Consider the following 57,671-nt stretch of genomic DNA (forward strand, 5'->3'; position numbering starts at 1 on the left):
GGCGCGCGTCGAAGCCCGAACGCACCACGAAACGCGGGCGGCTGTCGCGCCGGGACGGGGAAGGAGGCGACACCTGCTGCGTGGGCGCCCCGGCGGGCTGCGGAAGACGGGGACCGATCGCGTCCGTCGCGGTGTCCAGCTCCATCTCCTCGCCCCCGGACTCGTACTCGGAGGAGGACGCGTCGGGGTTCTGCGGGTTGTCGTTGTCGCTTCTGTCGCCGTGGAGAACGCCGTTGTGGTCGAGGCTCGCGCCGATGGTCTCCGCGTTGTCGCTGATGTACTCCCTCACCTGAGGGTGCTGCCGCATCCACTCGGGCATGCGCCAGCCGGGGAAGAACGTGCCGTGGGTCCCCGACGCCCGCACCTGGTGGCCGAGGGGGCGCCCGATGTGCTCGTTGACCGCCTGGTAGGCGAGGTCGCAGGCGGCACAGGCCATCTTGAAGCCGCCGAGGGGGAGGGTCTGCGGGGCGGCCGGGTCTCCGGGGTTGTTCCGCCAGTGCTCCACCCAGTGCCCGAGCAGGGTGAGCTCACCGTGCTCGGAGCCGTACGACACGCTCGACCCGGTCGCCTCCTGACCGCTGACGTTGAGGAGGGTCGGGTTGGCCAACGCCTTTTTGACGAGGTCGAGTTCGGGTGAGTCCGGATGGTAGAGGCGGTACCAGCCGGTGGCGAGGGCGCGCAGCTTGGTGCGGTCGCGCATCTCCCGTGCCATCGCGGGCCGCCTGCGCGCCAGCCATCCCTCGTCGCGGCGCCACTGACGCTGGTCGGCCGTCAGGCTCCGGCGCTCCTGCCGCAGGGACTCCTCCGCCTCGGGGAGGCTGTCCCACTGCCGCTGGAACTCGTCGTTCCAGACCCCCGACTCGTACCGCTCGTTCAGCGAGTCCCGCAGCCGTGACAGCTCCTGTTCCCCGTGGTCGAGTGCGCGCTGCCGGTCCTCCAGCCGCGCCGCCGAGTCCCGGTGGGCCGCCTCGTCGCTGTTCCACTTCTCGATCTTCTGCTGCTGGGGGGTTCCGGCAGGCTCCTGACCGGTGGCGAACCAACGCAGTTCCTGCGCCACCAGGGCCGCCTCGTCGCCGGTGAGCGCCTTGGCGCCGGTGTTGCCCGCGATGCCGAGGGAGCCGTCCGGCAGCAGGGCGACGGCGATGTGCGGGGTGACCTGGGCGTCCGCCTGCCGGTTCTCCTTGCGCAGGACGTCCTTCACCAGGCGGGCCACCCGGTCCAGCATCCGCAGTGTCACCTGGCGGTCGCGTGCCGTGGTGCCGGTCGGGCGGGTCTGGGTGAACGGTCCGCCGGTGCCCAGGCCGAGCGCCTCGCGCAGGGCGTCGTACTCCTCGGTCTGGAGCCTGCCGTCCTGTTCGGCGAGGTCCAGGGCCTCGGGCAGGCCGAAGCCCGTGACCTCGTGGAAGGCACTGTCGAAGGCCACGTCCGGGAGGCCGCCGCCCAGTTGCGCGGCGCGCCGCCGCACCACGTCCAGCAACGCGTCCACGCGGAGGTCGGGTTCGGTCAGGAGGTCGGCGAACTCGGTCGCGAACCCGATCTCCGGACCCGTGAGTACGGCCGTCTCCTCAGGTGCGGGGTCGGCGCCTCCTTCGTCCATGTCGTCGCCGAGGCCGTAGTCCTCGAAGCCGTCGTCGCCCAGGCTGTTGTCGGCGGAGCCGTCGTCCTCGGAGCCGAGGTCCATCTCCGCGTCCGACTCCGGGCCCGTGCCGGTGGTGGGGGCGTTGCCGGACAGCGTGCTCAGGTCCAGCGCCTCCTCCTCGGTGGGCGGGCTCGTGGCGTCGCCGCCCGTGGGGGACGGGGGCAGCGGGACCGCGGCGGGGTCCTGCTCGTTCCGGCGCGGCGGGGGTGCCGGGGTGCGCAGGATCAGCGGGACGAAGTCGCCGCCGCGGCGGCGGAGCCTCAGGTGCGGGCCGGACTCGCCGGACGGACCGGCGTAGGTGTGGGCGGTGCCGTTCTCCTCGACGAGGGTGACGGTGGCGCCCGTCGCGGCAGCGGCCCACCGGGCCACCGCGCGGTCTGCCCCCGGGCCCCACGGAGCCTCGGCGAGATGGCGGCGCAGGTGCGCCTCGCGGGCCTCCCTGGTCGGTGCGGGGGCGCCGGGGCGCTGCCGGAGCGGCGGTGGCGTGAAGAGCGAGTCGCGCTCGGCCGGGTCTCCGGGGAGGCCGTTCAGACGCATCAGCCGGGCGGGCGGCGCCCCGGCGCGGACACGCAGCCGGGTCGCCTCGTGGCTGTCCAGGCCGGGCCGGCCGGCGGCGTGGCGCAGAGCCGTGGACAGGGCGGCGAAGAAGCCGTTTCCCCGGCCGGTGGGGGTGCCCTGGGTCCAGGTGGCGCCGTCGGGCGCGGTGAGGACGCCGTCGCGGGCGAGGCGGTAGCGCGGGCCGCCGCCGCTGTCGGCGGGCGGCAGCCAGGGCGGGGTGGTGTGGCTGCGGTGCGCGGGCGGGTCGGCCGGCGAGCGTTCCGACGTGGCGGGCGTGGTGGCGGCGTTCGTGCCGGAGTCCGTCGCGGCCGTCGGAGCCGGCAGGGCGGTGGCGACCGGTGGCGGGGTGCCGGGCGGGAGGGCGGCGTGGAAGAAGCCGTCGGCGGTGAACAGGACAGGGTCGGCGGCGCGGTCGACGGCGGCCTGGTCGGTGCCGTGCGGGAGGAAGAGCTGCTCGCGGCCCTCGCCGGTGACCACGGTGAGCGGGGTGCCCAGGACGCGGGCGGCCAGGGCGGGCAGCAGGTCGGCGCCGCCGTGGTCGCCCGCTCGGCGCTCGGGCGGCGGCGTGCCGTCCAGCCGCCCGGTGCGGTCCGGCTCTCCGGTGGCACTCGGCTGTCCCGTGGCGTTCGGTCCCCCCGGGCCGTTCGGGCGGCCGGTGCCGTCCGGTTGCGGCTCGCTCGTGAACGGGCGGAACATGGCCGCCGTGGCCAGCCGTACCCGCTGTGCGGGGGTAGGCCAGAAGGTCTGCGGGAGACGGCCGAACGCGTCGAACTCGGCCTGCTGCGCGGGCGTCAACCCGACCTCGGCGAAGTCGAGTTCGTCCTGGGTGAAGGTGTCCGCGGCGTCCAGCGCGAGGGCGTCGAGCAGATCCGCGTTGCCGTCCTCGCCGAGCGCCCAGGCGAGGCGGTCGCGGGCGGCGTGGACCGCCCGCTCGGTCAGCGCCGGATCTCCCGGGGCGGCGGTGAAGCGGTCGGCGAGGTCGGTGCCGAGGAGGTGGGGCAGCCGGCCGCGGGCCTCGGCGGCGGCGAGCAGCGCGTGGAGGAAGGAGGCACCGTCGTGCGGCATGTCGTGCAGCTCGCGCACGGTGGTGCCGTCGGGAGAGGTGAGGGTGCGCGGCGTGGAGCCGGTCCCGCCGGTGATCGTGTAGGGCTCGGGTGCCTCGGAGCGCCAGTCCGGCGCGGTGTGGGTCTGGGGCCGGTCCCGTGTCGGGACCCTGGCCGAACCCTGGTGGTGGGCGGTGAGGCGGGTGGCGGCGAGGTGCAGGCGGTGATGGTCCTCGGCGGCGGCGCCGGTGCGCTGTTCCCAGCGGCGCACCTCCTCGCGGGCGGCCTGCCAGGCGGCGACGGCCGGGGACTGCGCCATGGCCTGCGGCAGGACGGTCGGCCGGTCGGGCTGGTCGTCGCCGAGCGCCGCCTGTTCCTCCGCGCCGAGGTCGAGCCATGTCTCCCGGGCCCGTGCGCGGGCGTCGTAGTAGCCCTTCTCGGCCGTGGCGAGGTCGCCCGCCGCCTTGGCCATGTCGTCCCATGCGGTGCCGACCTCGTCGGGGAACGTGGTGTCGTCCAGCAGGCCGTAGTCGCGGGCGAGGTCCTCGCGCAGCCAGATCAGGGCGGTGGTCTCCGCCTCGGCGGCGCGGGGGCCGCGCTTGGCCTTGCCGAGGGCGTGCAGCGGGCGGCTGTCGGTGACCCGGTGGTCCACCTCGGCCACCGACAGCCAGCTCACCGGCACCGCGAAGAGCATGCTGCGGTCGGTGAGGACCTTGAGGTGGGTGCCGAGCGTGGTGTCCACGGTCCCCTTGAGCGTGGTGCCGTCGGTCGCTCCGCCGATGGGGACGCTCGCGCCCGGGTTGGTGACGCCCGCGTTGCTGTTGCCCGCCAGCGGCGAGGTGCCCACGGTGCCCTCGACGCTGTCGGTGATGCCCGCCTCGGCGGCGTCGGAGGTCTTGGTCCGCTGCATGGCCTCCATGCGCGGCTTGCTCTCGACGGCGAGCAGCCGGGCGCCGCCGCGGTGCATCCTCGCGTAGAGACGGGAGTCGGCGGTGTGGGACTGGCCGAGGAGGCGGGCGGACGCCTGGGTGGGCAGCGGTGAGCCGTTCGCTCCGAGTGCCTCGCGGAAGCCTGCGGTCAGTCCGACCTGCGTGGTGGCCTCCTGCTGGGCCTGGGCGGGTGCGGTGCCGAGGCCGGTGAGCGGGGTGAGGCGGGCCATCCGCACGCGTTCGGTGAGGACCTTGCCGGTGTGCCTCTTGCCGAGGTCGCTGTCGCCGAGGCCGTCGGCGCGGGCGGTGGCCAGGGTCAGGGCGTCCTGCACGTTGGCCGAGCCGAGGACGTCCACGGCGAGGATGCCGGAGCCGATGCGGTCGTCGAAGGGCAGCACGTCCGGGTCGTCGGCGCCGCGCCAGGCGGCGATGCCTTCCGGTCGTGCCTGGTCGGCCGTCAGCATGCGGACCGCGCGCTCGGGTTCGGGCACGTCCCGCTCGGTGAGCGCGCCGTCGGCGCCGTCGCCGTCCGGGGTGAGCAGTCCGGCCGGGAGGATCTCGTTGAGGCTGCCGACGGGGGCGACGGCGCGGGGGGAGAGCGGCTCGCCGACCGCGTCCGTCATGGTGACGGTCAGGACGTACCGGGTGACGATCTCGGCGTGTGCCTGGGTGGTGGCGATGTTCGGCATCGAGGTGCTGCCGGTGGTCTCTGTGCGGGTGTTCGAACGCTGCTTGGCCGCGGTGCCCTGGAGCGAGGGGTTGGCGACGAGGACGCCGCTGCCCGCCGCGCGTTCGGAGGCGCTCAGGGTCACGTCGGCGCCGCGGTCCTGGGAGCCGGCGCGGGAGTCGTCGCGGGCCGTGGTGCGGTAGTCCTCCAGCTCGAAACCGGTGCGCAGCCGTTCCACGGTGGTGGTCACCGGGGTCAGCTTGAACCGGACCTGGGCGGGGCTGCCGCCGACCGGCAGCCGGAACGGGCTGGACCAGGTGCGGTAGCGGACGGGCAGGGTCATCCCGTCGGTGGTCAGCTCGTGCAGTTGGGCGCGCAGGAAGTCCGGGGAGAGCCGCTGGAGGACCTGCTCCCGGTCGTGCGAGGGCACGCCGATCCTCTCCAGACGCCCCATCAGCTGCCGCGCCGCCTGGGTCGCGTCGAGCTGGCCGCTGGGGTGGCTGGGGAAGCGCCGGCCGCGCAGGAACGGGGGCAGCCGGTAGCCGCCGCCGAGGTTGCGCGGGGTGGTGGTGCCGAGGCCGTCCGGGGCGAGGCCGGCCTCGATGGCGTCCTGCATCGGCAGATGGAACATCACGGCGTCGCGGACCCGCTGGAGCGCGGCGGCGGCCCGGCGCGGGGAGAGGCTCCGGCCGAGGCGCTCAGAGAGCCGGCCGGCCGCGCCGCTGATCCGGGCCCCGGCGCCGGTGCCGACGGCGCCCATCGCGGCCGTCCAGCGGTCCCGCACGGCGACGGTCTCGGCGGCGTCGGCGACCACCAGGTACATCCGCCCGGCGAAGGTGAGGGTGGTGTTGCGTCCCCGGGTGAGGGTCTGCGAGACGCTGCGGCCCTTGCCCCAGGCGTACTGGAGGGCGGTCGCGTAGGAGCCGACCACCGGCTGTCCGCCGGGAGCATGCTGCAGGGGCGAGTCGGCGCCCTGGAGGCCGACGGTGGTACGGGAGGCGGTGCCGGCGCCGGCGGCGACGCGGTGCTCGTTGCCGATGGTCGCTTCGAGGCTGGCGGGTTTCGGGTCGCTCTTGATGCGCAGGTTGTGCAGTTCACCGCGGATCGCGGCCTTCAGGTAGTGGGTCTGGAACGGTCCGGCGCCGTTGAGTCCGGTGACGCGGGCGCCGAACGGCCCGAGGTACTGGCCGAGTTGCCCGGCGACGTGGAGGTTCGCCATCGCCCGGCGCAGCGCGGTGCGGACGGGGGCGCCGGGCGCGCTGACGTGCCAGGAGGTGCCCGAGGCGCGGTCGGCGGTGTCCTGCACCAGCTGCTGGCGCTGAGGACCGCCCTCGGTGCTGAGGACCACGTGAGGAGCGCTCAGCAGCTTGCGGGTGAGCAGCCGGTCGGCCGATTCCGTCCTGGGCAGCGGGCGGGTGCCGTCGAGGAGTTGCTCGGCCTCGGTGGCGGAGAGCCGTCGCGGCGCGGGGACGGGCGCCGGTGCCGGGCCGCCGGGCGGCGGGTCGGCGGGGGCGTGGCGGTCGGAGCCGTGCGCCGCGGGCACGGCCAGCTCGACCCGGCCCACGGTCTCGCTGCCCCGGGTGAACAGCGGGCGTTCCTCGACCTTGCTGACGAAGACGCCGGCGCCGAGCAGCCCGACGGAGGCGAGCCGTGCCCAGCCGCGCGGGCGGCGGTGGCCCTCGAAGGAGGCGCCCAGTTCCACCTGGTAGCTGTAGAGGTCGGCGCCGTTCTGGAACGTCAGGTGGTCGTGGGTGACCGCGACCGTGCTGCGGGTGGCCTTCTGGTCCGTCTTCGCGTAGCGGACGCCGAGGGACACGTTGCCGGCCTGACGCGGCGCCCCGGCTTCTGGCACCTTGTCGTGGTCGCGCGGCGCGACGCCGAACTCGACGCCGCCGGAGAGCGTGGTGGACGCCTGCTGCCCCTGGCCGGACAACTCGGTGCCGATCACCGCGTTGCGCAGCGAACGTTCGCTCATGGTGGTCTCGAACCGCCGGTCGGAGAGCCGCGCCCGCAGGATCAGGGTGTGGTGGCCGCGGCGCACCTTGCCGTCCTCGGTGAGCGTGACCGGCACCCCGGTGGTGGTCAGGTCGTCCAGACTCTGCGCGAGGGTGGGCCGGTTGAGCGCCTCGCGCACCTGGCGGTCGTTGTGCAGCGCGGTGCGCATCCGCCCGTCGCCGTACCAGAACTTCGCCAGCCGCGGGTGCCGCAGCATGAGCGGCGGGACGAACAGCGACGGGTAAGAGCGGTGCAGGGTGTCCAGTACGGCGTCCGTGAAGGCCCGCATGGGGTCCTGGGGGGTGGGGTTCCCGTTCTGGTTCGGGCCCTGCTGGTTCTGGTTCTGCTGGTTCTGGTTCTGCTGGTCCTGGTTCGGGGTCGGGTTCGGGGTCGGGTTCGGCTGCTGGTCCTGGTTCTGGGTCGGGTTCGGCTGCGGGTTTTGGGTCGGGTGCTGCTGCGGGTTCTGGGTCTGGCCCGGTACGGCGTTCTGCGGGCGGTCGGGGCGGAAGCCCTCGGCGCGGACCTGGCCGCTGAGGTGGACCGGGTCCTCGCGGGTGAGGTACCACGGCACCGGCGGCTCGGCGTCCGGGTTCGGGCCCGTCCGGCCGGGCGTGCGGCTGTCCCAGCCCGCGAGCCGGCGGGCGTCCTGCGTGGAGATCCAGTCCAGGCTGACCACCCGGACCGGGCGGGCCGCGGAGGACGGTTCGCCCGCCTTGCGCACCATCAGGGTGCGCTCCACCCGGTAGAGCGCCACCGGGTGGTTGCGGACGCGTCCGGTGGTCTTGCGGGCCGCGTCGGTACCGAGGTAGTGCCCCCGTCCGGTGCTCAGGTCCGCGCGGACCAGCGGGCCGCCCTGGAGACGCACGTCGGTCTCCGGGCCGACGAGAGTGTAGTTCGGCCCCGCGGTGACCTGGATGCCGAAGCGGGTGTCGCGGGCGTGGCCGCGTTCGTTCTGGTACGTGGTCTGGGTGAGATCGCGCAGCTCCGCCTTGACGGACTCGGTGACCAGGGTGGCCCGGTGCGGGACCGACCGCTCGACGATCAGATGCCCCAGCGGGTGCTGACCGCTCCCCCGGGTCAGCTCGGGTCCGCTGACCGGCCCCGAGAACCGCCCGAACAGCGCGAGCAGCCGCCCCGGACGGACGTAGGAGACCATCGTGCGATGCGCCGAACTGCCGGGGCGCGCACCGGAGACGGCGAGCGCCAGGTCCTCCGGCGGGTCCGTCAGGTGCAGTCCGGTGGTGTCGGTGACCCGCGGCTCCACGCCGTCCGGGAAGGTGAGCGTCTCGGGCGCCCGGCGGGGTCCCTTGAAGGGCACGGTGAGGTCGTCCGGCAGCCGCCAGCTCAACCCGTCCCGCATGGCGAACTCCGCGGTGTGCACCGGGGTGCGCTGCCAGCGGGGGCCCGGCGCGGGGGTCGCGTCGGCCGGCCCGTCGGTCTTCGGCGCCTCGGTGACCCGCTCCACCCGCACCCGGTAGTGGACGTCGTCCAGGTGCAGATGGGAGCCGTCCACGGCGCGGTACTCGGTCTGGTGGTACGCCTGGGTGCCCTGGGTGTAGTCGGTCCTGCGTGTCCAGCCCAGCGAGAGCCCGATCTTCAGCAGCCAGTTGAGCGGTGGGCCCATGCTCAGCGCGGCGGCGATCCGGCGCCCGTGGCCGACGCTGCGTCCGCCGCCTGTTCCGGCCTGGCCGCGCCGCATGGTGTCGAGGCGGACGGTGCCGCCGTCGACGTCGGAGAATCGCTCCCAGCGGTGGTAGGGGACGGCCTCGACGGTCATCTCATGGCCGACGCCGGACTTCTCCCGGCCCACCAGGCGAGCGCCGCGCGGGGCGGTGAACGCGCCGGGCTGGTCGGTCAGCAGGCGCAGCAGTTCCGCCTCGTCGAACTGGGCCCGCAGCTTCTTCGGCAGCTTCCCGAGGATCTCCTCGGCCACCTGCTCGGGCGAACGCAGAGTGAGCACGCCCGGGCCGGTCAGGAGCCCGCTCGGGGCGTCGTCGGTGCGACCGCCCGCATTCCCGGCCGTCGGATCGGCGCCCGGGCTGAGCAGTACGGCGGGCAGCCGGCTGCCGTCCTCGAAGGTGACGGTGCGCGGTGCGGGGGCCGGGGGCCGGGCGTCCGGGCCGGTGAGCAGCCGGGCCGGACGGTACCGTTCGAGCTGGGTCTCCAACGGCACCGGATCGCCGCGGTCGGGGGTCTCCGGGGCGGGGCGGTCGAGGTCGGTGATCCCGCCCATGCTGCGCAGCCACTCGCCGAAGAGGTCGGAGCCGTCGGGCTCGTCGGTGACGGGGCCCGGAGTCGCGGGGTTCGGGGTCGCGGGGTTCGGGGTCGCGGGGTTCGGGGTGGCGGGGTTCGTGCCGCTGGTGAGCGGGGCCGTCGCCGGGACCAGGGCGTCGTAGTGGTCGCTGCCGTTGTAGGCGAGGTGCAGGGTGCCGCCCTGGCCGCCCGGGTGGAGGGTGGTGACCAGGGTGTCTCCGGGCGACTGCGGGTCGGGCTGGACGAGCCGCAGGTCGAGGTCGAGGGTGTGCGCGAGCGCCTGCGGGAGCACGTCGGCGAAGGGTGAGGACCACAGCTCCGGGAGTTCGGCCGCGGCCACGACGAGTTCCTCGGTGCCGAGCCGCCGCGCCTGGGCGGGAGTGGGCGCCACGTCGGCGAGGTGCGGGTAGCCGCTGTCGCGCAGGAGGCGCCGCCACTGGCGGGCGTCGCCGTCGGTGACGACGGCCTGCGCGATCCGGTTCCAGCGCTCGGTGATCCGGCGCCGCGCCTCCGGGTCCCGCACCCCGGCGAGGGCCGTCATCCGCAGGTCGTCCACCACGGCGAGCACCGGGTCGGGGGTCGCCTCGGCGGCCGCGGCGGCCAGTTCGGACCCGGCCATCCGGTCGCGCAGCAGTGTGCGCAGTCCGGCCACGTTCCGCGCGGCCCAGGCGGGCGGAACGTCCAGACCGCGCGCGCTGTCGAGCAGGGCGCGGAAGAGGCAGTTCCCGTCGGCCCGGGTGTCCAGGCGCCGGAAGGCCAGGCCGTCGGCGTGCACGGTGTCCGCCGGGTCGGGGGTCGTGGCGGCGCCCTTGCTGAGGAGGTCCAGGTCGCCGGCGAGGCTCTCCGGGCGGCTCGGCACCGGCGCCAGGTCGGGCCTGCGGCGGGCGAGTTCGGCGGCGTCCTCGGGGCTGAGGGCCAGCTCGGACAGCGGCAGCGGAGTGCTGGAGAGCGACCAGGTGATCTGTGCGGACGGCGCGTAGGAGAGACCGCGCACGTCCTCCGGCGAGACCAGGGTGTGCGGCGGGAGCGCGGGCGGCGGCGGGGGCAGCAGCGCGTCGAGCGTGGTGTCGGGGCCGGCGGTGCCGCGCAACGCGGCGGCGGCACGCAGGAACTCGCTGAACTCCTCGACCGTGGAGTCGGCCGCCGGGTCGGAGGTCGTGCCGCCCGTGGTGCCGCGCCGGTCGAGGACCATCCGGCGCAGAAGGTCCGGCGTCATCCGGCCGTCGCCGTAGCGGGCCGCGCTCCGGGGGCTGAGCCAGCGCAAGCCGTCCACGTAGGCGAGCCCTGCCAGCAACTCGCGACTCTCCGGCCGCTGTTCGGCGTCCGGGCCGAAGGCGTCGCGCAGGGTGCGGATCTGCTGGAGGGTACGGGCCCTGGCGAAGGCGTCGGCCGGTTCCGGACCCGTGTGCAGACCGGCGTCGCGCGCCAACCCGTCCAGGTCGGCGCCGGCGGGTTCCGGGGTGAACAGCCGCCAGCGGCCCGGCCCGTCCGGTCCCTCCGTGAGCACCGCGCGGACGTCGCCTGCACGGTCGCGTGCCGTGCCCACCTCGGTGGTCGGCGCGTACACCGGACGCCCGGTGCGGTTCGCCACGTGCTGGGCCACGGGCAGCCCCGCCACCTCCGGCTGCCGCCCGGTCTCGCAGGAGAACAGCACGAGCGGACGGTCCTGGTCGCCGTCCCGCGCCCAGGACTTGAGCAGCTCGCCGAACTGCACACCGCTGACCTTCACGGTGGGGTGCGCCACGTCGTCGGTGCCCAGCGTGACGGTACGGGGGGTGCCGTGCCCCCCGAAGTAGTCGGCGCCACGCTCGGTGCCGGAGCCGGGCAACGGGGTGGGCGGTCCGGTGAACACCGTTCGAGGGGCGGGGAGATCGGCGCTGGCGATCTCCGAGGCGACGGGACCGGAGGGCGTGGGGCTGGACGTGGTGGTACCGGACGTGGTGGTGCGCACGCCGCGGAAGGTGTCCTGGCCGAGCAGCGCCCGACGCGCCGCGCCGTGCGCCGTACCGTCCTCGGCCGGGCTCTGAGAAATGGTCAACGTCTGTACGGCGCGCCCCGGCGGCGTCTTGTGGGCCGCGTCCGGCACCCAGCGCCGCACCTGCGCGACCGGCACCGTGAGGCCGTCCAGGGTGATGACGGCCGGCTCGGTCGTGGACCGCGCGGGCCCGCTCCCGTCGTCCGTGGTACCGGTGCCCTCCGCGGGCCGTACGACGATCCGTGCCGGCGGTGGGGGCGCGGCGAGGGGCGTCGGCGGGGGATCCTGGGGCGTGGTGGACGGGGGTGGGGTGGCGTCGGTCTCGGGCCCGCGGGCGCCGCCCGAGCCAGGGACCTCGCCGCCGGTTCTGTCGCCGTGCCCCGACTCCAGGTGCAGCTCGGTGGCCGGTTCGGTCCAGGGGCGGGACAGGGTGGCGAGCTTGGCGGCCGGGGGGTCGGTGAGGACGGCGGGTTCCACGGTGGATTCCTGCGCGACCGCGGTGCCGGACGCGGGTGTCGGGCTCTGCGTGAGCACCTTGAGCACCTTCGCCGAGGGCTCGACCCGGGGGGTGGGCGCCGGATCGACGCCGGTCGTCCCGGTGCTCACGGTGGCGGGCCGGGCCGGCGGGCCGAGGGCATCGGCGAGCGGCAGCAGGACGTCCGCGCCGGGGAAGGCGATCTGGGTGTCGTCCGTGCCGTCCGGCGTCATCGTGAGCGGTGTGCCGGTGAGCGGGCGGACCCGGACCGGGGCGCCCGGCCCCTCGCGGGTCAGCTCGACGGCGGCACGTACCGGGCGCGCCGCCCCGTCCGGCGTGACCGGCGGCCCGAGCACCACCGCGCGGTCCGTCCTGGCCCCGTCGAGCAGGTCGGCGGCCTCGGGCGACCCCTCCCCCGGTGGCGCCGCCTGGGAGACCACGATCGTCAGGGGCGGCGTCGGTTCTGCGTCGCCCGTGTCGCGTACGTCGCCCGTGTCGGCGTACGCGCCCGTGGTGCCCACCTTCGGCGGAGCGGCGGTGAGGTCCGCGGCGCGGGTGGAGGCGCTGTCGGTGGAGGAGTCCGAGGTGGAGGAGTTTGAGGTGGCGGCGATCTCGGGCGGGCCGACGCCGTCCGAAGAAGTCGTGAACTCCGTGGAGGAGGACGTGGAATCCGAGGAAGTCGTGGAGTCGGAGGAAGTCCTGGCCTCCGTGGAAGTCGTGGACTGCGGTGAAGTCGTGCTCTGCTGCTGCGCGGTCTGACCGGAGCCGTGGGACGGTGTGCCTCCGCCCGTGGGGACGCCACCCGGCCGCCCGCCCGTACCGGTGCCGGGCGTGGTGGTGCCGGTGGGGGCGTGGGAGGCGACGGGACCACCGCTCTCCTGGCCCGGTGCGGCTGCCGTACGTCCGTCCTGCCCGCTCACCTCGACGTCCGACGTGAGCGGGGTGTCCACCGTGACCGGCGTGCCGAACCCGTCGAGGGCGCGGCGGACCTGGTCGGCGTCGACCTCGGCGGCGAGGCTGTTCTCGGCGGGCACCACCCGGACCTCGGGCAGCTGTGACAGGTCGGTGTGCAGGCCGTCGCGGACGCCGATCTCCGTGGCACCGGGCGGCTGCGCGTCGCGCAGGGCCGCGAGGTCGCGCAGGGCCTGCTCACGGACCTCGGCCGGGCCGGTGTGGACCTGCTGCCACAGCGCGTTCTCGGCGGCCGTCACGGGCAGCGTGCCCGGGGAGTACGGCGGCGGGTCCGACGTGGTGTACGGGGGCGGGTTGCCCGCGGAGCCGGTGGCCGTGTGCGCGGCACCGCCGGTCAGATCGGTGGTCGAGGGAGCGCCGGTGCGGTCGGGGCCGTCGCCGTTCTGGGAGCGGGAGGAATCGGCGGAGTCCCGTGTGCCCGAGTCCGAATCCGTGTCCGTGTCCGTGCCGCCGCCGGAGACCGTCGGCGGCTGGTTGCGCAACTTGTCGATGGCGTGGCGCAGTTCGGCACCGCTGTTCAGGGCGGTGTCGGTGAGCGTGGCCTCGACCTGGCTGCTGACGCCCGCGCCCACGAAGGTGGACCAGCTGGTGGACCAGTCGCCGTCGAAGGCTCCCTTGATCAGGATCTCCGCGAGCGCCTCGCCGGAGCCGGCGGCGAGGAAGTCGGCCGTCCCCTTGAGCCCGTAGTGGCCGGCCAGCGCGCCCGGCCGGTCGGCGTTGTTGCGCAGGATCTGGCTGTTGCGCCACAGGTTGGGGTTGTTCCGGAAGGAGAGCGGGCCGCCCCGGAAGGTGAGCGGCGTGTTGTTGGTGAGGTGGGGGCCGTTCCCGTTCGGGCCTGGGCCAGGACGGGGGTCGGGGTCCGGTTCGGGGCCGGGGCGGTTGTTCCCGGAGCCGGGGCCGGGGGTGTCGCGCGGGTTCGGGCCGGGGGTGTCGCGGAGGTTCGGGTTGGGGGTGGGCTTGGGTTTGAACTCGGAGTCCGGCCCGTTCTTCAGGAAGTTGTTGTCGTAGCTCTTCACGATGTGCTTCGCGAAGCTGTCGAAGATGCTGGTGAAGAAGCCGGCGGCAGCTCCGAACGCGGCGGACTTGAGGATGTCGTTCCAGTCGAAGCCGTCGGGGCGGCGGCCGTCCGGAGCGAAGTTCATCATCGCCAGGCGCACGGCGAAGGTCGTGAACGCCTCCGCGAACGCCTCGGTCAGCGAGGGCGCTATGTGCAGCCGCTGGAGGAGGTGGCTGAGCGTGGTGAGGATGAGGAACCGGCTGCGCAGCTTGGCCATCATGATCTGGCTGGCCGAGAGGCCCCCGGTGAAGAAGGACAGCGCCAGGTAGATGGCGATCTCGATGAGCAGCCGGATGATCTCGGCGATGACCTGCCACTTGGACTCCATGATGTCCATGGAGGTCTTGCGCCGGCCCTCGGCGATCTTGTCGAGTTGCTCGGCGAAGTCGCGCAGATAGTTCTTGCCTCCGTCGTCGATGAGCATGCCCATCGCCCTGGCGTACGACTTGGCCAGGTCGTCCGGCATCACCTCGGCGATGTCGTGGATCGACTTGTCGATCAGCGAGGAGAGCCGGTCGAGCTTGCGGCCGAGGCCCGAGTAGGCGCGGCGGCTCTCGTAGGCGAGGTCCTCGTCGGCGTCGATGAGCTTCTCCCCGGTGAGGATGAAGATCATCGCGTTGACCTCGGGCGATGCCTGGATGCTCATACGGGGCCGCCCCGGGCGCCGTACGGGCAGGACGGAGCGGCCGCTCCCGGCGTGGTGCGGGAGCGGCCGGCGGTGCGGAGCTCAGCGGCGGCCATGCCCGCCCGGGCCGTCGCCGTCGAAACCGTCGGTGCCGAGCCGGTTGTTGCGCCGCTCGATGTGCTCCAGGTTGCGGTCGCGGGTGTCCTTCACCATCCGGACCTGGCCGACCGTGGCGTCCGTGATGCCCACCAGCGCGTCACGGATGGCCATCATGGTCTCCTTGGTCGTCTGCCGCTCCTTCAGCTCCTGCGGCTTCGCCTTCTCGGCGAACTCCCCCTCCGAGCCAGGCCATGTGACGGTGAGGGCCACCTCGTCGAGGAACTCCTCGGTGAGGCTGCCGGCCAGGACGCCGATCTCCTCCAGCTGCCTCGCCAGGGCCTCGATGCGGTGCGGGTCGACGTAGTACCGCTGTCCCATCGTCAGTCCTCCCCGTCGTCGCCGAGCGCGTCCCGCCAGGCGGGGGCCGTCCGGTCGTCGCGTTCCGTGTCCTCGTCGTCCTCGCGCAGCACCTCGGGGCCGAAGATCCGCTCCCAGTCGAGCTCGAAGCCCTTCAGCTCGGGCACCTGGGCGCTGGGCTCGGTGAAGGGTGCCATCGCCTTCATCACGTGCCGGTTCATCTTCACGCGTGCCGCGTTCGCCGCCTCCAGGACGCTGGCGGCGAGCTCCTGGGGGGACATGTCGCGGTACTTGTTCTCCAGGAACTCGATCCCGGCCAGTTCGCCCTGCGGGCCGACGGTGGCCCGGACCGCGCGGTCGGAGGAGAGCACCGCGAACGACGCCTGGCGCAGCTCGCGTTCGGTGCGCGCGACCGCCTCCTGGGCCGCCTGGAGTTCGGCCATCGCCTTCTCCAGGCGCTTCTCCAGAGGTTCCGTCACGGCGCTCCCGCCCTTCTGCGTCTTCTCCGCCGGCCGCTTCGCGCGTCCGTCGCGGCCACAGGCCGCGTCCGCCGGTCTGTCGTCCGGTCCGTCAACCGTGCTGCTGATCCTGCCTGGTGGGATCTCCGCCGCGGAAGCCGGGGCTGGGTATGACGTGTCGTCACATGTGGCTCCGGTCCGACCCGCGCGGTGTTCATCGTCCGATGACGGCCGGGGTGCCGCCCTCCTCGGTGCCCCACACGTCCGCGTCCTCCTCCAGGTAGTCGGCGGAACTGGTGGCCCCGCGGCCCGGCTCCGCCTCCTCCTCGGGCGAGTCGCCGCCCGTGGTCGCCACCCGGGAGGCCGGGGCCAGGAAGGTGTCGGAGTCCTCCTGGCGGTTCCACGGGTTGCGCCGCCGGCGGTTGCGGCGCTCGCTCTCCTCCGCCGCGTCGACCAGGACGGCGCGCACCCGCTCGCCGTTGCCCCGTTCGCCGCCGCCCATGCCACCCGCGCCCGTGCCGCCCATCGGCATGCCGGGGGTGCCGGGCATGCCGGGGGCCCCGGGGGCGCCGGCCGTGGGCGCGAGGGGGCTGCCCGCGCCGCCGGGGGCTCCGTCCGAGAGCGGTGCCACCACTGCGCCCGTGGAGCCGTCCGGGGAGATCCCGTCGGCCCCGGACAGCCCGCCGTCGGCCCCTGAGGCCCCGCCGGTGTTCACGCTGCCGCCGAGACCCAGATCGGACAGGGACAGGTCCCGAGTGGTGGTGCCGTCTCCGCCCGGGCCGTTGACACCGCCGAGGCTCTCCAGGTCGAAATCACCCAAGTCACCTCTGCCGCCGGAGGAGTTGAGGTCCTTCAGGTTCACCGTCTCGGTGTGGCCCTGCGCGTCGGTGACGGTGGCGATGCCGGTGTCCGGGTCGATCTCGTGCTTGCTGCCGTCCGGGAAGGTGGTACTCAGCCTGCCGTCGTCCAGCATGGTGGTGGAGCCGTCCGGGTTGTTCACCTTGGCGCCGTGGGTGAGGTCCGTCTTCGTGACGTTCCCGTCCGCGTCGGTGGACGTGAGCATGCCGGTGTCGGGGTCGAACACGGCCTTGCCGCCGTCCCGGAAGGTGGTGACGAAGTCGTCGCCCACCAGCTCGGTCTGCGCGCCGGTCGAGGACTCCAGGCCGTCCTGGCCGCCGTTGATGTTCCCGAGATCGCCCAGGTCGAGGTCCAGGTCGCCCAGGTCACCGAGGCCGTTCTGGCCGTTCTCGCCGTTGAGGTTCCCGAGACTCCCGAGGTTCTGCGTGGTGGTCGTGCCGTCGGGGTCCGTGGTCGTCGTCCGGCCGGTCGCCGGGTCGACGGTCTGCGTCGTGCCGTCGGGGAACGTCGTGGTCAGCTTCCCGTCCTCACCGAGGGTGGTCACCGAGCCGTCCGGGTTCGTCACCTTGACGCCGTCGCTCAGGTCCGTCGTGGTGGTCGAACCGTCGGGGTGGGTGGTGGTCAGCATCCCGGTGTCCGGGTCGAAGCTGGAGCTGCTGCCGTCCGGGAACTCGGTGGTGAGCTTGCCGTCGTCGAACTGGGTGCTGCCGCCCGTCGGGGTCTTGATCGCTCCGCCGCCGGAGTTCAGACCGCCGAGGTTGCCCAGGTTCGAGGTGATCGGGGGCGGGTTCGTGAGCTCCTCGCCGCCCGGGTTGTTCACGTCGCCGAGGTTGCCCAGGCTCTCGGTGACGACATTGTTCGGGTTCAGCAGGTCGTCGAGGTTGCCGAGGTTCTGCTCGTTGACCGCGTTGGGGTCGTTGATGCCGCCGAGGCTCTCCTGCATGGCTTTGGCCTGCTCGTCGGCCGCGCGCTGGGCCTCCTCCTGCTGGCGCCGCTGCTCCTCGCGCAGCTCGTCCTGGTAGCGGCGGTCCTCCTCGCGCTGCTGGTTCTGCTCGTTGCGCAGTTCCTCCTGGAGGCGCTGCTCCTCCTCGCGCTGCCGGTTCTGCTCCTCGCGCAGCTCGTCCTGATAGCGCCGGTCCTCCTCGCGCTGCTGGTTCTGCTCGTTGCGCAGTTCCTCCTGGTACCGGCGGTTCTCCTCGTTCTGCCTGTTGATCTCCTCCTGTTCCTCCTGCGCCCTGCGCTCCTCGTACTCCTCCGACGCCGTGCTGGTCGACTTCGGCTGGGGCACGTTGTCGGAGAATTCGTCGCCCAGGTCGAGGAAGTTGTTGTTCAGCGCCGACTGCACCTCGGCGGCGGGCTTGCCGAGGTACTCGTTGACGCCCTGGCTCCAGATCCTTACCGCCGCGTCGCCGACCTTCGCCCAGTTCTTGACGTCGGTGAGGTCGCCGTACTCGGGGTGCACCTGGCTGAAGCCGGCCTGCGGGCTGTGGCTGACGCTCGTGGTGTAGCGCGTGCTGGTGGACGTGATGTTCGTCTTGGCGACGTTGTTGGCGTCCACCCACTGCGCGAGCTCGTCCAGCACGTAGCGCAGCACCTGATGGGGGTCGTAGTACGGGGACTTGGCCCAGGCCAGCCACGCCTCCAGCAGCTTGGTGGCGGAGTCCTCCAGGTACTTGCGGCCCAGTGACAGGGCGCGTGAGTACACGGTGTTGCCGGTGGCGGTCTCGGCGCCCGACGAGGGAGTCTTGTTGAAGGTCTCCACGTAACTGTCGTAGTTCTCACGGACCTTCCTCAGCAGGCTGTGGAAGACCTCCGCCGCCTCGCCCTTCCAGCTCGCGTCGTCCCGCCCGAAGCGGTCCTCCCAGTCCTTGAGCACCACGGCGTGGTCCTTGAAGAACTTGGCGGCGAAGTCGAAGGACTCCCCGGTGGTGGTGAAGGACTTCAGGTCCACCACGTCGGCGTCGGGCACCCCCAGGTTGCTGAACCGGGCGTCCGCGGTGCTGCCGCCGAGCAGGGCGAGGAGCGCCGCCCGCGGCCCGTTCATGTACCGGGCGAGCGGGATGGTGCTCATGTTGGCCTTGTTGTAGTCCGTGAACTCGTTGCCCTCACGGACCTGCGCGTCATGGACATTGCCCGAGCCCGGACTGGCGAAGATGATCTCGTCGCCGACCTTCACCCGGCCCTCGAAGACGATCCGGGCCTGCATGATCGACCGTCTCTTGCCGCTGTCGAAGAACCAGATGTCGTAGTCCTCGCCCTTGTTCGTCAGGAAGCCGGAGTCCTTGACGAGCAGGGAGAGACTGCGCTCGGGGATGTCCATCCGGAACAGCTTGCCGCCGTGCTCCGAGCGGAGCGTGTCGAAGATGGTCTTGCGGTCCGGCACCGGATAGCCGGTGATGTGCGTGACCAGGGTGGCCCAGGTGTCGGTCGACGGGTCGCCCGCGTTGTCGAACTTGTCGAGGTTGGCGGCGGAGTTGGGATCGTACCGATCTGGCACCGGGGCGCCCTTTCTGGTCGGTTGGTCAGGACTCGTCGTCCGGCTCGCCGGTTCCGCCGGCGGTGAGGACGTCGACCTCGTCGAACGTCTGGAGCAGCGTCTGCGCGTCGATCGCGCCGAGGTTCTTGTCCTTGGTCTTGTTGGCCTCTTCGATGGTCTCGGTGAGCGCCTCCTTGAGCTCCTTGAAGAGCTCCATCTGGTCACCGAGCAGTTTGTCGATGGCCTCGGCCGCGGTACGGATGTCCTCGATCAGCTTGGGTCCCGAGACGAGGGGTTCGGTGACCATCCGGCCGATGCGCAGGAGTTGCTTGTCCTGGGCGAGGTTGTCCGGTGTGGTGTGGCCGTCGAGGAGGTGGCCGAGCGGGCGGATGTGGGAACCGTCGCCGTCCTCGCGGTGCTTCTTCGCGGCGAGGTAGACGGGCTGCACCTCGTTGTCCCGGAAGTTCTCCATCTGCTTGAGGTCGAAATGCCTGACGTCGGCCTTCTCACCGGCCATGGGACGCTCTCCTGCCGCTTGCTACCGGTCGGGGGTACGGGATACGGGGGCCCGGGGGACGCCACGGGCACGGACTCGGGCACTGGCACGGACACGGGCTCGGGCGACGGCCGGGCCGGGCACACCGGACGGGGCGGTCCGGTGACGCCCGCCGCACCTCGCCGCGTCCGGCACCTGTTCCTCACCGCGCGCCGGGACCTCGCGGGCCGCCGCCGCGAGCCGAACCGTCCTGGGCACGGGGACGCGGATGGTCCCGCGGCCTCCGCTCGCGTGTGCCGGGGGCCGCGGGCCGTGACCCACCCCGGACGGGCGGCGGGAAGGAACTCCGGCGAGACCTGGTGCCGCGTCAGTCAAGGTCTGCCCGTGAGGAGCGGCGTCCGGTGAGCTCTCTCGGCGTGCCGGGCGTCGCGACGGGGCGAACCTTGGCTGACGCGGCACTAGCGGGCCCGCACACTGCCCCAGTTGTCGGCGCTCTTGCGCTCGTCCCGGGAGTGGTTGTCGTGAATGGTCTGGATCAGCTCGCCGTTGTCGCCGAGGAGCAGGGCCATGTTCTTGGTCGCCTGGTCCCACTCCGCCTGGACCTGGCGGTAGGTCTCCTGGTCCGAGCCCTCCCAGGAGGCGACGAGCGGCTTCAGCTCGTCCTCGAGGTTGTTGAGGGTGGTGATGATCTGCTGGGTCTGGGCCATCAACTCCTCGATGGCGTTGCGGACCGCGGGGTACTGCACGTCGATGATGCCGTCGGCCATGACGTCTCCTGTCGGACGGCCGGGCGCCTGGGCCCGGGAAGCTCACGGGGATCCGGCCGCCGCGTCGGGGCCGGTGCTGCGAGGTCGGTCAGCGCAGCGCTTCGAAGACGCCCTGGCTGGTCTTGCTGTTGAGAACCTCGGTCAGGTCCTGGTTCTCCTGCGCCAGCCGGTTGGCGGAGGTCACGTTCTCCTGGAGCGCGTCGATCATCGTGCTGATCTGGACGACGACCTTCTGCGCCTCGGTGTTCCAGCTGCGGAAGAGCTTCAGCAGGGCCTGGCCCTCGTCGCCGCCGACACCCGAACGCGCCGCGATCTCACCGACGTTGTTCTGGATCTTCTCGACCTGGCCCCGGGCCGACTCCAGGGAGGAGACGCCCCCCAAGCCCTTGGCATAGTCCGCTTTCCTCGCGGCACTGTCCGCCATGTCGCGCTCCCTTCGTTCAGACTTGTCTCGTCACACCGTTGCTCGCCGAGGCTAAAGAGAACCCGGCGTTCCGCGCAACGCGCGCAGGGAAGATTTGAGCATCGGTCATCTCACTCCAGAATTGTTGTGTGGCAAGGGAGTTGTGCCGAGGTTTCACCGGTATGAACAGCGCGACGGACCAGCGGAGCGCCGCGGCACGGACCGTCCGGCGAGGCCACGTGACACGGGCGGAAAACGGGCATGCGCGGCCGGAGAACGGGTGCAAGGGTGCACCCGCTCCGGCATTGCGAGCGCTTGAGCGGGATTCCGGCGGTGTGCTCCGCGGGAAATTCTGAGCTTTATTTGAGGTTCTCCGCCACGCCCGATCCCGCACCGACTCGGCGAACTTCACCGCGCCGGCTCCGAGTTTGGCTGAATAGTTCCGCTGCTGCCGCCCTTTTCCTTTCTTCGGCGCGGTATGCGCTTCTTGCCGTGATCAGCGCGCGGTGTCCGCCTTGTCCTGGTCCGCGCTCTCGGCGCTCTCGGAGTCGCGCGCGCTTCCGGAGTTCCCGGCGCTCACCGCGCGCTCGGCCTTCTCCCCGCTCTCCCCGCTCTCGGCGCTCCCGGCGCTGCCCTCCGGCCGTTCGGCGGCACCGCACTCCGGAGCCGTGACCTTGGGCTCCGTGACGCCCGAGGCGGCGGACGGATCGAGGTCCGCGCCGGTGGGGAGGGCCGCGAGCAGCGGCGCGGGTACCGAGCCGATGTCGCCGGTCCCGTACCCGAGGGCCGCCAGCGAGTCCTTGGCGGGGACGCGGTACTTCACCCCGTTCTCCGCGACCAGGTAGGTGGTCCCGGCGTGGGCGGCGCCGCTGGCGTGCAGGGCCCTGACCAGGGCGCCGCGTCCGGGCCGCACCACCGTGGCGTCGACCGGGACGCAGGCGGGCTCCAGTGGCGCTGCCGTGCCCCGCGCCACCGCGACCGGGGCGAGCCGGGTCAGCGGCACCAGCACCGACCTGATCCGGGCGCCGCCGTCGTCGCCGTCGACCTGCGCGCAGAGCGCGGTGCCGCGCGGCGCCGACTGCGGCAGGGGCGGCGCGTCCGGCAGCACGGCGGAGCCGGCGGGAGCCGGGTCCCCCGCCCGGTGCTCGCGCAGCGCGTCCGCGCCAACCGTGCGCGCCTCGGGCGACCGCCCCTGGTAGGCGTCCTTCTGCGTGGCCGGGTCGCCCAGGACCAGGGCGGCGCCGAGCCGGGTCAGCGGCACCAGGCCGTCCTCGCGCAGCAGGTGGTAGGTGCTGCCGCCGCCGGGCACGCTGACCTCGAACAGCTGGCCGATCCGGCTGGCCTCGCCGCCGAGTTCGGGCCCTTCCTCACCGCGCCCCCGCACCGCGGGCGGCTTCAGAACGGGTCCGGGTGCGAGCGCGTCCAGGAAGGCCGCCGAGACCGGCATCGGCCGCTCGGAGCCGTAGCCGAGGGCGTTGCGGGCGTCGGACTCGCGGTCCAGCGGCAGCCTGCTGCCCCGCCACACCAGGTACTCGGTGTCGTCCGGCCCCCGCACCAGCAGGCCGCGGTCGCCGGCGATGCCGCGGGAGTCCAGGGGCGCCCCGGCGACCAGGGTGGTGGCTCCCGGCTCGTCCACCCCGGTGTCCGCGACGGCGCCGGTGGTGTCGGGCAGCGCGCCGCCCGGGCCGGTGACGCACAGGTGCCAGGCGCCGTCGTCGAGTTGGCCGGGCCCCGGCACGGTGTCGGGGGCGCCGGGTATGCCGGCCGGGGTGCCCAACGGGACGTCGCGCAGCGAGCCCGTGCCGACGTCCACGGTCTTGAGGTCGGAACCGCCGATGAGCCGCGCCGAGGCGTAGTTGCGCACCGGGTGCAGGACCCCGTCGGTGTCGGTCCACAGATAGCGGGCGCCGGTGTCACGGTTGACCACCAGGTGCTTGCCGTCGCGCCAGCTGTCGTTCCCACCGGGGCGCAGCAGACCGTAGACGGTGGCGCCCGCGCCGATCAGGACGGTGACCAGTACGCCGAAGACCACGCCGCGGGTGGTGCGCCCGAGCGGGCTCTCCGGGGCGTCCGGGTCGGCCATCAGCAGGCCCGAGCTGAGCCGGCCCATCATGAAGCTGTGGGCGTGTACCTGGTCGCGTTTGGACTGCACTGCCTCTCCTCGATCCGTTCCTTCGCCGGCGTGCGCGGCGTGCGGGGGTGCTCAACCGAGCAGCGTGCGGGTTTACTCAGCCGAACAGGCCGCGCAGCCAGCCGAAGAGCCCCGCCACCCACAGGCTGAGCGGCAGCAGCGCCACGGCGAAGCCCGTGTGCGCGATCTCCGCCGCGCGGCCCCAGTAGGGCAGCATCCGCCGGCCGGGCACCGTCCAGGCGGCGATGACCAGGGCGCCCGCGGCGCCGAGCAGTACCGCGAAGACGACGAGGCGTCCGTCGCCGTCGCTGTCGACCGCCCAGGCACGGGCGAGCAGCAGCAGCCCCCAGATGCCGGGCACGGCCAGGGTGAGCCGCTGCCAGATGTGCACCAGGCCGCGTGAGTGCAGGAGCAGGAGCAGGCTCAGCGTGAGCGCGGTCAGCACCTCGGGCAGGTCCGGGTGTTCGGCGACGACGACCAGGGCGGCCGCGGCGACGGTGCCGGTGGCCGCGAAGAGCGCGGTCACCCAGCGTCCGGCCAGTTCGGTGCGTTCGGCGACCTCGTCGCCCGCGTAGGGCTCGATGCCCTCCTGGAGCTGGCTGGCGGAGGAGGGCAGGGAGGGCATCCGCATCCCGGCCAGTTTGAAGGCGAACGGGGCGACCGCGCCGGCCGCGAGCGCGACGACCGCCGCGACCAGCGCCACCGCGGCCGGCATGTCAAGGCCCGAGTAGCCGATCAGGGCCCCGGCGATCGCGGTGGCCACGGAGACCACCGCGGTGGCCAGCAGGGCGGGCGCGCCGACCGCGGTGGCGGCCAGGGCGAGTACCGCGCCGCCGGCGCCCGCCGCGCCCGCCGCGAGCAGCCGGGCGCCCACCACCCGCGCCGCGTCCGGGCCGGTCAGGTCGCCGCCGGGCAGCACCCAGCCGGCCAGGACGAGGCAGGGCGCGACCAGCAGGCCGAGCGCGGTCGCGGAGAGACGGTCGCCGACGGCGCGGCTGGCGGTGCCCGCCCCGGCGAGCAGCAGCAGCCCCGCCACGGCCGCGCAGGCCGCGCGCAGCGAGCCGTCGCCGGTCAGTCCGGGCCGGAACACCAGCACCAGGGCGGCCACGACGGTCGCCACCGTGGTGCCCACCAGCAGGGCGCGGGCCGCCTCGGGGTGCCAGGTGTGCAGCTTGCGGCCCGCGGTGTCGGCTATCCCGTCGACCAGGTCGTCGAGCCTGGCCTCGGGCAGCGCCTGGGTGTGCGGGCGCAGATGGAGCACGTCCCCGTCGGCGAGACCGGCGCCCGCGAGGGTGGTCTCCTCGTCGAGCGGGGCGTCGCCGAGCCGCTGGAGCACCCAGCCGGCGTGGTCGAGCCCGGTCTCCTCGGCCTCCTCGCCGACGTAACGCAACAGCGTGGGCAGCAGATCGGCGACCGGCACGTCGGCGGGTACCGCCAGATCGACACTGACGCTCGGCGCACGTACGGTCAGGCGGCACAGTTCGGCCACCGCACTGTCGGTCATCAGCTGAACTCTCGTCTTCGGTGGGGGCTTTGACAGGAGGACTTCCCCGGGCGAGGGCGTGCGCGGTGTACGGAGGACTCGCGCGGCCGGGAACCGGGCGGCCGGACAAGGGAATTGTGTCCGTGTGCCCGGAAAGCACCTCTCCCGCGTGGACAGGTCGCGTTACGTGAATGCAGACTACTGCCTACGCCCGCCGGGTCGTGCTGCGGACCGGACTCGTCGTCCGGTATGCGGCCGTGTGCGGGGGGAGTTGACCGTCCCCCGCTTTCCGCTCACACCATTCATCCGGCGTTCACCGCGGCGCCCGGGGCCCGCCGAATGGGCGCGGTGCGCTCTTTCCCGCTACCGGGTGTGCCGGTATTCGGCGCAGGCCGGAAAGCCAGTGAAACCGGAGGTTTCGTTCCTTGAGTGTGGTGCTGTTTCGCCGGCCGGCCCGCAGACGCGGACCGGAGATGCCCGAAGGGCAATTGACCCTCCAGGAGCCGCCGGTCCTCGCCGAGACGGTGCCCGACACCTCGGCGATATGGACCTATTTGCCGATGGCGCTGATGTCGGTGTCGATGATGCTGATGTTCCTGCGCCCCGGCGGCGGTAACGGCGTCTTCATGTATCTGGCGATGGGCGTCATGGCGCTCTCCGCCGGTGCGATGCTGCTGGGGCAGCTGATGCGCCGCTCCAGCGAGCGCAAGCAGCGCCTGAAGGGCGAACGCCGCGACTACCTGCGCTATCTGGCGCAGACCCGCAAGCGGGTCCGGGCCACCATCACGGAGCAGCAGCGGGCGCTGGCCTGGCGCCACCCGGAACCCGCCTCGCTCCGCTCCCTGGCCCGCACCTCGCGGCTGTGGGAGCGCCGCCCGGCCGACGAGGACTTCGGTGAGGTCCGGATCGCGGTCGGCGAGCAGCAGCTCGCGCTCACCCTCAACCCGGTGTCCACCCGCCCGGTGGAGGACCTCGAACCGCTCTGCGCGCACGCCCTGCGCCGCTTCGTCCGCGCCTACTCCACCATCCCCGAGCAGCCTCTCGGCCTGTATCTGCGCTCCTCGGCGCGCATCCTGCTGCGCCCCGAGGAGACAGCCGGCGACGAGCCCGCCGGGCCGGGCGCCGCGCCGTCCGGGGACGGCGGCGAGAGCCGCCCCAGGGACCTGGAGACGGTACGGGCCCTGGTGCGCGCCATGCTGGGCCAGCTCGCGGTGTTCCACGCGCCGGAGGAGCTGTGGCTCGCGGTGTGTGTCAGCGACGAGCGTCGCCCCGGCTGGGAGTGGGTCAAGTGGCTGCCGCACGCGCTGCACCCGCACGAGGAGGACGGCGCCGGCCAGGTCCGCCGTATCACCGCCGACCTCACCGAGCTGGACGACCTGCTCGGCGCCGAGTTCGCCGAGCGTCCGGGGTTCGACCCGGACGCCCGCCCCGGACGGGACGAGCCCTACACGGTCGTCGTCCTGGACGGCGTGACCGTGCCCGAGGGACACCGCTGGGAGGGGCACGGCTACCGCAACGCCATGATCCTCGACGTCTCCGGGGCGCTGCGCTGGCGGCCCGGCCGCAACACGCTGCGGCTGACCGTCGGAGCGGACCGGGTGAGCCTGGTGCGCACCGACCGCAGCCGCAAGGAGCGCTCCGTGCCGCTCGGCCGGCCCGACCGGCTCGGCCCGCTCGGCGCGGAGTCGCTGGCCCGGCTGCTGACCGCCCGCCGGATGAGCCTGGGCACGGACATCGGGCAGCCGCTGGACTCCGACGTCGAGCTGACCACCCTGCTCGGCATCCCCGATCTGCACCGGCACGACCCGAAGGCCCTCTTCGCCCGGCAGACCGGCTCCGCCCGGCTGCGGGTGCCGATCGCGGTCGGTGTGGACGGCCGTCCGATGGAACTCGACATCAAGGAGTCCGCGCAGGGCGGCATGGGCCCGCACGGCATGCTGATCGGTGCCACCGGCTCCGGCAAGAGCGAGCTGCTGCGCACCCTCGTCCTCGGCCTCGCCCTGACCAACTCCTCCGAGACCCTCAACTTCGTGCTGGTGGACTTCAAGGGCGGCGCCACCTTCCTCGGCCTGGAGGAGCTCCCGCACACCTCCGCCGTCATCACCAACCTCGCCGACGAGGTCGCCCTGGTGGAGCGTATGCAGGACGCCCTGCACGGCGAGCTCATCCGCCGCCAGGAACTGCTGCGTGCCGCCGGCAACTACACCTCCGCCCTGGAGTACGAGCGGGCCCGCGCCGCCGGGACGGACCTCACCCCGCTGCCCAGCCTGTTCGTGGTGGTCGACGAGTTCAGCGAACTGCTCTCCGCGCACCGGGAGTTCATGGACCTGTTCGTGATGATCGGCCGCCTCGGCCGCTCCCTCGGGGTGCATCTGCTGCTGGCCTCGCAGCGCCTGGACGAGGGGCGTATGCACCAGTTGGAGAGCCACCTCTCCTACCGCATCGGACTGCGCACCTTCTCGGCCATGGAGAGCCGCGGGGTGCTCGGCGTGCCGGACGCCTACGAGCTGCCGGCCCAGCCGGGCAGCGGCTATCTGAAGTCCGGCGTGGAGGCGCTGACCCGGTTCCGCGCCGCCTACTCCTCGGGCACCTACCGGCGCCGCACCGGCGCGGTGGTGCAGGCCCGGGTGGCCAGTCAGGTGGTGCCGTGGACCAGCGGCTGGGTGGTGCCGAGGACGCTGGAGCCGTCGTCCGAGCCGGAGCCCGAGACCGAGGAGACCGGCGACGAGGAGACCCTGCTCGACGTGGCCCTCGACCGGCTGCGCGACTCGGGCCCGGCCGCCCACCAGGTGTGGCTGCCGCCGCTGGACGAGCCGTCGCCGCTGGACGTCCTGCTGCCCGGCATCGCCCCCGACCCCGAGCGCGGCCTGACCGCGGCGGGCTGGGCCGGCAACGGCAGGCTCCGGGTCCCGGTGGGTCTGGTGGACAAGCCCTTCGAGCAGCGCCGCGACCCGCTGGTCGTGGACCTGTCCGGAGCCGGCGGCCATGTCGCGATCGCGGGCGGCTCCCAGAGCGGCAAGTCCACCCTCGCCCGCACGCTGATCGCCTCACTGGCCCTGACCCACACCCCGGCCGAGATCCAGTTCTACTGCCTCGACTTCGGTGGCGGCGGCCTCTCGCAGCTCGCCGCGCTGCCCCACGTCGGCGGTGTCGCGGCGCGGCTCAACCCGGAGCGCGTGCACCGGGCCGTCGCCGAGGTGATGACACTGCTCGCCCGCCGTGAGCAGTTCTTCGTCGACCACACCGTCGACTCGATGCAGTCCTACCGCCGCCGCCGGGCCGCCGGGGAGTTCCCCGACGAGCCGTTCGGCGACGTGTTCATGGTGGTCGACGGCTGGTCCACGGTCCGCCAGGACTACGACGACCTGGTCCCGAAGTTCAACGAACTCGCCGCCCGCGGCCTGAACTACGGCATCCACCTGCTCATCACCACGACCCGCTGGGTGGAGTTGTCCGCCCAGGTCCGCGACCAGTCGGCCACCCGACTGGAGTTGCGGATGGGTGACCCGATGGACTCCGAGATCGACACCCGCAAGGCACGCTCGGTGCCGCGCAGCGGCGGTCGCGGCATCACCGCGGACAGCAAGATGCACTTCCTGGCCGGTCTGCCCCGCCTGGACGGCAGCGGCTCCCTCGACGACCTCGGCGAGGGCGTCGCCCACCTGGTCGGCGAGATCGCCGCGCACTGGTCGGGCCCGGCCGCGCCGCCGGTCCGGATGCTGCCGCACCGGCTCCCGCTCGCCGAACTCCCTGCGCCGGAGGCGACGGAGGGCGGCGGCCTGCGTCTCCCGCTCGGCATCGACCAGGACGCCCTGGAGCCGGTGTGGCACGACTTCAGCCGCACCCCGCACCTGATCGTGGTCGGTGACACCGAGAGCGGCAAGACCAACCTGCTGCGCCGCGTCGCGGAGGGCGTCACCGCTCGTTACGCCCCGAACGAGGCGAAGATCATCGTGGTGGACTACCGCCGCACGCTGGTCGACGCCGTCCCGGAGGAGTACCGCATCGGGCACGTGATCTCCCTGGACAACCTCAAGGAGACCGTCGAGGGCGCGGCCCGCGCGCTCAAGACCCGCGTCCCCGGCGCGGACATCGCCCCGGCGCGGATGCGCCGGTGCGACTGGTGGACCGGTCCGCGGCTGTTCATCCTGGTCGACGACTACGACATGGTCTCCGGCAACTCCTTCCAGAGCCCCTTCGAGCCGCTCTTCGAGCACCTGACGCTGGGCTTCGAGATGGGCCTGCACCTGGTCGTCGCCCGCAGTGCCATGGGCGCGGGCCGGGGACTCAGCGACGGGCTGATCCGCCGGATCGACGAGGCCAACAACCCGGCCGTGCTGCTGTCGTGCCCGCCCACCGAAGGCCGGCTGTTCGGCAACGCGAAGCCGCTCAACCTCCCGCCCGGCCGCGCCCTGCACATCGCCCGCCGCAAGGCACGCCTGATGCAGACGGCCCTGGCGGGGGACGGCGGGCTGGGGGACTGACGGAAGGGAAGGGGGAAAGTCCGGGCGGGGGCCACCTGAGGTGGCCCCCGCCCGGACTCTCATGTCACCGTCTCCGGGCTCGGTCCTCGGGCGCGCCCGCGGGGCGCCAGCCCCGGGTCCGGGCCCGGGGAAGCGTGAAAGCGGCCCACAGGACGGCGAGCACGGCCGCGGAGCCGACGAGGACGAACAGGGTCGCGCGGCCGGTGGCGCGGTCGGCGGCGGAGGTGTCGCGGACGGCCACCGGATCCACGGCGCGCTCCGTTCCGGCCGGCGCACCCGCCTCGCCGAGGACCGTGGTCACGGCGGCGTAGGCGTCCAGTTGGGGGATGTCGGCGGGGTAGGCGGTGGCCGTCAGCCGGCGCGCGACGGCGTCCGGCGAGTCGCCGGGGTGGGCGGCGCGGACCACCGCGGCGGCCCCCGCGGCGTAGGCGGTGGCCACCGAGGCGCCGGCGCCGAGGTAGTGGCCGTCGCCGCGCGGGCCTCCGGAGACCACTCCGGCCCCGGGGGCCGCCAGGTCGATGCCGGTGGTGGGCAGCGCGCCGTCCGGGCGCAGGCCGCCCGGCAGCATGTCGGCGACCGAGAGGACGCCGGGCTCGCCCGCCGGCCAGTAGACACGGGACGGGATCTCGTCGGTGCCGCCCCGCGACGGCGGGTCCGGAGTGGCCGCGGCGAGCACGACGGCGCCCGCGCGGCGGGCCTCGGCGACGGCGTCGGTCAGCGCCGCGTCCCGGCGTGGCAGGGCCACCGCGACCGCGATCACCCCGGCCCCTGCCTCGGTGGCGGCACGCACCGCGTCCGCGACCAGTCCGGCGTCCGCCCGGCCGCGCGGGTCGGTGCCGCGCAGGGCCAGGATCCTCGCGTTCGGGGCGACACCGGCGAGACGCGGACTGTCCGCGCCGGTTCCGGCGATCAGCCCGGCCAGGAAGGTGCCGTGCCCGACGCAGTCGTCGGCGGCCTCACCCTCGGCGGTGACCCGGCCGTCGAGTCCGGCGGCGCCGGGGTCGACACCGGTGTCGATCAGGGCGACGGTCACGTCCGTGCCGGTGCCGTGCCCGCGCAGCCGGTCCAGGTCGAGTCGCTGGCGCGACCAGTCCTGCTTCTTCGCCTGTTCCCGGGAGGCGGGGGTGCAGGTCGCCTGCTCGGCCCGGGGATCGAGCGTGGAGGGCATGCCGGGCAGTTCCTGGCCCTTCTTGCCGTCGGCCGCGAGCGGGCCCGCCGAAGGCGCCGCCTGGACCGCGGCGGCGGGCAGCAGCAGGGCGGCGGCGAGACCGGCGCCGGACAGCAGACGGGCGGCACCGAGGGCGCGCGCGCTCATCGGGGAGCCGCCTTGGGGGCGGGGGCCGGAACGTCGCCGGGAATCAGGATGCGCAGGTCGTCCAGGGTGGGCGCGGACAGCGAACCGAGCCGGCCCGCCTGGCGGGTGACCATCGCCTCGACCACCTGGCGGGCCAGGCGGGCGTTGCCGAACGAGCGGTCCCGGGGCAGCACGTCGAAGTACTCCTTGAGCAGCGGGCCGGTTCCCGGGCCGCACTCGTAGCCCATGGCCGTGGCCTGGGAGCGCACGATGGTGACCAGTTCCTCGGAGGAGTAGTCGGCGAACGCGATCCGGCGCGGGAAGCGGGAGGACAGACCCGGGTTGGAGGCGAGGAAGCGCTCCATCTCGTCGGTGTAGCCGGCGACGATGACGACGACCTCGTCGCGATGGTCCTCCATCAGCTTCAGCAGGGTGTCCACCGCCTCCTGGCCGAAGTCGGCGCCGCCGCCGCGCGGGGTGAGGGTGTACGCCTCGTCGATGAACAGGACACCGCCCCGGGCCCGTTCGAAGACCTCGCGGGTGAGCTGGGCGGTGTGGCCGATGTAGCGGCCCACCAGGTCGGCGCGGGCCGCCTCGATCAGCTGGCCCCGGTCGAGGATGCCGAGCTGGGTCAGAATCTCGCCGTAGAGGCGGGCCACGGTGGTCTTGCCGGTGCCGGGCGGGCCGGTGAAGACCAGGTGGTGGCTGAGCGAGGGCACCGGCAGCCCGGCGGCGGCGCGGTGGCGGGCGGTGGTGATGAGGTTGACCAGGTCCGCGACGTCGCGCTTCGCCTCGGCCAGGCCGATCATGTCGCCGAGGCGGGTCAGCGGGTCGTCGTGCGGGGCGGCGTCGGTGGCCTTCGCGGCGGTGGCGGAGACGTCCTCCGGCAGCAGCAGCCGCAGATCGTGCTCACCGACCTGCGACTGGGTCGCGAGCCGGACGGCCTGCCGGTCCACCATCTCCTCGAACACCCCGCGCGCGGCACGGCCGTTGCCGAAGCCCGCGTCCCGCGGCATCGCCTCGAAGTGCGCGGCCAGCGCCTTCGCGGTGCCCTCGCCCAGCTCGTACTGGTGCTGGGCGCACATGTTCTCCATGATCGCGACCAGTTCGGGCACCGAGTAGTTCTCGAACTCGACGGTCCGCGAGAAGCGGGACGCCAGGCCCGGGTTGGAGCCGAGGAAGGAGTCCATCTCGCGGGAGTAGCCGGCCGCGACGACGACCACGTCGTCGCGGTGGTCCTCCATCAGCTTCAGCAGGGTGTCCACCGCCTCGCGGCCGAAGTCGGCGCCGCCGTTGCCGCTGTCGGCGGCGAGCGTGTACGCCTCGTCGATGAACAGCACCCCGCCGAGCGCCCGCTGGAAGGTCTCGGTGGTCTTGATGGCCGTTCCGCCGACGACCTGCGCGACCAGGTCGGCGCGCGAGACCTCGACCAGGTGCCCGCTGCGCAGCGAACCCAGCTCGGCCAGGATGGAGCCGTAGAGGCGGGCGACGGTGGTCTTGCCGGTGCCGGGCGGCCCGGCGAAGATCAGGTGCCGGCTCATCGGCGGCGCGGACATGCCGAGTTGCTCACGGCGCTGGGCGAGCTGGGTCAGGTTGACCAGCGTGCGCACCTGCTGCTTGACGTTCTCCAGGCCGATCAGCGCGTTGAGGGCGCCGAGCGGACCGTCCGCGCGGTCCGGCGGGGGCGCGTCGGCCGCGCCGGAACCGGCCGGGTCGGTGTTCTCGGCGCTGCCGGTGCCCCAGGCGTCCCGCTTGCCGTTGCCGGTGCTGTTCAGGCCGTCCACCGCGAGCCGTTCGCCGGGGACGGTCTGCACCAGGCCGGCGCCCTCGTTCTCCCGGGCGAGGCAGTTCACCAGCGAGACCGGCGCGGTGGACTCCACCCGGAAGCCGTCCTGGGCACCGCCGGTGACCTCGCAGCCGCTGAGCGAGGCGAGCGCGCCCTCGCGGAGGAGGAAGCCGTGGCCCTGGGCGGCGTGCACGGTGGTGCGGTTGGCGGTCAGCTCACCGCCGGCGGCGACCACCACGCCCTCCTCACCGGATATCTCGACACGGAAGTCGCGGACGGTGACATTGCCGCCGTCCTCCACGACCAGGCCGCTGGTGGCGGTGTCGGAGACCCCGCCGCCGGCCAGGTAGAGCGTGCTGCCGGAGCCCACGCGCACGCCCGCGCCCTTCGGCCGTACGATCTCGCAGTCCTCGGCGCGGCCACGGGCGTCCTTGCCGGCCACGATGCCGTCGCCGGCGGGCTCCACCAGCCGGGCCCGGCGCAGCAGCGGGTTGGCACCGCCGCGCACGGAGACCGCGGGCGCCCCGCCGATCACCTCCAGGCGGTCCAGCTCCGGCGCCGAGTCCTCCTCAAGGAGCAGCCCGGTCTGCTCGCAGTCGCGGACCGTCAGGCCCGTCAGCGCCGGGGAGGCGGCCCCGGCGACCCGCAGCGCCGCGCCCTGCGCGCCGTCCACCCAGCAGTCCTCGAAGGTGCCGCGCGCCCGGTCGGTGACCAGCACGCCGTGTCCACGGGTGCGCGAGACACGGCAGCGGCGCAGCACCGGGTCGGTGCCCCCGGCCAGCACGAGCCCGTTCCCGGAGGCCCCGGTGACGCGTACGTCCTCCAGCGTCGTACGGCCTCCGCTGCTCAGGTGCACACCGGTGCTGGTGTCGTGCACCACCGTGCGGATCACCGTGACGGCGCTGTCCTGCTCCAGGGCGAGGGAGGGCTTGTCGGTGGAGGAGATGTCGCAGTCCTCGACGGTGCCCCGGGATTCGCCGCCCGCGAGCAGGCCGTTGCCTCGGGCGTCGCGCACCGTGCACCCGCGCATCCGGGCCTCGCCCTGCTCGGCGAGGACCAGTCCGCTGGTGCCCAGGTGCTCCAGCGTGCAGGACTCCACGGTGGTGGGCGTGGTCGAGGTGACCACGATGCCGGCGCCCTGCGGGTTGCTCACCCGGCAGTCCCGCAGGGCGAGGGAACCGGTGCCCCCGGCCAGCATCGCCGTCCACGCGGCGCCGACGACCTCGCAGCCGTCGAACGCGGCCTGACCGCGCCGCACGTCCACGGCGGGCAGTTCGGCGTCGCCGCCGCGCAGGGTCAGTTCGGAGAGCATCACGGCGTCGGCGCGCAGGGCGAGCACGCTGCCCGAGCGCGGCCGGATCTCGACCGTGCCCCGCCCTTCGGCGGCGGTGAGGGTGACCCTGGTGTGGATCACCAGGTTCTCCGCGTACGTCCCGGGCCGCACGCTGATGAGCGCGCCGGTGCGGGCGGCCGCGAGTGCCTCACCGATCGTCCGGTAGCGGTCCCGGTCCCCGGGACCGACCGTGAGTACCTGGCGCGACACGCACCAACCTCCTAGCTAGGGCGGCGTCTTCAACGGGCGCGCCCCCGGTCGCCCGGGGGCCGGTGTCGGCGGGCCGACGGTGCCCATCATGCCCCGCCCTCGGGGCGGGCGGTTGCCGGGAGCGGTGCTTCCGGCCTGCGGGCGTCCTGGTCAGACGCTCCACTTCTGGTTGTCGGTGCCGCCGCAGCTCCACAGTTGCAGCCAGGCGCCGTTGCCCCGGTTGTTGTCCACGATGTCGACGCACTTGCCGACGACGGTGTTGACCAGGTCGTGGCTGCCGTTCAGGACGAACTTCTGGGCGGCGTTGCCGTTGCACCAGGCGAGCTGGATGGGCGTGCCGTTGTTGAAGTTCGCGTTGGCCACGTCCAGGCACTTGTCCTTGATGCGGACGGTGCCGTCGGAGGCGAACCGCAGCTTCTGGGCGCTGCTGTTGTTGCAGTCCCAGACCCACAGCCGCTTGCCGTCGACGAAGTCGCTGCCGGGCACGTCGATGCAGCGGCCCGAGAGGTGGCTGCGCACGGAGACCGGGGCGCTGAACGTCACGCCCGAAGGGGCGCCGGCGGCGGGCTTGCCGCTGCCACTCCCGCTCCCACTCCCGCTGTCGCTGTCGCTGTCGCCGTCGGAGGATTTGTCGCCGCTCGATTTCGCGGGCTGGTCGTTCTGGCCCGTGTCGCCCCTCGGGCTCTCGTCGCGGGTGGTGTCCTGTTTCGAGGTGCCCTTGCCCGGGTTATCGCCCGGGGCGCCGGACGGGTCCTGTGCCGAGGTGCCCGCCGGGGCGTTCCCCGCGGGCCTGCCCGGCTCGGCGGAGTCCTTCCCGCCGTCGCCCGGGGACCCGCCCTCGGGCTTGGTCACGACGAAGTCGCCCGGTGCCTCCTGGGAGCCGCCGCCGAGCACGGTTCCCCCGGTGGACGCCGCCCTGGTGCCCTTGTCGTCGTTGCCGACGAGTACCAGGAACGGCACCGACACGAGCAGCGCGCCCGCGACGGCTGCCCCGGCCAGCGCCGCCTTGCCCGGCCGCCCGACAGGACCGGCCTGCTGCTGCGGCCGGTCGATGGCGGTGGCGGTCATGGTCCGTACGAGTGCGGGGAGCCGGCTCTTGGCCGCCGCGGCGGCACCGGGCTCGGCCTCGGGGTCGGCACCGGGCTCGGGGTCGGTACCGGGCTCGGCCTCGGGGTCGGCCTGTGACCGACCGCTGCCGGAGGCCGTCCCGCTCTCGTGGCCGGCCTCGGGGCCGCTCCGGGTGTCGGGTTCGCCGCCGGGGCCGCTCCCGGCGTCGGGTTCGGTGGCGGTACGGCCCTCGGGGGCCGTCTCCTCCGCCTCCTCCGTATCGGCGGCGCGGGTGCCGGCCTCGGCCCCCGTCTTCGCCTTCGCGGGCGTGGACGTGGGCTCCGGTGCGACGGTGGTGGCCACGGCGGTCGTGGCCGTCTCCTCGCCGTCGGAGCCGGACTGCTGGACCGAACGCGTCACGAGGTCCTCCCTGTGATGTGGGGCCAGGGTTCGGTGGAGCTGGGGGTGCGGTCCGCCGCGCCGGAGTCCGGCTCCGGGACGGGACCGAGGAGACTGTCCGCCGGGACGATCAGGGGAGCCGCGGCTCCGGCGTTGACCATCAGCAAGGTGCCCGAACCCCGCAATGAACGGGCCAACTCCCTCGCGGGGACGGTGTCATGACGAAGTGCCGCAGACATGAACTCGTGGGCCGGAGAGGTGAACAACAGCACCACCGGCGCCCCGTCCCGCCCGGCTGCCGTGAGCGGCCCGCCGTCCGGTCCGCACACCACCGTGATGTCCGCCTCCGCGAGCGCCGTGAGCGCCTCGTCCACCGAGCCGTAGCCGGTGGCGGCCCGCTGGGCCGCCGCGTCCACCGGGTCGGTGGGGTCCGGCCAGCCGAGCACCCGGGCCGAGGGCCGGTATGCCGGGTTGGCACGGTAATCCCCCACGCCCCCGGTCTCGTCCGACTGCCACTCCCCCACAACCGCCCACTGCGGCGGCGTGCGCTCCTGCGTCCACTCCGGGTCCACCATCCCGATCCAGTGCCCCGGTGCCCGGCGGGCGGCGGCCCGCACGGCCTCGGGTATCTCCGGGGGGTCGGTGGGCTCGGGGGCGTCGGGGCCGGGTGGCCCGGGGGCGTCGGCCTGACCGGAACCGTCGGACACCAGGGGCAGGGCAAGGTGCCCGCCCTCCTGCCGTTGTCCGGACCGCATCTCCACCTGAACTCTTGGGTCAGTACGAATACTTGAGTGCCGAACGACCTGCGGCGCAGGTCGACACTGATCAGATCGGGGAGCCAACAGGATGCCACACGGGCCTCGTCCGCAACGGATCGGGCGGGGTCCTCATCGGGCCTCCGGGTGCCCGATCGCCGCCCGGCCGGGGGACTTTCCGGGAGCAGGGCGGTGCGAGAGGACAAAACGACGGGAGAGTCGGGGCGGGCGGGACGGTCGATCGCTCGCGGTACGGGCTAAGTTGGGCCGCACGGGAGCCCTCGCAGCGCGCGAAGGCGTCGGACCGTCCTGCGGCCGCCACCGCGGCGGATCCCGGACACCTCGGCGATCGAGGCCGACCGGGCCGAACCGGTCCGCCTCGGCGCGGCACTCGCCCGACGCCCGCCGGGAAGTCCGGCGTTCGCCGGGCGAAGCGCTGCGCGGGTCCCACCCACCACCGACAGCTCCGCCACCGAGGAGGAGTCCGCATGTCCCCCCAGCACCAGCCCCCCGGCGCGAACGCGGAGGCGGCCGCCGCCCGCGCAGGGGAGGCCGGCTTATCGCCCACGCCGTCCGGCCCGGACGAGGAACCGCAGCCCTTGACGGGGCCCGCGACCCCGCCCCCGGCAGAGGAACCCGACACCGCGGGGACCGACACGGCTTCGTCACGGGCCGGGGAGCCCGTCGCCGCCCCGACCCCGTCCCCGTCCCCGTCCCCGGCACAGGCGACCGAGCCCGCCGTGTCCCCGTCGCCGTCGCCGTCGTCGTCGTCCGAGGAGACCCGGACGGCCCCGACTCCGGCGGGCGAACCCACCACGCCTCCGTCCCCGGCAGATGGGACCGCCCCCGCCCCCGCCTCGGGGCCGGCCGGGGAAACCACCCCCACCCCAACCGGGGAACCCGCGGCACCCTCTACCGGTGAACCCGCGGCACCCCCTGCCGGGAAAACCACCGCACCCCCGGTCGGGGAACCCGTCGCGCCGCCCGGTGCCGACGCCGAGGCGGCCGACGAAGGCGTCGCCGTGGCCGCCGCCGTCGGGACCGTGCCGCCCGCGGTCAGGACGGAGACCGCCGTCGGCCGTGGACGCCCCAGGAAGCCGATCCTGGCGGGCGCCGCGATAGCCGGCGCGGTCCTCGTCGCCGTACCGCTGCTGCTGGCCGGCAGCGGGCGGGACGACCCCCGCGGATCCGCCGGGGGGCTCGCCGCGGGCGCCGACACGGTCCTGAACCAGGACTCCTCCCCCGCCGCCCTGGACGACTACGTGGCCGAGAAGCCCAGTCCGTCACCGGAGAAGGAGGAACCGAAGAAGAGCGGCCCCCCGAAGGCCGCCGCTCCCGTGCCCGCCGCCCCCGCGCCCGAGCCCAGCCCGAGCGACCCGCCCGAGGCGAAGCCCGAGCCGAAGCCGAAACCCAAGCCCACGGCGAGCCCGAAGCCGAACTGGAGCACCGAGACCGTCCACGCGGTCAGCGTCCTGGAGGTCAACCAGGCCTGGACCACCAACCGCATCCGCATGGTCATGCAGACCGACGGCAATCTCGTCGTCTACAACGAGGACGACAAGCCGCTCTGGGCGTCCATGACCTTCGGCGGCAACCACCGCGCGATCTTCCAGCAGGACGGGAACCTCGTCATCCACAACGGCGACGACCGTCCCATCTGGGCCTCCCGGAGCCACGGCAACGACGGCGCCCGGCTGGTCCTCCGTGCCGACGCGAAGGTGGTCATCGTGCACGACGGCAGGGTCGTCTGGTCGACCTGACACGGAGCGCCGGGCGGGGCCGTGGCCGCGCCCGGCGGTCCTGTCCAAAAGACCGTCCTGCGGGGGCGTCAGGCGTCCAGGTCGTCGGCGAAGTGGCGGTAGCCGTGCCGGTCCGTATGCATGCCCCACAGCGTGTTCGCGAGCACCGCCGGGTCCTTGCGCCGGTGGCCGGCGACGATCGCGCCGGGGATGACCAACTGCCCGACGTGGATCCCCTCGGCCGCGAGCGTGTCGTGCAGCAGACGGCCGTACGCGCTCTCGGCGGCGAAGGCGATCGAGGTACCCGCCCGGTCGGGGTGCGGGACCACCGCGGTGCCGCCGTTGACGAGCAGGACGGTGCCGCGCCCCAGAGCGCGCATGCCGGGCAGGACCTGGCGGACGGCCGTCACCGGGCCGTGGACGGAGAACTCGAGCGGGCCGAGCAGGTCCGCGGGGGTGGTCTCCAGGACCGGCCGCATGAAGTCGGGGTGCGGGATCGGGCTGTACTGCAGGATCTCGACCGTGCCGAGCGTCGTGCCCGCGGCGTCCAGTGCCGCCCGCAGTGCCTCGACGTCGCGCACGTCGGCGGCGAAGCCACGCGCGACGATCCCCTCGTCGGACAGGTCGGCGGCGAGCGCGTCGAGCCGGTGCCGACCGCGGGCGAGGAGTGCGACGGAATGACCCTCGCGGCCGAACCTGCGGGCGACGGCGGCCCCGAGACCGGGTCCCGCTCCGATGATGGCGATGGTCGTCACGGTGTGTTCCCCCCTCCAGGGTGGTGTCGGGTACTGCCCCGGACGTCGGCCGAGGCCGCCGCGCCTGCCGCCGGGCGTCCGGAGGCAGGCGCGGCGGCAGGCGGTCAGCCCTCGGCCAGCATGACGCCCTGCTGCTGCGCCGCGGCGTGGAAGTGGGGCAGCGGCAGGCCACCCTGCAGACGCAGCTCCATGAGCGTGGCCTCGACCTGGGCCGTGCCCTTCTCCAGCACGTGGTCGCGCGGCTTGCCGGTGTTCGCCCAGCGGTGCTCCTTGCCGTCGCACTCGGCACGGGAGCCGCCGATGCCGTACCGGACCGCGGGGTCCGCCTGGGTGATCGAGGAGCTGATGAAGACCGGTCCGCTGCTGCTCGCGCAGCGGTAGGTGCCGGTGAGGGTGATCGAGCCGTCGGGGCCGATCCGGCCCGCGGAGTCAACGGTGATCGAGTCCGTCGAATCCTTGGTGCCGGCCGCCGCCGACGTCGCGGGGACGGCGGCGAGCAGGGCCAGCGCGACGATGGCGACCGCGCCGAGCGCGGGGCGCTTGGACATGGGTGGACCTCCTGAGGTGGGGCTCCCACTCGTACCCGCCGCCCGCCTCCGGGGGCGTGACCGTCACTCCTTCGGTGGCGAGTCCGCCCGGCCGTGCGGGAACCGTCCGGGTGTTGTCCCCGTCTTGTCACACCTCTCGGCGGTCCGTTCCCCCGCGTTCACGGCGGGGGGATGGTGTGCGCAGGACGGATGGTCCTGCGACCGTGGAGGTGCGCCATGTGTTCCCACCAGCCCTCGTGCTCCCGGCCCGACGCCCGCGCCCCGCATGTCGTCGCCGCCCACCCCGAGCAGGGATGGAGCCTGCTGTGCAGCGGCGCGATCGTCTTCGACGACACCGGTGCGCTGCTGCCCGACGGGCGGGTGGTCGCGCCGTGGCGTCAGGGCAGCACGGCGAACCCGTCGAGCTCCACCGTCGCCGCCTCGTCCCACAGCCTGACGACCTCGACGACCGCCATCGCGGGGTAGTTCCGTCCCGCCAGGCTCCGCCAGACACGGCCGAGTTCGGGGGCGTGGGCGCGGTAGGCGGCGACGTCCGTGGCGTAGACGGTGACACGGGCGAGGTCGGCCGGGGTGCCGCCGGCGGCGCGCAGGGCGGTCAGCAGATTGCCGAGCGCCCGCTCGAACTGTTCGGGCAGGGTGTCGCCGGTGACCTTGCCGTCGCTGTCGAGGGCGGTCTGGCCGGCCAGGAAGACCAGCCGGGAGCCGGTGGCGACGACGGCGTGCGAGAAGCCGGTGGGCGGGGAGAGGTCGGGCGGGTCGATGCGCTCGGCGGTCACGGTCGGGCCTCCTGGGTGGCGTACAACTCCTTGGCGATGATGCCGCGTTGGACTTCGCTGGCCCCTTCGTAGACACGCGGGGCACGCACCTCGCGGTAGAGGTGTTCGAGCAGGTGGCCGCGGCGCAGCGCCCGCGCGCCGTGCAACTGGACCGCCGCGTCGACGACGTACTGCGCCGTCTCGGTGGCGAGCAGTTTCGCCATCGCGGCCCGCTTCGGGACATCGCCCGCGCCCTCGTCGTACGCGGTCGCCGCCGCGTACACCATCAGGCGGGCCGCCTCCGTGCGCAGGGCCATCTCGGCGACCTGGTGGGCCACGGTCTGCAGGTCCTTCAGCTTGCCGCCGAACGCGTCCCGCCGGGCGGTGTGCGCGAGGCTCGCGTCGAGTGCGGCCTGGGCCATCCCGACGGCGAAGGCGCCGACGCTGGGGCGGAACAGGTTCAGGGTGCCCATGGCGACCCGGAAGCCCCGGTCGGTCTCGCCGAGCACGTCGTCGGCGGTGACGGGCACGGCGTCGAAGCGGAGGGCGCCGATGGGGTGCGGGGAGAGCATGTCGAGGCCGGTGCCGGTGAGGCCGGGCCGGTCGGCCGGCACCAGGAAGGCGGTGACTCCGCGGGCGCCCGCGTCCGGGGTGGTCCGCGCGAAGACGGTGTAGAAGTCGGCCTCGGGGGCGTTGGAGATCCAGCACTTCTCGCCGGTGAGCCGCCAGCGCCGGGGGCCGTCGGCCCGCGCGGACAGCCCGTCGGTGGCCGCGCCGCCCGACTCACCACCCGACTCACCGCCCGACTCTCCACCCGACTCCGCGCCCGACTCCGCGCCCGACTCTCCACCCGACAAGGCGCCCGGATCGCCACCCGGCTCGGCCCGCAGGGACAGGGCCGCCGCGTCCGACCCCGCGCCCGGCTCGCTCAGGGCGAACGCCGCGACCAGGCTGCCCTCGCGCACACCGGGCAGCCAGCGCTCGCGCTGGGCCGGTGAGCCGTGGGCGTGCACCGGATGGGCGCCCAGGCCCTGGAGGGCGAGGGCGGTCTCGGCCTCGGTGCAGGCGTAGGCGAGGGACTCGCGCATCAGGCAGAGGTCGAGCGCACCGGAGGTGAACAGCCGGTCCAGGAGGCCGAGTCGGCCGAGTTCGGTGACGAGGGGGCGGTTGACGCGGCCGGGTTCGCCCTTCTCTGCCAGCGGGCGCAGCCGTTCGGCGGCGAGGGTGCGCAGTGCGGCACAGCGCGCCACCTGGTCCGGTTCGAGTGAGAATGCGGGCACTGCCGGTCCTCCCTCCGGAGCGGTCTCCCCCGACCGTATCGCGCCCCGTTGACTGCCGTCACCAACGCGATACGCTCCTTGTGCGAGCCCACCACGACGCCCACCAGGCAAGGGGGCGAACCGCCATGGACGACCGTCCGACCCGTTCCGGCCACGTCGACAGCTTCGCCCGCGACCGTCTGCCGCCCCGCGAGCAGTGGCCCGAGCTCTGCTTCGACCTGCCGGAGCTGCACTACCCCGAACGGCTGAACTGCGCCGCCGACCTCCTCGACGGCCCGCCCGACGACCGCCCCGTGTTCCGCACCCCGCAGGGCCCGGCCTGGACCTACGGCGAGCTGCGCGCCCGCGTCGACCGGCTCGCGCACGTCCTCACCGACGGCCTCGGCGTCGTCCCCGGCAACCGTGTCCTGCTGCGCGGACCGACCACGCCGTGGCTGGCGGCCTGCTGGCTGGCGGTGCTGAAGGCGGGCGCGGTCGCCGTGACCGTGCTGGCCCAGCAGCGCCCGCACGAGCTGCGGACGATCTGCGAGATCGCCCGCGTGCGGCACGCGCTGTGCGACGTCCGGGCCGTCGACGACCTCGCCAAGGCGGAGGCCCCGGGCCTGCGGATCACGACGTTCGGCGGTGACGCGCCCGACGACCTCCTCCACCTCCCGGCGCCCGCCACCCCGTACCCGGCCGTGGACACCGCCGCGGACGACGTGGCGCTGATCGCGTTCACCTCCGGCACCACCGGACGCCCGAAGGGGTGCATGCACTTCCACCGGGACGTGCTGGCGATCGCGGACACCTTCTCGCGGCATGTGCTGCGGCCGCGCGGCGACGACGTCTTCGCGGGCAGTCCCCCGCTCGGCTTCACCTTCGGGCTCGGCGGTCTGGTCGTCTTCCCGCTGCGGGCCGGCGCGAGCGCCCTGCTGCTCGAACAGGCGGGCCCGAAGCAGTTGTTGCCGGCGATCGCCGAGCACCGGGTGTCCGTGCTGTTCACCGCGCCGACGGCCTACCGGGCGATGCTCGGCGAGCTGGACGGGCACGATCTGACGTCCCTGCGGCGTTGTGTCTCGGCCGGTGAGAACCTGCCGGCGGCCACCTGGCGGGCCTGGCACGAGCGGACCGGGGTACGGGTCATCAACGGCATCGGCGCCACCGAACTGCTGCACATCTTCATCTCGGCGGCGGACGAACACATCAGACCCGGGTCCACCGGTGTGCCGGTGCCCGGGTGGCAGGCACGCGTGGTCGACGCCGAGGGGCGCGAACTGCCGGACGGCGAGCCGGGACTGCTGGCGGTGCGCGGCCCGGTCGGCTGCCGCTACCTCGCCGACCCACGGCAGCGGGAGTACGTGCGCGACGGCTGGAACATCACCGGCGACACCTACGTCCGTGAGCCCGACGGCTACTTCCGCTACGTCGCCCGCGCCGACGACATGATCATCTCGGCCGGGTACAACATCGCCGGGCCCGAGGTCGAGGACGCGTTGCTGCGCCATCCGGACGTGGTGGAGGCGGCGGTCGTCGGCCGGCCCGACGAGGCGCGCGGCATGGCGGTGGTGGCGTACGCCGTCCTGGTGGAGGGCACCGAGCGGGACGCGGAAGCGCTGCGCGCCTTCGTCAAGTCCGAGCTGGCACCGTACAAATGCCCCCGTGAGATCGTCTTCCTGGACGCCCTCCCGCGCACCGCGACCGGAAAGCTCCAGCGGTTCCGGCTGCGCAGCGGAGGCGACCGGCGGTGACCCGCACGACCTAAGATGATCAACGTGTCCGACCAGCACGCTCCCCGTTCCCTCATCGTCACGCTCTACGGCGCGTACGGCCGCTTCATGCCCGGCCCGGTGCCGGTCGCCGAACTGATCCGGCTGCTGTCCGCGGTCGGTGTGGACGCGCCCTCGGTGCGCTCGTCGGTGTCGCGCCTCAAGCGCCGCGGCCTGCTCGTCCCGGCCCGCACCGCACAGGGCGCGGCCGGGTACGAACTCTCTCCGGACGCGAGGCAGTTGCTCGACGACGGGGACCGGCGCATCTACGGATACGCGCCGCTCGAGGACGAGGGCTGGGTGCTCGCGGTGTTCTCCGTGCCGGAGTCGGAGCGGCAGAAACGGCATGTGCTGCGCTCCCGTCTGGCCGGGCTCGGCTTCGGCACGGCCGCGCCCGGCGTGTGGATCGCCCCGGCCGGACTCCACGAGGAGACCCGGCACACCTTGCGACGGCTGCGCCTGGACCCCTACGTCGACCTCTTCCGCGGCCGGCACCTCGGCTTCGCGCCGACCGCCGAGGCGGTCGCCCGCTGGTGGGACCTGGGGGCGATCGCCCAGGAGCACGAGGCGTTCCTCGACCGGCACGCGCGCGTGCTGCGCGCCTGGGAGCGGCGTACGGACACCCCGCCCGAGGACGCCTACCGGGACTACGTGCTGGCCCTGGACTCCTGGCGCCATCTGCCGTACACGGACCCCGGACTGCCGGCGGCGCTGCTGCCCGGGAACTGGCCGGGTGCGCGGTCGGCCGCGGTGTTCCGGGGACTGCACGAGCGGCTGAGGGACGCGGGCGCGGTCTTCGCCGGCCTCTGAGCGGCGCGCGCCCCGGGCTTCACCCGCTCAGCGTCAGCCGGGGTCTGGGGGCGTCGGTGCGGCCGGCGCGCGGAGGGCGGCTGCCCGCCCGGTACGGGGCCGGCCAGACGACGCCCGGACCGTCGTACCCCTGCTCGGCGGCGGCGTGCAGCGTCCAGTGCGGGTCGTACAGATGCGGGCGGCCCAGCGCGCACAGATCCGTACGGCCTGCCAGGATCAGGGAGTTGACGTCGTCCCAGGAGGAGATCGCACCGACCGCGATCACCGGGACGCCCGCCTCGTGCCGGATCCGGTCCGCGTACGGCGTCTGGTACGACCGCCCGAACTCCGGCCGCTCCTCGGCCACCACCTGCCCGGTCGACACATCGATCGCGTCGGCGCCGTGCGCGGCGAAGGCGCGGGCGACGGCGACGGCCTCCTCGGGCGTGGTGCCGCCCTCGGCCCAGTCGGTGGCCGAGATCCGCACGGTCATCGGCCGCTCCTCCGGCCACACGGCCCGTACGGCGTCGAACACCTCCAGCGGGAAGCGCAGCCGGCGCGCGAGCGAGCCGCCGTAGGCGTCGGTGCGCCGGTTGGTGAGCGGCGAGAGGAAGCCGGAAAGCAGATAGCCGTGGGCGCAGTGCAGTTCGAGCAGATCGAAGCCGGCCCGCGCGGCCCGCCAGGCGGCGGCGGTGAACTGCTCCCTTATGTCGGTGAGCTGGGCACGGGACAGCTCGCGCGGCAGCTGGCTGCCGGGCTTGTACGGCAGCGGAGAGGCGGCCACCAGCGGCCAGTTGCCCTCGGGCAGCGGCTCGTCCATGCCCTCCCACATCAGCCGGGTCGAGCCCTTGCGCCCGCTGTGGCCGAGTTGCACACCGATACCCGTGCCCGGTGCCTGGCGGTGCACGAAGTCGGTGATCCGCCGCCACGCCTCGGCCTGCTTGCCGGTGTACAGACCGGCGCAGCCGGGGGTGATCCGGCCCTCGGCGCTGACGCACACCATCTCGGTCATCACCAGCCCGGCGCCGCCCAGCGCGCGGGCGCCGAGATGGACGAGGTGGAAGTCGCCCGGGACGCCGTCGACTGCCGAGTACATGTCCATCGGCGAGACGACGACCCGGTTGCGCAGCGTCAGACCGCGCAGCCGGAACGGGGTGAACATGGGGGGTGTGCCGGGCGGGCAGCCGAACTCGCGCTCCACGGCCTCGGTGAAGCGCGCGTCGCGCAGCCGGAGGTTGTCGTGGGTGACGCGGCGGCTGCGGGTGAGCAGGTTGAAGGCGAACTGCCGTGGTCGCCCGCCGAGTTGGGACGCGAGGTTCTCGAACCACTCCAGGCTGGCCCCCGCGGCGCGCTGGGTGGAGGCGACGACGGGCCTGCGCTCCTCCTCGTAGGCGGCCAGTGCCTCGGCCAGCGTGGGGCGTTCCTCCAGGCAGGCCGCGAGGGCGAGGGCGTCCTCGACGGCGAGCTTGGTGCCGGAGCCGATGGAGAAGTGGGCGGTGTGCGCGGCGTCGCCGAGCAGGACGACGTTGCCGTGGGACCAGCGGTCGTTGACGACCGTGCGGAACGTGGTCCAGGACGGGTTGTTGGACCGCAGCGGGCGCCCGCCGAGCGCGTCCGAGAAGATCTTGGCGCAGCGTTCGATCGACTCCTGCTCGCCGAGTTCGTCGAAACCGGCCGCGAGCCAGACCTCCTCGCGCATCTCGACGATCACGGTGGAGGCGCCGGGGCCGTAGGGGTAGCCGTGCAGTTGCATCACGCCGTGCTCGGTCTCGGCGATCTCGAAGCGGAAGGCGTCGAAGGCGAAGTCGGCGGCGAGCCAGATGTACCGGCAGCGGTGCGGGGTGATGTGCGGCCCGAACACGTCGGCGTGCGCCTCGCGGGTGGCGCTGTGCACCCCGTCGGCGGCGACGACGAGGTCGTACGAGGACGCGAGCGAGGCCGTTGCCGGAGCCTCGGTGCGGAAGCGGAGCTCGACGCCGAGCTCGCGGCAGCGGTCGTGCAGGATCTCCAGGAGCTCCCTGCGGCCGAGGGCGGCGAAGCCGTGCCCGGAGGACGTGTGGTGCTCTCCCCGGTGGACGATGTCGATGTCGTCCCAGCGGACGAAGTGCCGCTGCAGGGCGTCGTACACGACGGGGTCGGCGTGCTGGATGCCGCCGAGGGTCTCGTCGGAGAGGACCACGCCGAAGCCGAAGGTGTCCTCGGGGGCGTTGCGTTCCCAGAGTGTGATCTCGCGGGCGGGGTCGAGGCGTTTCAGCAGGGCGGCGGCGTACAGGCCGCCGGGGCCGCCGCCGACGATCGCGATGCGCGCGGTTCCCCGCGCCCCTGAGCCGGGCATGCTCACCGTCCCTGCCACTTCGGCGGGCGCTTCTCCGAGAAGGCCGCGTGGAACTCCGCGTAGTCCTCGCCGTTCATGAGGAGCGCCTGCGTCGAGGCGTCCAGTTCGACCGAGGCCGCCAGCGGCATGTCCAGTTCGGCCGTCAGCAGGGCCTTCGTCTGGGCATGGGCCAGCGCCGGGCCGTCGGCCAGGCGGCGGGCCAGCCGCTGGGCGGCCTCGTCGGCCCGGCCCTCGTCGGTCATCTCGCTGATCAGTCCGATGCGCTCCGCCTCGGGTGCCCGGACCGGTTCGCCGAGCATCAGCAGACGGGTCGCGTGGCCCAGGCCGACCACCCGGGGCAGCAGATAGGCGGCGCCCATGTCGCCGCCGGACAGACCGACCCGGGTGAAGAGGAACGCGAAGCGGGAGGAGGGGTCCGCGACCCGGAAGTCGGCGGCGAGCGCCAGGACCGCCCCGGCGCCCGCCGCCACGCCGTGCACCGCCGCGATCACCGGGAACGGGCACTCCCGGAGGGCGCGGACCACCTGGCCCGTCATCCGGTTGAAGTCGAGGAGCTCGGCCGTGTCCATGGAGAGGGTGGCGCCGATGATCTCGTCGACGTCCCCGCCCGAGCAGAAGCCGCGCCCCTCGCCGGCCAGTACCAGGGCGCGCACGGACCGCTCCCGCGACAGCTCGGCGAGCAGGTCGCGCAGGTCGGCGTAGGCACCGAAGGTGAGGGCGTTGAGCTTGTCCGGGCGGGCCAGTGTGACCGTGGCGACCCCGTCGGCCCGGTCGACGCGCAGATGGCGCCAGGGCGAGGTGGGGGCGGCGGAGCCGGTGAAAGGACTCATGGGGTGCGGCCTCCTCGGGCGGGCACTGCCTCACTGACCTCTACCCCCCGACGTTATCACTCATTCGTGACTGTCGTCAGGACTGCGCGATAGAAGGAACGAGGACATGTGGCCTGGTCACACGGGTGCGGCCGGGTCACAGAAGTCACCGGACATCAATAACGCGGTAACAGCGGGAGCATCCGTGCAATCCCGTCCGTTCAGCGGGGTAAGCCGCAGTCACGGGGCCTCGGTCCCGGGCGGTGCCCGTCGTGAGACTTCGCCGAGCGGCGCCGTACCCTTTCTACGGTTGAACGCGGGACGACCTGAGATCTCGGCATTCAGGAGATGCCCGCACCATGAACGGACTGGCCTTGCACGATCGCCCCTCAGCCCCCGCCTCCTGGCGCATAGCACTGCCGCATTCCGTGGCGGCCGTGCCCGTGGCCCGCGCGCTGGTCCGTACGGCGCTCGCGGAGCTTCACCACGGCGCCGACAGCGACACCGCCGAGCTGCTCACCGCCGAGCTGGTGGCCAACGCGGTGGAGCACACCACGGGCGACGCCCCGATAGAGCTGGTCGTGGAGCTGCTGCCGAGCGGCTGCAAGGTCGAGGTGCACGACCCCGACCCCGCGCCGCCCGCCCACCTCACCCGGCCCGCCGAGCGCGAGCCCGACCCCTGGCAGGAACACGGGCGCGGCCTGCTGCTGATCCGCACGCTGAGCGCGTCCTGCGGTCACCGCCCCACCGAGTCCGGCAAGGCGGTGTGGTTCAGACTCCCTGTCGTACCGCGTCAGCGGCAGCCTCACCACCGGCCGCGTCCGGCGTAGCGATCCGCGCCGGGCGCGACTCGCGGCGCCCGTGGCCGAGGTGGACGAGCAGTCCCCGGGAGACGGCTCAGCCGAGGGTGGCGACCAGGACCGCCTTGATGGTGTGCAGCCGGTTCTCCGCCTGGTCGAAGACCACCGAGTGGGCCGACTCGAAGACCTCGTCGCTGACCTCCAGGTAGTCCCGGCCGTGCCGGGCGTGGATCTCGCGGCCGACCTCGGTACCGAGGTCGTGGAAGGCGGGCAGGCAGTGCAGGAACTTCACGTCCGGGTCGCCGGTGGCGCGCAGCACGTCCATGGTCACGGCGTACGGGGCGAGCGCGGTGATCCGCTCTTCCCAGACCTCCTTGGGCTCGCCCATGGAGACCCAGACGTCCGTGGCGACGAAGTGGGCGCCGAGGACGCCCTCGGACAGGTCCTCGGTGAGCGTGATCCGCGCACCGCTGGTGGCCGCCAGCGCGCGGGCCCGGTCGACGACCTCCTGGGCCGGCCAGTAGGACCTGGGCGCGACGATCCGGACGTCCATGCCGAGCAGGGCACCGGTGACCAGGTAGGAGTTGCCCATGTTGAAACGGGCGTCGCCGAGGTAGGCGAAGGTGGTCTCCGTCAGCGGACCGGCGCCGTGCTCGGTCATGGTGAGGACGTCGGCGAGCATCTGGGTGGGGTGCCAGTCGTCGGTGAGGCCGTTGAGGACGGGCACGCCGGCGTACGCGGCCAGTTCCTCCACCTTGGCCTGGCTGTCCCCCCGGTACTCGATCGCGTCGTACATCCGGCCGAGCACACGGGCGGTGTCCTTCACCGACTCCTTGTGCCCCATCTGAGAACCGGACGGGTCGAGGTACGTCGTCGAGGCGCCCTGGTCGGCCGCCGCCACCTCGAACGCGCAGCGGGTGCGGGTCGACGTCTTCTCGAAGATCAGCGCGATGTTGCGGCCGCGCAGATACCGGGTCTCGGCCCCGGCCTTCTTGGCGGCCTTCAGCTCCGCGGCCAGCTCGACCAAGCCCAGGAACTCCCGCTCGGTGAAGTCCAGCTCCTTGAGGAAGTGGCGGCCCGCGAGGGCGGCCGGGACTGTCGCCATGAGGTGCGCTCCAGAAGGACGGGGGCAGGGACAGGAAGCGAAAGTCTATACGAAGTTCTGAATTTCTATACAGTCTCGCGGCCCTGTCCGCACGGGCCCGTACAGCACGGCCCCGGACAGCACGGCCCCGCTACACGGCGTCGCGCTGCACGGGGCAGCTCATGCAGCGTGGCCCCCCTCTTCCCCGCCCCAGCTCGCTGCCCGGGATCTCGATCACCTCGATGCCCTGCTTGCGCAGATGGGTGTTGGTGGTCGCGTTGCGTTCGTAGGCGACGACCACGCCGGGTTCGACGGCGAGCACGTTGCAGCCGTCGTCCCACTGCTCCCGCTCGGCCGCGTGCACGTCCTGGGTGGCGGTCAGGACCCTGATCTCGCTCAGCCCGAGAGCGGCGGCGATCGCGCGGTGCATGTGCTCCGGCGGGTGGTCGGTGACCTTCAGCTCCTTCTCGCCCACGCCCGGCTCGATGGTGTACGAGCGGAGCATCCCGAGCCCGGCGTACTGGGTGAACACATCACGGTCGACCATGGTCATCACCGTGTCGAGATGCATCAGGGCGCGCCGCTTGGGCAGGTCGAGGGCCACGATCGTCTCCGCGGAGCCCGCGGCGAACAGCTTGTGCGCCAGCATCTCGACGGCCTGCGGGGTGGTCCGCTCGCTCATGCCGATGAGCACCGCGCCGTTGCCGATCACGAGCACGTCCCCGCCCTCGATGGTCGACGGGTAGTCGGCCTGCCCCTGCGACCAGAGGTGGAACCTTTCGTCACGGAACAGCGGGTGGTGCCGGTAGATCGCCTCGAAGTGCACGGTCTCGCGCTGCCGGGCGGGCCAGCGCATCGCGTTGATGGAGACGCCGTCGTAGATCCAGGCGGAGGTGTCGCGGGTGAAGAGGTGGTTCGGCAGCGGTTCGAGCAGGAAGTCGTCGAGGTCCATGACGTGGAAGCGCACCGATGTGGGCTCCGCGTGCGCGTCCAGGAACTCCCGTTTCGTCATCCCGCCGACCAGCGCCTCCGCCAGCTCCCGCGTGGGCAGCGCCTCGAAGGACGCCCGGAGGTGGTCCGTGGCCAGCGGGCCGTACTCCTTCTCGTCGAAGACCCTGTCCAGTACGAGCGTGCGGGCCTCCGGGATCTCCAGGGCCTCGACGAGCAGGTCGCCGAACAGGTGGACGGTGACACCGCGGTCACGCAGCACGTCGGCGAACCCGTCGTGCTCGGCGCGCGCCCGGCGCACCCAGAGGACGTCGTCGAAGAGGAGGGCGTCCTTGTTGCTGGGGGTGAGCCTTTTGAGCTCTAGATCCGGCCGGTGAAGGATGACGCGGCGCAGCCGCCCGGCCTCGGAGTCGACATGGAATCCCATGCCTCCATCCTGACCTTTCGCTCTCCTGTTCACCCCCTCTTTCGGCAGGTCGCCCGCACAGCAGGGAGCCGGACCGCGCCCGGGGCGCGGTCCGGCTCGCCGGCGGGCGCGGCTGCCTTGGCTAGAGCCGCGGGTCCACCGGCTCCGACTCCAGGGCCAGCACCCCGAACACGGCCTCGTGCACCCGCCACAGCGGCTCGCCCTCGGCCAGCCGGTCGAGGGCCTCCAGGCCGAGCGCGTACTCCCGCAGCGCCAGCGACCGCTTGTGGTTCAGGAACCGCGAGCGCAGCCGGGCCAGGTTGTCCGGGCGGGTGTACTCGGGGCCGTAGATGATCCGCAGGTACTCACGGCCCCGGCACTTGATGCCGGGCTGCACCAGACGTCCCTGCGCGTCGCGCACCACGGCGCCGACCGGCTTGACGACCATGCCCTCGCCGCCCCGGCCGGTCATCTCCAGCCACCAGTCGACGCCGGCCCGCACCGACTCCGGGTCGCCGGTGTCGACGTACAGCCGCCGGGTGGTCCGGAGCAGTCCGGTGCCGTCGTGCTCGACGAGGCGGTCGAGCAGGGCGAGTTGCCCGTCGTGCGGCAGGTCGGCGAGGCTGCGGCCCTGCACGGCCAGGATCTGGAACGGGGCGAGGCGTACGCCGTCCAGACCGTCGGTGGGCCAGCAGTAGCGCCGGTACGCCTCGGTGAACGACGCGGCGTCGGACGACCGCTCCCGCTGGCGCTCCAGCAGGGCTCCGACGTCGACACCACGTGCCGCGGCCCCCTCCAGCGCGGCCAGCGCGCCCGGGAACACCGCCCCGGAGGCGGCGCCGACCGCCGCGTACTGACTGCGAAGCAGCCCGGACGCCTTCACCGACCACGGCATGAGTTCCGCGTCGAGAAGCAGCCAGTCGGTGGCGAGCTCCTCGAAGAGACCCGCCGCTTCGGCCGCCTCCCGGAGCCGTCCGAGGACCTCCTCGGTGACCGACCCGTCGTCGAAGAAGGGGCGGCCGGTGCGGGTGTAGAGCGAGCCTGTGGGGCCGTCCACCCCGAACCGCTTCCGGGCCGCCTCCGCGTCGCGGCACACCAGCGCCACCGCCCGCGAGCCCATGTGCTTCTCCTCGCACACGACGCGCGCGACACCGTCGTTCGCGTACTGCGCGAAGGCCTCCGCGGGGTGCTCCAGGTAGCCCTCCACGTGCGAGGTGGCCGTCGGCGCCATCGTCGGCGGGAGGTACGGCAGCAGCCTCGGGTCGACCGCGAAGCGGCTCATGACCTCCAAGGCCGCCGCCGCGTTCTCCTCGCGCACCGCGATCCGCCCGGCGTGCCGGGTCTCCACGACCCGCCGGCCGTGCACGTCCGTCAGAGCCAGCGGGCGGCCGTCCTGCCCGCCCGGCGCCTCGCTCCGCAGCGGCTTGGCCGGTTCGTACCAGACCCGCTCGGCCGGTACGTCGACCAGTTCCCGCTCCGGCCAGCGCAGCGCGGTGAGCTTGCCGCCGAAGACGGCCCCGGTGTCCAGGCAGATGGTGTTGTTGAGCCAGGTGGCCTCCGGGACCGGGGTGTGGCCGTAGACGACGGCCGCACGGCCGCGGTAGTCCTCCGCCCACGGGTAGCGCACCGGCAGCCCGAACTCGTCGGTCTCGCCCGTCGTGTCGCCGTACAGGGCGTGGCTGCGGACCCGGCCGGAGGTGCGGCCGTGGTACTTCTCCGGCAGCCCCGCGTGGCAGACGACCAGCTTGCCGCCGTCGAGGACGTAGTGGCTGACCAGTCCGTCGATGAACTCCCGTACCTCCTTCTTGAACTCCTCGCTCTCGTCCTCCATCTGCGCGACCGTCTCCGCGAGGCCGTGCGTCTGCTGGACCTTGCGGCCGCGCAGATACCGTCCGTACTTGTTCTCGTGGTTGCCGGGCACGCAGAGGGCGTTGCCGGACTTCACCATCGCCATCACGCGGCGCAGCACACCCGGGCTGTCCGGGCCGCGGTCGACGAGGTCACCGACGAAGACCGCCGTCCGGCCGTCGGGGTGGACGCCGTCGGCGTACCCCAGCCTGCCGAGCAGCGCCTCCAGTTCGGCGGCGCAGCCGTGGATGTCGCCGACGATGTCGAAGGGGCCGGTGAGGTGGGTGAGGTCGTTGAAGCGCTTCTCCGTGACGACGGTGGCGCTGTCGACCTCCGCCGTCCCGCGCAGGACGTGCACCTTGCGGAAGCCCTCGCGCTCCAGGTGGCGCAGGGAGCGGCGGAGTTCGCGGATGTGCCGCTGGATCACCCGGCGCGGCATGTCGGCCCGGTCGGAGCGGGCCGCGTTGCGCTCGGCGCACACCTCCTCGGGCACGTCCAGCACGATGGCGATGGGGAGCACGTCGTACTTCCTTGCCAGCTCCACCAGTTGCCGCCGCGCGTCCGGCTGGACGCTGGTCGCGTCGACGACCGTGCGGCGGCCGGCGGCGAGGCGCTTGCCAGCGATGTAGTGCAGGACGTCGAAGGCGTCCCGGGTGGCGCTCTGGTCGTTCTGGTCGTCGGAGACCAGGCCCCGGCAGAAGTCCGAGGAGATCACCTCGGTGGGCTTGAAGTGCTTGCGGGCGAACGTGGACTTGCCGGAGCCGGAGGCACCGACGAGGACCACGAGGGAGAGGTCGGTGACGGGCAGGGCGCGCCCCACGGTGTCGGCGGTCATGCGGACTTCTCCTCCTTCGTGGTGCCGGTGCCGGCCGCGCCCAGGGAGAACACGGCCATCTGGGTGGGCGGTCCCACCTCGGGGTCGTCGGGCCCGACCGGCCGGAAGTCGACCTCGTACCCGTACCGTTCGGCGACGGAGCGGGCCCACTGCCGGAACTCGGCGCGGGTCCACTCGAAGCGGTGGTCGCCGTGCCGGACGTGCCCGGCCGGGAGGGTCTCCCAGCGGACGTTGTACTCGACGTTCGGGGTGGTCACGAGGACCGTGCGGGGGCGTGCGGCGCCGAACACCGCATACTCCAGGGCCGGCAGCCGGGGCAGGTCGAGGTGCTCGATCACCTCGCTGAGCACGGCGGCGTCGTAGCCCCCCAGCCGGTTGTCGGTGTAGGCGAGCGAGCCCTGGAACAGCTTCACGCGCGCGGCCTGCCGCTCACCCATGCGGTCCAGCTTCAGCCGCCGCGAGGCGATGGTCAGCGCCCGCATCGACACGTCGACACCGACGATCTCGGTGAAGCGCACGTCCTTCAGCAGCGCCTGCACCAACTGGCCCTGTCCGCAGCCGAGGTCGAGGACCCGGGCGGCACCGGACTCCTGGAGCGCCGCCAGGATCGCCTCGCGGCGCTGCACGGCGAGCGGCGTGGGCCTCTCGGCCTCCTCCGTCTCCGCCTCGACCGCGTTGTCGACGGCCTCGACCTCGCTGTCGTCGGTCTCGGCGAGGCGCACCAGTTCGAGCCGCTCCCTCGCCTGCCGGGTCAGGGTCCAGCGGCGCGAGAGGTAGCGGCGGACGATCAGCTCCTGCTCCGGGTGGTCGGGCAGCCAGCCCTCACCGGCCCTCAGCAGCTTGTCGACCTCGTCGGAGGCGACCCAGTAGTGCTTGGCGTCGTCGAGGACGGGGAGCAGGACGTACAGGTGGCGCAGGGCGGCGGCGAGGGTCAGCGCCTCGGACTCCAGCACCAGCCGCACGTACCGCGAGTCGCCCCACTGCGGGAACTCGGTGTCCAGCGGCACCGGATCGGCCGTCACCGTCCACCCGAGCGGCTCGAACAGCCCGCGCACCAGGGCGGGACCGCCGCGAGCCGGCAGCGCGGGTATCTCGATCCGCAGCGGGAGCGGCTCGGCGGCACGCTCGGGCCGGGCGGCGCACACTCCGCGCATCGCGCTGGAGAAGACGGCGCTCAGCGCGACGGCGAGCAGCGAGGAGGCCGCGTACGGGCGGTCGTTGACGTACTGCGCCAGGGCCGCGTCGGGTGCGCCGCCCCGGCCCTTGGCCTTGCCGCGCCGGACCAGTGCCACCGCGTCCACCTCCAGCAGCAGCGCCGCCGTGCAGCGCTCGGCGTCGGCCTCGGGGTAGAGGACGTGCGCCGTGCCGTAGGAGGTGGAGAACACCTGCGCGTTGTCGGGATGCTTGTGCAGCAGGAATCCGAGGTCGGTCGCGGGGCGTTCTCGGGTACCGGTGGTACTGATCGTCAGGAACACGGTCGTTGCCTCGAAGGGGTCTGAAATGCGGGTGTGCGGACCCGCGGGACCCTGCCAACGTACCCACAACAACGCCCGGCCACCTGGCATTTTTCCGCTCGGCCCGAATGCGGCTGTGACAGGGCTGTGACCGGAGGAGTGGCTTCCGCCACAGCTCCACGTGGCCGGTGCTGGTCGACTCGGCGGATGCGTCCCCTCCTCCCCGTCTGCGCCCTGCTGCTGCTCACGGCGTGCGTCGCCCAGCACCCCGGTTCGGGCTCCGTCTGCGCGGCCGACCCCTCGTGGACGGAGCGGGACGGGGTCAGGATCACGGGCCTGAGCGGCGCCGCCTGCGACCGCGTCGAGTTCGAGGTCGACCACGAGGGGGCCGAGGCCTTCACGTACTTCGTCTCCCTGACCTTCACCTCGGAGACCGGGGCCGCGATGTCCACCGTGCGGGAGACCGTGGAGGCGGTCGGGCGGGGGCACCCGGTGCGGCGGACCGTCACCATGACCGCCGGGGAGCGCGTGTCGCTGACCAAGGTCAGGAGCGTTCCTGCCGACGAGGCCCCCTCGCAGGCGGGCCCGTGCCCGGCCTCGGGGGTAAGGCTCTACGCCGATCAGGGCGACGCCGCGATGGGGCTGCGGGTCGTGGGACTGCACCTGGAGAACTGCGGCACCGAGTCGTACGCGCTCGACGGCTACCCCGAACTCCAGATCCTCGACGAGGAGCACGAGGTGGTCGAGGGGGTGCGCGTCCTCGAGGGCGGGGACGCCATCGCCACCGGCACGGGGGCCGACGCCCCGCCGCGGCCGTTGACCCTGGCACCCGGCGAACGCGCCTGGGCAGGGCTGGTCTGGCGCAACACCACGGAGTCCGGCGAGGCCGTGAACGCCCCCTACGTACGGACCTGGGCGCAGCCCGGTGCCGCGCCCGTGACGGTGGTCCCGGAGCTGGACCTGGGGACGACGGGAAAGCTCGGGATCGGCGCGTGGCAGAAGGACGAACAGGGGCAGCGGCCGGAAGGGCCGGTGAACTGATGGGCGGCGGACTCCTCCTGCTGCTGGTCCTCGTCATCGGCGCCGTCACCGCGTTCGGCCTGTCCGGCTACGGCTTCGGCACCCTCTCGGCACACGGCGTGCGCCGGGCGGACCGCGTGACGCGGTTGCGCTCCCTGGCCGCCCTCGCGGGGGCAGCGGCCGCCGCCGTGTACACCTGGGGCGCGCTGCACGTGCTGGGCGCCTACCTGGAGGTGAAGGACGGCGGTGCGGGCTCGGCACCCGCCCGGCCCTGCCTCGCCGCCGGGGGGCCGGAGAAGGCCGCCGTGACCCTGGACGTCGACGTGCAGGTGATCCCCGTCCGGCTGGTCTGCCGCACGAGGACGGGCGAGAGCTACCCGGCCGGCGTGCCGGGCCACATCAACCCCGCCGCCGCGTTCCTCGCCCTGTCCGCCGCCCTGCTCGCCGTCGGCGCGGGGTACGCGTCCGAGCTGAAGGCGCGCGAGCGGGGGCGGAGCGGATGAGGGACGCGGCCGCCGGGCGGACGTCCTCGTGCGTTACGGCAGCTGCGCCTGGACCCGGTCGGAGATCAGCTCCAGGTGGTCCAGGTCGGTGAGGTCGAGGATCTGGAGGTAGAACCGCCGGGAGCCGATCTCGGCGTAGCGGCCGATCTTGTCGACGACCTCGGCGGGGGAACCGGCCAGGCCGTTGAGCTTCAGCTCGTCGACCTCGCGGCCGATCGCGGCGGCGCGGCGGGCGACCTCCCGCTCGTCCCTGCCGACGCAGACGACGAGGGCGTTGGAGAAGACGAGGTCGTCGGCCTTGCGTCCGGCCTCCTCGGCGGCGGCGCGGACCCTGCCGAACTGGCGGTCGCTGTCCTCGGCGGAGGCGAACGGCATGTTGAACTCGTCGGCGTACTTCGCGGCCAGCCTGGGCGTGCGGGTCGCGCCGTGGCCGCCGACGAGGACGGGGATCTTCGGCTGGGTGGGCTTGGGCAGCGCGGGCGAGTCCTTGAGCTGGTAGTACGTGCCGTGGAAGTCGAAGGTACGGCCGGACTCCGTGGCCCACAGCCCCGTGATGATCTCCAGCTGCTCCTCCAGACGGCCGATCTTCTCCTTCGGGAAGGGAATGCCGTACGCGGTGTGCTCCTCCTCGAACCAGCCCGCGCCGAGGCCGAGTTCGACCCGGCCGCCGGACATCTGGTCGACCTGCGCGACCTGGATGGCGAGCACGCCGGGCAGCCGGAAGGTGCCGGCGGTCATCAGGGTGCCGAGCCGGATGCGCTGGGTCTCGCGGGCCAGCCCGGCAAGGGTGATCCAGGCGTCCGTGGGGCCGGGCAGGCCGTCCACGGAGCCCATCTTCAGATAGTGGTCGGAGCGGAAGAAGGCGTCGAAGCCCAGGTCCTCGGTGGCCTTCGCGACGGTGAGCAGGGTGTCGTAGGTCGCCCCCTGCTGGGGCTCGGTGAAGATTCGAAGATCCATGATTCCATCCTGCCTGCTCGGGCACCGGCGCAGCGCATAGTTCTGGGCGCCGTCGCATAGATCTGGGCGCCGTCGCGTCGATCGGGCCGCCGTCGCGCGGGGCGTGGCCGGGTCCCCGCCGAGGGTGAAATACGTCAACGCCACGCACGGGGCCGCGCCCGCGCCAGTGACCGGCCCCGACGGTGATCGTTGGCTCGGGCGGAGCCGGACGCCCGGCGCCCGCACCGGCCGGCCGATGCCGGAGCGACACCCGTATCGGCCCTCCCCGGGGGCCAGGGCCGAGGAGGCCGACATGTCCGAGGAGACCGTGCCGCAGCAGGGCGGGTCCGAGTCCCGGCCGAAGGGGTTGCTGCAGCAGATGGAGGAACTCATGGCGGCGCTGAACGCGGACCTGTCGGCCCTCGACGCGGACCTCCAGGCCGCCGGCACGAAGCGCAGGGCCGATCCGCCGGAGGGTCCGGAAGGCGCCTGAACACCACCGGCGAGGGGCGGCTTCGCCCGACGGGAGAACGGCGGTGCGACGCGCCGCTCACCGGAACGCGGCAGTCACCCGGGCCTCGGCCACCGACACCCGGCCGTCCGCCGGGAGCACGACGCGGGCTCGTGCCGTCACGGCGTCGAAGAGGGGCCAGGCGTCCACCCGCGCCGTGCCCCGGGTGGGGAACAGGCCCCGCGCCAAGGACTCGTCCAGCAACGCCCGCACGTTGCCCGCTTCGTAGAGGTTCAGGTACTCCCGGTCCGGCAGGCGTATCGCCGCGCCCTCGTCGAAGTAGCCGTCGGCGACGACCCGGTCTCGCCCCGGCCGGAACACCAGGCGCAGACAGGCGCCGCCTTCGAGCCGCCACAGCGTCACCGTGCTGCGGCACCCGGGGTAGCCCCGCACCCGGTCGTGCCGGTGGCCGAAGCACCAGCCGTATGCCACGCCGTCCGCCATCAGGCGGCGGACCCTGCGTCTGGTCCCCACGGCCACACTGTAGGGCCCGTCGAGCCTCAGCCCGCCTCCCGTGCGGGCACCGCCTGTTCTCGGGCGGCCAGCTTGCGGAGCATTTCCCGCACCCGGTCCCGCGACTCGTCCGCCGCGTCGATGGCCTCCATGCACTGCCAGTACGTCCCGTCGTCGGGGGCGGCGCAGGTGATACCGACCAGGGCGATGCCCACCTCGCCGAGCAGGCTGCCCAGGTGGAGCAGGGCCTGGCGGGCGTCGCCCAGCTCGGTGAGCTGGGCCGCGCGCAGCTCACCGGGGGCCAGCTGAGGTGCGTCCAGCACGCCGCAGCCGCGGCCCGCCAGCTCGGTCAACCCCAGTGCCTCACCCCGTAGTTCGGGGGGGCCGAAGACGGCGAGGCGGCTGCCGATCGCCTGGGCGAGGGACTGCGCCTGCCACACCTCCGTCATGATCTCGGAGACCTCGCCGCCTCCTGTCAGGGCACGCCTGCTCGTCAGGATGAGCCGCACCGCGTCCATGCGCTGCCCCCGTCTGTCCCGACGCGCTCTGTCCGCACGTCTGACCGAACTCCCTTGTTCACTACCCAGCGTGAGGGCGCCTGAGACGAAAAGCCAGCGGACGACCGAAATCTGTGGACACAATTCGGATTCAGTTCGGAATTCATATACGTAGCGTGAAAGCGGACCGCCGCCCTCCCATGAGCGGACCGACGCGTCCCGCCAGAAGCTCACGGCCCTTCCGGCACCGGGAACCTCTCCTCGTTGCGGTCGATCTTCGCCGCGAGCGCGGCCAGCGGGTCGACCCCGAGCACCTCGCACAGCTGGAGCAGATACGCGAGGACGTCGGCGACCTCGTCCCTGACCCGATGCGCGGCGTCGGCGTCACCCATCACCCGCGCCGACTCCTCGGGAGTCAACCACTGGAAGATCTCCTGGAGTTCGGACGCCTCGACACTGAGCGCGGCGACGAGGTTCTTGGGCGTGTGGTACGGCTGCCAGTGGCGCGCCGCGGCGAACGCCACCACCCGGCGCTGAAGGGCGGCGAGATCCGGCGGTCCGGGATGTTCCGAGGGTGCTGTCACGGCTTCAGGT

General features: G+C 73.4%; 36 protein-coding genes and 1 pseudogene (1 of these 37 running past the window's edge). 9 read left to right on the top strand and 28 right to left on the bottom strand.

Translation table 11 applies throughout. The features are described from left to right. From ACWCPM_RS06090 to eccD, 9 genes are all read right to left on the bottom strand, one after another. Positions 1 to 14,209 (bottom strand): WXG100-like domain-containing protein (locus ACWCPM_RS06090; RefSeq protein WP_450974924.1); only part of this gene is annotated, 14,209 nt, incomplete at its 3' end. 81 nt (positions 14,210 to 14,290) lie between these two features. After that, complete coding sequence (locus ACWCPM_RS06095; RefSeq protein ID WP_450974925.1) at positions 14,291 to 14,665, bottom strand: hypothetical protein; 375 nt, start codon at positions 14,663 to 14,665, stop codon at positions 14,291 to 14,293. 2 nt (positions 14,666 to 14,667) lie between these two features. Beyond that, on the bottom strand, positions 14,668 to 15,123 hold the full coding sequence (locus tag ACWCPM_RS06100; protein WP_450974926.1) for a YbaB/EbfC family nucleoid-associated protein: 456 nt from the start codon (positions 15,121 to 15,123) through the stop codon (positions 14,668 to 14,670). 193 nt (positions 15,124 to 15,316) lie between these two features. Then, positions 15,317 to 18,457 carry an AAWKG family protein gene (locus ACWCPM_RS06105; RefSeq protein ID WP_450974927.1) on the bottom strand — a complete coding sequence of 1,047 codons (3,141 nt, stop codon included), beginning with the start codon at positions 18,455 to 18,457 and terminating at the stop codon, positions 15,317 to 15,319. 25 nt (positions 18,458 to 18,482) lie between these two features. After that, on the bottom strand, positions 18,483 to 18,953 hold the full coding sequence (locus tag ACWCPM_RS06110) for a type VII secretion system-associated protein (RefSeq protein WP_450974928.1): 471 nt from the start codon (positions 18,951 to 18,953) through the stop codon (positions 18,483 to 18,485). A 437-nt stretch (positions 18,954 to 19,390) separates the two neighbouring features. Next, on the bottom strand, positions 19,391 to 19,699 hold the full coding sequence (locus tag ACWCPM_RS06115; RefSeq protein ID WP_450974929.1) for a WXG100 family type VII secretion target: 309 nt from the start codon (positions 19,697 to 19,699) through the stop codon (positions 19,391 to 19,393). Between the two features lie 88 nt (positions 19,700 to 19,787). Then, complete coding sequence (locus tag ACWCPM_RS06120) at positions 19,788 to 20,123, bottom strand: hypothetical protein (RefSeq protein ID WP_450974930.1); 336 nt, start codon at positions 20,121 to 20,123, stop codon at positions 19,788 to 19,790. A gap of 475 nt (positions 20,124 to 20,598) precedes the next feature. Then, the gene (gene eccB, locus ACWCPM_RS06125; RefSeq protein ID WP_450974931.1) at positions 20,599 to 22,254 is read right to left on the bottom strand and encodes a type VII secretion protein EccB; all 1,656 of its coding nucleotides are present in this window, start codon (positions 22,252 to 22,254) and stop codon (positions 20,599 to 20,601) included. A 76-nt stretch (positions 22,255 to 22,330) separates the two neighbouring features. Then, entirely contained in the window at positions 22,331 to 23,737 is a 1,407-nt protein-coding gene (gene eccD / locus ACWCPM_RS06130) for a type VII secretion integral membrane protein EccD (protein ID WP_450974932.1), read from the bottom strand. A gap of 452 nt (positions 23,738 to 24,189) precedes the next feature. Here eccD and eccCa point away from each other — a divergent pair, with 452 nt between their 5' ends. Then, on the top strand, positions 24,190 to 28,200 hold the full coding sequence (gene eccCa / locus ACWCPM_RS06135; protein ID WP_450974933.1) for a type VII secretion protein EccCa: 4,011 nt from the start codon (positions 24,190 to 24,192) through the stop codon (positions 28,198 to 28,200). Between the two features lie 64 nt (positions 28,201 to 28,264). Here eccCa and ACWCPM_RS06140 read toward each other — a convergent pair whose 3' ends face one another. The 4 genes from ACWCPM_RS06140 to ACWCPM_RS06155 all read right to left on the bottom strand — a co-directional run bounded on the left by ACWCPM_RS06140 (position 28,265) and on the right by ACWCPM_RS06155 (position 35,024). Further along, positions 28,265 to 29,515, bottom strand: coding sequence for a S8 family serine peptidase (locus tag ACWCPM_RS06140; protein WP_450974934.1), 1,251 nt, complete (start codon positions 29,513 to 29,515; stop codon positions 28,265 to 28,267). Next, positions 29,512 to 32,823 carry a right-handed parallel beta-helix repeat-containing protein gene (locus ACWCPM_RS06145; protein ID WP_450974935.1) on the bottom strand — a complete coding sequence of 1,104 codons (3,312 nt, stop codon included), beginning with the start codon at positions 32,821 to 32,823 and terminating at the stop codon, positions 29,512 to 29,514. Before ACWCPM_RS06145 ends, ACWCPM_RS06140 begins: the two co-directional genes overlap by 4 nt. 150 nt (positions 32,824 to 32,973) lie before the next feature. Continuing rightward, positions 32,974 to 34,290: a ricin-type beta-trefoil lectin domain protein gene (locus ACWCPM_RS06150; RefSeq protein WP_450974936.1), complete on the bottom strand. Its 1,317-nt coding sequence runs from the start codon at positions 34,288 to 34,290 to the stop codon at positions 32,974 to 32,976. Further along, positions 34,287 to 35,024, bottom strand: coding sequence for a type VII secretion system-associated protein (locus tag ACWCPM_RS06155; RefSeq protein WP_450974937.1), 738 nt, complete (start codon positions 35,022 to 35,024; stop codon positions 34,287 to 34,289). The genes ACWCPM_RS06150 and ACWCPM_RS06155 overlap by 4 nt, the downstream gene beginning before the upstream one ends. 1,022 nt (positions 35,025 to 36,046) lie before the next feature. Between ACWCPM_RS06155 and ACWCPM_RS06160 the strand changes: the two genes are divergently transcribed. Further along, positions 36,047 to 36,784, top strand: coding sequence for a mannose-binding protein (locus ACWCPM_RS06160; protein WP_450974938.1), 738 nt, complete (start codon positions 36,047 to 36,049; stop codon positions 36,782 to 36,784). A gap of 68 nt (positions 36,785 to 36,852) precedes the next feature. Here the strand turns inward: ACWCPM_RS06160 and ACWCPM_RS06165 are convergent, their stop codons facing one another. Beyond that, a complete protein-coding gene (locus tag ACWCPM_RS06165) occupies positions 36,853 to 37,518 on the bottom strand; it encodes an SDR family NAD(P)-dependent oxidoreductase (protein ID WP_450974939.1) in 666 nt (221 codons plus the stop codon). A gap of 104 nt (positions 37,519 to 37,622) precedes the next feature. Further along, positions 37,623 to 38,066 carry a DUF6299 family protein gene (locus ACWCPM_RS06170; protein ID WP_450974940.1) on the bottom strand — a complete coding sequence of 148 codons (444 nt, stop codon included), beginning with the start codon at positions 38,064 to 38,066 and terminating at the stop codon, positions 37,623 to 37,625. A gap of 216 nt (positions 38,067 to 38,282) precedes the next feature. Between ACWCPM_RS06170 and ACWCPM_RS06175 the strand changes: the two are divergent. Next, a pseudogene (locus tag ACWCPM_RS06175) lies at positions 38,283 to 38,444 on the top strand (DUF5999 family protein); the annotation flags it as partial. On the opposite strand, the gene ACWCPM_RS06180 reads toward ACWCPM_RS06175, so the two are convergent. Both ACWCPM_RS06180 and ACWCPM_RS06185 read right to left on the bottom strand, forming a co-directional pair. Continuing rightward, positions 38,444 to 38,842 (bottom strand): RidA family protein, encoded by a 399-nt coding sequence (locus ACWCPM_RS06180; RefSeq protein ID WP_450974941.1) that lies wholly within the window; start codon positions 38,840 to 38,842, stop codon positions 38,444 to 38,446. The pseudogene ACWCPM_RS06175 and the gene ACWCPM_RS06180 overlap by 1 nt on opposite strands. Continuing rightward, the gene (locus ACWCPM_RS06185; protein ID WP_450974942.1) at positions 38,839 to 40,101 is read right to left on the bottom strand and encodes an acyl-CoA dehydrogenase family protein; all 1,263 of its coding nucleotides are present in this window, start codon (positions 40,099 to 40,101) and stop codon (positions 38,839 to 38,841) included. The genes ACWCPM_RS06180 and ACWCPM_RS06185 overlap by 4 nt, the downstream gene beginning before the upstream one ends. Positions 40,102 to 40,226: 125 nt before the next feature. On the opposite strand from ACWCPM_RS06185, the gene ACWCPM_RS06190 reads away from it, so the two are divergent. Continuing rightward, complete coding sequence (locus ACWCPM_RS06190; protein ID WP_450974943.1) at positions 40,227 to 41,831, top strand: AMP-binding protein; 1,605 nt, start codon at positions 40,227 to 40,229, stop codon at positions 41,829 to 41,831. Positions 41,832 to 41,846: 15 nt separating this feature from the next. After that, a complete protein-coding gene (locus ACWCPM_RS06195) occupies positions 41,847 to 42,659 on the top strand; it encodes a PaaX family transcriptional regulator (RefSeq protein WP_450974944.1) in 813 nt (270 codons plus the stop codon). Between the two features lie 19 nt (positions 42,660 to 42,678). Here the strand turns inward: ACWCPM_RS06195 and ACWCPM_RS06200 are convergent, their stop codons facing one another. Then, positions 42,679 to 44,973, bottom strand: a complete 2,295-nt coding sequence (locus ACWCPM_RS06200) for a bifunctional salicylyl-CoA 5-hydroxylase/oxidoreductase (protein ID WP_450974945.1) — start codon at positions 44,971 to 44,973, stop codon at positions 42,679 to 42,681. A gap of 2 nt (positions 44,974 to 44,975) precedes the next feature. After that, positions 44,976 to 45,803: an enoyl-CoA hydratase family protein gene (locus tag ACWCPM_RS06205; RefSeq protein ID WP_450974946.1), complete on the bottom strand. Its 828-nt coding sequence runs from the start codon at positions 45,801 to 45,803 to the stop codon at positions 44,976 to 44,978. A 338-nt stretch (positions 45,804 to 46,141) separates the two neighbouring features. Here ACWCPM_RS06205 and ACWCPM_RS06210 point away from each other — a divergent pair, with 338 nt between their 5' ends. Beyond that, entirely contained in the window at positions 46,142 to 46,612 is a 471-nt protein-coding gene (locus ACWCPM_RS06210) for an ATP-binding protein (RefSeq protein ID WP_450974947.1), read from the top strand. A 67-nt stretch (positions 46,613 to 46,679) separates the two neighbouring features. Here the strand turns inward: ACWCPM_RS06210 and argF are convergent, their stop codons facing one another. The 4 genes from argF to ACWCPM_RS06230 all read right to left on the bottom strand — a co-directional run bounded on the left by argF (position 46,680) and on the right by ACWCPM_RS06230 (position 53,178). After that, positions 46,680 to 47,687, bottom strand: a complete 1,008-nt coding sequence (gene argF, locus ACWCPM_RS06215) for an ornithine carbamoyltransferase (RefSeq protein WP_450974948.1) — start codon at positions 47,685 to 47,687, stop codon at positions 46,680 to 46,682. Positions 47,688 to 47,817: 130 nt separating this feature from the next. Continuing rightward, complete coding sequence (locus ACWCPM_RS06220; protein WP_450974949.1) at positions 47,818 to 49,041, bottom strand: arginine deiminase; 1,224 nt, start codon at positions 49,039 to 49,041, stop codon at positions 47,818 to 47,820. A 121-nt stretch (positions 49,042 to 49,162) separates the two neighbouring features. Further along, a complete protein-coding gene (locus ACWCPM_RS06225) occupies positions 49,163 to 51,703 on the bottom strand; it encodes a polynucleotide kinase-phosphatase (RefSeq protein WP_450974950.1) in 2,541 nt (846 codons plus the stop codon). Beyond that, entirely contained in the window at positions 51,700 to 53,178 is a 1,479-nt protein-coding gene (locus ACWCPM_RS06230) for a 3' terminal RNA ribose 2'-O-methyltransferase Hen1 (RefSeq protein ID WP_450974951.1), read from the bottom strand. Before ACWCPM_RS06230 ends, ACWCPM_RS06225 begins: the two co-directional genes overlap by 4 nt. Before the next feature lie 186 nt (positions 53,179 to 53,364). Between ACWCPM_RS06230 and ACWCPM_RS06235 the strand changes: the two genes are divergently transcribed. Together ACWCPM_RS06235 and ACWCPM_RS06240 are read left to right on the top strand one after the other, a co-directional pair. Then, positions 53,365 to 54,198 carry a DUF4232 domain-containing protein gene (locus tag ACWCPM_RS06235; RefSeq protein ID WP_450974952.1) on the top strand — a complete coding sequence of 278 codons (834 nt, stop codon included), beginning with the start codon at positions 53,365 to 53,367 and terminating at the stop codon, positions 54,196 to 54,198. Further along, positions 54,198 to 54,680 carry a hypothetical protein gene (locus tag ACWCPM_RS06240; protein WP_450974953.1) on the top strand — a complete coding sequence of 161 codons (483 nt, stop codon included), beginning with the start codon at positions 54,198 to 54,200 and terminating at the stop codon, positions 54,678 to 54,680. Before ACWCPM_RS06235 ends, ACWCPM_RS06240 begins: the two co-directional genes overlap by 1 nt. Before the next feature lie 33 nt (positions 54,681 to 54,713). Here ACWCPM_RS06240 and ACWCPM_RS06245 read toward each other — a convergent pair whose 3' ends face one another. Then, entirely contained in the window at positions 54,714 to 55,637 is a 924-nt protein-coding gene (locus tag ACWCPM_RS06245; protein ID WP_450974954.1) for an LLM class F420-dependent oxidoreductase, read from the bottom strand. Positions 55,638 to 55,929: 292 nt separating this feature from the next. Here ACWCPM_RS06245 and ACWCPM_RS06250 point away from each other — a divergent pair, with 292 nt between their 5' ends. Further along, a complete protein-coding gene (locus ACWCPM_RS06250) occupies positions 55,930 to 56,109 on the top strand; it encodes a hypothetical protein (protein ID WP_450974955.1) in 180 nt (59 codons plus the stop codon). A 57-nt stretch (positions 56,110 to 56,166) separates the two neighbouring features. Here ACWCPM_RS06250 and ACWCPM_RS06255 read toward each other — a convergent pair whose 3' ends face one another. The 4 genes from ACWCPM_RS06255 to ACWCPM_RS06270 form a co-directional block, all read right to left on the bottom strand. Beyond that, entirely contained in the window at positions 56,167 to 56,601 is a 435-nt protein-coding gene (locus tag ACWCPM_RS06255; RefSeq protein WP_450974956.1) for a hypothetical protein, read from the bottom strand. A 26-nt stretch (positions 56,602 to 56,627) separates the two neighbouring features. After that, complete coding sequence (locus ACWCPM_RS06260) at positions 56,628 to 57,098, bottom strand: DUF6099 family protein (RefSeq protein ID WP_450974957.1); 471 nt, start codon at positions 57,096 to 57,098, stop codon at positions 56,628 to 56,630. Positions 57,099 to 57,307: 209 nt separating this feature from the next. Next, the gene (locus tag ACWCPM_RS06265; RefSeq protein WP_450974958.1) at positions 57,308 to 57,661 is read right to left on the bottom strand and encodes a nucleotide pyrophosphohydrolase; all 354 of its coding nucleotides are present in this window, start codon (positions 57,659 to 57,661) and stop codon (positions 57,308 to 57,310) included. Beyond that, on the bottom strand, positions 57,658 to 57,671 hold the 3' portion of the coding sequence (locus tag ACWCPM_RS06270) for an AAA family ATPase (protein ID WP_450974959.1). 1,159 nt of this gene lie beyond the right edge of the window; the window shows 14 of its 1,173 coding nt (coding positions 1,160-1,173); the start codon falls outside the window, past its right edge; its stop codon occupies positions 57,658 to 57,660. The genes ACWCPM_RS06265 and ACWCPM_RS06270 overlap by 4 nt, the downstream gene beginning before the upstream one ends.

The sequence above is a fragment of the Streptomyces sp. NPDC002309 genome (assembly GCF_053593375.1).

Coding starts and splice junctions, on each gene's coding strand:
- argF (WP_450974948.1), bottom strand. CDS start 47,687: ATGGCGACAGTCCCGGCCGCCCTCGCGGGCCGCCACTTCCTCAAGGAG.
- ACWCPM_RS06110 (WP_450974928.1), bottom strand. CDS start 18,953: ATGGCCGGTGAGAAGGCCGACGTCAGGCATTTCGACCTCAAGCAGATG.
- ACWCPM_RS06120 (WP_450974930.1), bottom strand. CDS start 20,123: ATGGCGGACAGTGCCGCGAGGAAAGCGGACTATGCCAAGGGCTTGGGG.
- ACWCPM_RS06220 (WP_450974949.1), bottom strand. CDS start 49,041: ATGGGATTCCATGTCGACTCCGAGGCCGGGCGGCTGCGCCGCGTCATC.
- ACWCPM_RS06245 (WP_450974954.1), bottom strand. CDS start 55,637: ATGGATCTTCGAATCTTCACCGAGCCCCAGCAGGGGGCGACCTACGAC.
- eccCa (WP_450974933.1), top strand. CDS start 24,190: ATGCCCGAAGGGCAATTGACCCTCCAGGAGCCGCCGGTCCTCGCCGAG.
- ACWCPM_RS06240 (WP_450974953.1), top strand. CDS start 54,198: ATGGGCGGCGGACTCCTCCTGCTGCTGGTCCTCGTCATCGGCGCCGTC.
- ACWCPM_RS06170 (WP_450974940.1), bottom strand. CDS start 38,066: ATGTCCAAGCGCCCCGCGCTCGGCGCGGTCGCCATCGTCGCGCTGGCC.
- ACWCPM_RS06195 (WP_450974944.1), top strand. CDS start 41,847: ATGATCAACGTGTCCGACCAGCACGCTCCCCGTTCCCTCATCGTCACG.
- ACWCPM_RS06205 (WP_450974946.1), bottom strand. CDS start 45,803: ATGAGTCCTTTCACCGGCTCCGCCGCCCCCACCTCGCCCTGGCGCCAT.
- ACWCPM_RS06235 (WP_450974952.1), top strand. CDS start 53,365: ATGCGTCCCCTCCTCCCCGTCTGCGCCCTGCTGCTGCTCACGGCGTGC.
- ACWCPM_RS06095 (WP_450974925.1), bottom strand. CDS start 14,665: ATGGGACAGCGGTACTACGTCGACCCGCACCGCATCGAGGCCCTGGCG.
- ACWCPM_RS06155 (WP_450974937.1), bottom strand. CDS start 35,024: ATGCGGTCCGGACAACGGCAGGAGGGCGGGCACCTTGCCCTGCCCCTG.
- eccD (WP_450974932.1), bottom strand. CDS start 23,737: ATGACCGACAGTGCGGTGGCCGAACTGTGCCGCCTGACCGTACGTGCG.
- ACWCPM_RS06200 (WP_450974945.1), bottom strand. CDS start 44,973: ATGCCCGGCTCAGGGGCGCGGGGAACCGCGCGCATCGCGATCGTCGGC.
- ACWCPM_RS06140 (WP_450974934.1), bottom strand. CDS start 29,515: ATGAGCGCGCGCGCCCTCGGTGCCGCCCGTCTGCTGTCCGGCGCCGGT.
- ACWCPM_RS06190 (WP_450974943.1), top strand. CDS start 40,227: ATGGACGACCGTCCGACCCGTTCCGGCCACGTCGACAGCTTCGCCCGC.
- ACWCPM_RS06115 (WP_450974929.1), bottom strand. CDS start 19,699: ATGGCCGACGGCATCATCGACGTGCAGTACCCCGCGGTCCGCAACGCC.
- ACWCPM_RS06260 (WP_450974957.1), bottom strand. CDS start 57,098: ATGGACGCGGTGCGGCTCATCCTGACGAGCAGGCGTGCCCTGACAGGA.
- ACWCPM_RS06225 (WP_450974950.1), bottom strand. CDS start 51,703: ATGACCGCCGACACCGTGGGGCGCGCCCTGCCCGTCACCGACCTCTCC.
- ACWCPM_RS06210 (WP_450974947.1), top strand. CDS start 46,142: ATGAACGGACTGGCCTTGCACGATCGCCCCTCAGCCCCCGCCTCCTGG.
- ACWCPM_RS06250 (WP_450974955.1), top strand. CDS start 55,930: ATGTCCGAGGAGACCGTGCCGCAGCAGGGCGGGTCCGAGTCCCGGCCG.